The organism is Streptomyces sp. NPDC091287, assembly GCF_044768525.1.
Classification (GTDB): Bacteria; Actinomycetota; Actinomycetes; order Streptomycetales; family Streptomycetaceae; genus Streptomyces.
Window position 1 is genome coordinate 1 of the sequence record NZ_JBIVUV010000010.1, and the last position, 54,042, is coordinate 54,042.

General features: G+C 70.1%; 59 protein-coding genes and 1 pseudogene (1 of these 60 only partly in view). 30 read left to right on the top strand and 30 right to left on the bottom strand.

Features of this window, described 5'->3' with window-relative positions:
* Positions 1-88 precede the first annotated feature (88 nt).
* From ACIQRW_RS18215 to ACIQRW_RS18225, 3 genes are all read right to left on the bottom strand, one after another.
* Complete coding sequence (locus ACIQRW_RS18215; protein ID WP_403761081.1) at positions 89-583, bottom strand: gamma-glutamylcyclotransferase family protein; 495 nt, start codon at positions 581-583, stop codon at positions 89-91.
* Positions 584-591: 8 nt separating this feature from the next.
* The gene (gene cutA, locus ACIQRW_RS18220; RefSeq protein WP_360729018.1) at positions 592-933 is read right to left on the bottom strand and encodes a divalent-cation tolerance protein CutA; all 342 of its coding nucleotides are present in this window, start codon (positions 931-933) and stop codon (positions 592-594) included.
* A 71-nt stretch (positions 934-1,004) separates the two neighbouring features.
* The gene (locus ACIQRW_RS18225; RefSeq protein ID WP_403761084.1) at positions 1,005-1,631 is read right to left on the bottom strand and encodes an NADPH-dependent FMN reductase; all 627 of its coding nucleotides are present in this window, start codon (positions 1,629-1,631) and stop codon (positions 1,005-1,007) included.
* A 96-nt stretch (positions 1,632-1,727) separates the two neighbouring features.
* On the opposite strand from ACIQRW_RS18225, the gene ACIQRW_RS18230 reads away from it, so the two are divergent.
* The 4 genes from ACIQRW_RS18230 to ACIQRW_RS18245 all read left to right on the top strand — a co-directional run bounded on the left by ACIQRW_RS18230 (position 1,728) and on the right by ACIQRW_RS18245 (position 4,694).
* A complete protein-coding gene (locus ACIQRW_RS18230) occupies positions 1,728-2,540 on the top strand; it encodes an aminotransferase class IV family protein (RefSeq protein WP_403761087.1) in 813 nt (270 codons plus the stop codon).
* Positions 2,541-2,596: 56 nt separating this feature from the next.
* Positions 2,597-3,076 carry a DUF5990 family protein gene (locus ACIQRW_RS18235; RefSeq protein ID WP_403761090.1) on the top strand — a complete coding sequence of 160 codons (480 nt, stop codon included), beginning with the start codon at positions 2,597-2,599 and terminating at the stop codon, positions 3,074-3,076.
* Between the two features lie 358 nt (positions 3,077-3,434).
* Positions 3,435-3,980: a hypothetical protein gene (locus ACIQRW_RS18240; protein WP_403761093.1), complete on the top strand. Its 546-nt coding sequence runs from the start codon at positions 3,435-3,437 to the stop codon at positions 3,978-3,980.
* Positions 3,981-4,061: 81 nt separating this feature from the next.
* On the top strand, positions 4,062-4,694 hold the full coding sequence (locus tag ACIQRW_RS18245) for a class F sortase (protein WP_403761096.1): 633 nt from the start codon (positions 4,062-4,064) through the stop codon (positions 4,692-4,694).
* Between the two features lie 18 nt (positions 4,695-4,712).
* Here the strand turns inward: ACIQRW_RS18245 and ACIQRW_RS18250 are convergent, their stop codons facing one another.
* On the bottom strand, positions 4,713-5,504 hold the full coding sequence (locus tag ACIQRW_RS18250) for a TSUP family transporter (RefSeq protein ID WP_403761099.1): 792 nt from the start codon (positions 5,502-5,504) through the stop codon (positions 4,713-4,715).
* A 221-nt stretch (positions 5,505-5,725) separates the two neighbouring features.
* Here ACIQRW_RS18250 and nirB point away from each other — a divergent pair, with 221 nt between their 5' ends.
* The 3 genes from nirB to ACIQRW_RS18265 all read left to right on the top strand — a co-directional run bounded on the left by nirB (position 5,726) and on the right by ACIQRW_RS18265 (position 10,008).
* Positions 5,726-8,314, top strand: a complete 2,589-nt coding sequence (nirB, locus tag ACIQRW_RS18255) for a nitrite reductase large subunit NirB (protein WP_403761101.1) — start codon at positions 5,726-5,728, stop codon at positions 8,312-8,314.
* A complete protein-coding gene (nirD, locus tag ACIQRW_RS18260; protein ID WP_403761104.1) occupies positions 8,314-8,673 on the top strand; it encodes a nitrite reductase small subunit NirD in 360 nt (119 codons plus the stop codon). The genes nirB and nirD overlap by 1 nt, the downstream gene beginning before the upstream one ends.
* A gap of 168 nt (positions 8,674-8,841) precedes the next feature.
* On the top strand, positions 8,842-10,008 hold the full coding sequence (locus tag ACIQRW_RS18265; protein WP_403761105.1) for an alkaline phosphatase PhoX: 1,167 nt from the start codon (positions 8,842-8,844) through the stop codon (positions 10,006-10,008).
* A 57-nt stretch (positions 10,009-10,065) separates the two neighbouring features.
* On the opposite strand, the gene ACIQRW_RS18270 is transcribed toward ACIQRW_RS18265, so the two are convergent.
* From ACIQRW_RS18270 to ACIQRW_RS18300, 7 genes are all read right to left on the bottom strand, one after another.
* Positions 10,066-10,479: a VOC family protein gene (locus ACIQRW_RS18270; protein WP_361868644.1), complete on the bottom strand. Its 414-nt coding sequence runs from the start codon at positions 10,477-10,479 to the stop codon at positions 10,066-10,068.
* Positions 10,480-10,622: 143 nt separating this feature from the next.
* Positions 10,623-11,666, bottom strand: a complete 1,044-nt coding sequence (locus ACIQRW_RS18275) for an ArsR/SmtB family transcription factor (RefSeq protein WP_403761108.1) — start codon at positions 11,664-11,666, stop codon at positions 10,623-10,625.
* Positions 11,667-12,308: 642 nt separating this feature from the next.
* Entirely contained in the window at positions 12,309-15,020 is a 2,712-nt protein-coding gene (ppdK, locus tag ACIQRW_RS18280; RefSeq protein ID WP_403761111.1) for a pyruvate, phosphate dikinase, read from the bottom strand.
* A gap of 161 nt (positions 15,021-15,181) precedes the next feature.
* Positions 15,182-15,328, bottom strand: a complete 147-nt coding sequence (locus tag ACIQRW_RS18285) for a hypothetical protein (RefSeq protein ID WP_403761114.1) — start codon at positions 15,326-15,328, stop codon at positions 15,182-15,184.
* A 307-nt stretch (positions 15,329-15,635) separates the two neighbouring features.
* Positions 15,636-16,784: a tRNA dihydrouridine synthase DusB gene (gene dusB / locus ACIQRW_RS18290; protein ID WP_403761117.1), complete on the bottom strand. Its 1,149-nt coding sequence runs from the start codon at positions 16,782-16,784 to the stop codon at positions 15,636-15,638.
* A gap of 112 nt (positions 16,785-16,896) precedes the next feature.
* Positions 16,897-18,153 carry an arginine deiminase gene (locus tag ACIQRW_RS18295; RefSeq protein ID WP_403761119.1) on the bottom strand — a complete coding sequence of 419 codons (1,257 nt, stop codon included), beginning with the start codon at positions 18,151-18,153 and terminating at the stop codon, positions 16,897-16,899.
* A gap of 130 nt (positions 18,154-18,283) precedes the next feature.
* A complete protein-coding gene (locus tag ACIQRW_RS18300) occupies positions 18,284-19,729 on the bottom strand; it encodes a basic amino acid/polyamine antiporter (RefSeq protein ID WP_403761121.1) in 1,446 nt (481 codons plus the stop codon).
* A 265-nt stretch (positions 19,730-19,994) separates the two neighbouring features.
* On the opposite strand from ACIQRW_RS18300, the gene ACIQRW_RS18305 reads away from it, so the two are divergent.
* Positions 19,995-21,188 carry a PP2C family protein-serine/threonine phosphatase gene (locus ACIQRW_RS18305; RefSeq protein WP_403761124.1) on the top strand — a complete coding sequence of 398 codons (1,194 nt, stop codon included), beginning with the start codon at positions 19,995-19,997 and terminating at the stop codon, positions 21,186-21,188.
* Between the two features lie 13 nt (positions 21,189-21,201).
* On the opposite strand, the gene ACIQRW_RS18310 is transcribed toward ACIQRW_RS18305, so the two are convergent.
* Positions 21,202-21,780 carry a TetR/AcrR family transcriptional regulator gene (locus ACIQRW_RS18310; protein ID WP_403761126.1) on the bottom strand — a complete coding sequence of 193 codons (579 nt, stop codon included), beginning with the start codon at positions 21,778-21,780 and terminating at the stop codon, positions 21,202-21,204.
* Positions 21,781-21,849: 69 nt separating this feature from the next.
* Here ACIQRW_RS18310 and ACIQRW_RS18315 point away from each other — a divergent pair, with 69 nt between their 5' ends.
* The 3 genes from ACIQRW_RS18315 to ACIQRW_RS18325 all read left to right on the top strand — a co-directional run bounded on the left by ACIQRW_RS18315 (position 21,850) and on the right by ACIQRW_RS18325 (position 24,153).
* Positions 21,850-22,743 (top strand): NADP-dependent oxidoreductase, encoded by an 894-nt coding sequence (locus ACIQRW_RS18315; protein WP_403761128.1) that lies wholly within the window; start codon positions 21,850-21,852, stop codon positions 22,741-22,743.
* A gap of 74 nt (positions 22,744-22,817) precedes the next feature.
* Positions 22,818-23,555: a class I SAM-dependent methyltransferase gene (locus tag ACIQRW_RS18320; protein ID WP_403761131.1), complete on the top strand. Its 738-nt coding sequence runs from the start codon at positions 22,818-22,820 to the stop codon at positions 23,553-23,555.
* A gap of 79 nt (positions 23,556-23,634) precedes the next feature.
* A complete protein-coding gene (locus ACIQRW_RS18325) occupies positions 23,635-24,153 on the top strand; it encodes a pyridoxamine 5'-phosphate oxidase family protein (protein ID WP_403761134.1) in 519 nt (172 codons plus the stop codon).
* A gap of 13 nt (positions 24,154-24,166) precedes the next feature.
* Here the strand turns inward: ACIQRW_RS18325 and ACIQRW_RS18330 are convergent, their stop codons facing one another.
* The gene (locus tag ACIQRW_RS18330) at positions 24,167-25,135 is read right to left on the bottom strand and encodes a glutaminase (protein WP_403761137.1); all 969 of its coding nucleotides are present in this window, start codon (positions 25,133-25,135) and stop codon (positions 24,167-24,169) included.
* A 231-nt stretch (positions 25,136-25,366) separates the two neighbouring features.
* Between ACIQRW_RS18330 and ACIQRW_RS18335 the strand changes: the two genes are divergently transcribed.
* Positions 25,367-25,606: a cupin domain-containing protein gene (locus tag ACIQRW_RS18335; protein ID WP_403761140.1), complete on the top strand. Its 240-nt coding sequence runs from the start codon at positions 25,367-25,369 to the stop codon at positions 25,604-25,606.
* On the opposite strand, the gene ACIQRW_RS18340 is transcribed toward ACIQRW_RS18335, so the two are convergent.
* Positions 25,600-26,253: an HAD family hydrolase gene (locus tag ACIQRW_RS18340; RefSeq protein WP_403761143.1), complete on the bottom strand. Its 654-nt coding sequence runs from the start codon at positions 26,251-26,253 to the stop codon at positions 25,600-25,602. The two genes, ACIQRW_RS18335 and ACIQRW_RS18340, sit on opposite strands and share 7 nt — an antisense overlap.
* Before the next feature lie 199 nt (positions 26,254-26,452).
* A complete protein-coding gene (locus ACIQRW_RS18345) occupies positions 26,453-26,896 on the bottom strand; it encodes a nuclear transport factor 2 family protein (RefSeq protein ID WP_403761146.1) in 444 nt (147 codons plus the stop codon).
* A gap of 342 nt (positions 26,897-27,238) precedes the next feature.
* On the opposite strand from ACIQRW_RS18345, the gene ACIQRW_RS18350 reads away from it, so the two are divergent.
* Together ACIQRW_RS18350 and ACIQRW_RS18355 are read left to right on the top strand one after the other, a co-directional pair.
* Complete coding sequence (locus ACIQRW_RS18350) at positions 27,239-27,994, top strand: alpha/beta hydrolase (RefSeq protein WP_403761149.1); 756 nt, start codon at positions 27,239-27,241, stop codon at positions 27,992-27,994.
* Positions 27,995-28,071: 77 nt separating this feature from the next.
* Positions 28,072-28,959, top strand: a complete 888-nt coding sequence (locus ACIQRW_RS18355) for a S1 family peptidase (RefSeq protein ID WP_403761152.1) — start codon at positions 28,072-28,074, stop codon at positions 28,957-28,959.
* Positions 28,960-29,118: 159 nt separating this feature from the next.
* Here the strand turns inward: ACIQRW_RS18355 and ACIQRW_RS18360 are convergent, their stop codons facing one another.
* The 3 genes from ACIQRW_RS18360 to ACIQRW_RS18370 all read right to left on the bottom strand — a co-directional run bounded on the left by ACIQRW_RS18360 (position 29,119) and on the right by ACIQRW_RS18370 (position 30,289).
* Positions 29,119-29,379 (bottom strand): hypothetical protein, encoded by a 261-nt coding sequence (locus ACIQRW_RS18360; RefSeq protein ID WP_403761155.1) that lies wholly within the window; start codon positions 29,377-29,379, stop codon positions 29,119-29,121.
* A 145-nt stretch (positions 29,380-29,524) separates the two neighbouring features.
* Positions 29,525-29,788, bottom strand: a complete 264-nt coding sequence (locus ACIQRW_RS18365) for a hypothetical protein (RefSeq protein ID WP_403761158.1) — start codon at positions 29,786-29,788, stop codon at positions 29,525-29,527.
* A gap of 144 nt (positions 29,789-29,932) precedes the next feature.
* Entirely contained in the window at positions 29,933-30,289 is a 357-nt protein-coding gene (locus tag ACIQRW_RS18370; RefSeq protein ID WP_403761161.1) for a DoxX family protein, read from the bottom strand.
* A gap of 132 nt (positions 30,290-30,421) precedes the next feature.
* Here ACIQRW_RS18370 and ACIQRW_RS18375 point away from each other — a divergent pair, with 132 nt between their 5' ends.
* Positions 30,422-31,288 (top strand): sigma-70 family RNA polymerase sigma factor, encoded by an 867-nt coding sequence (locus ACIQRW_RS18375; protein ID WP_403761164.1) that lies wholly within the window; start codon positions 30,422-30,424, stop codon positions 31,286-31,288.
* A 143-nt stretch (positions 31,289-31,431) separates the two neighbouring features.
* On the opposite strand, the gene ACIQRW_RS18380 is transcribed toward ACIQRW_RS18375, so the two are convergent.
* The gene (locus ACIQRW_RS18380; RefSeq protein ID WP_361322219.1) at positions 31,432-32,013 is read right to left on the bottom strand and encodes an HD domain-containing protein; all 582 of its coding nucleotides are present in this window, start codon (positions 32,011-32,013) and stop codon (positions 31,432-31,434) included.
* A gap of 20 nt (positions 32,014-32,033) precedes the next feature.
* A complete protein-coding gene (locus ACIQRW_RS18385) occupies positions 32,034-33,137 on the bottom strand; it encodes an XRE family transcriptional regulator (RefSeq protein WP_403761168.1) in 1,104 nt (367 codons plus the stop codon).
* 115 nt (positions 33,138-33,252) lie between these two features.
* On the opposite strand from ACIQRW_RS18385, the gene tgmA reads away from it, so the two are divergent.
* The 5 genes and pseudogenes from tgmA to ACIQRW_RS18410 all read left to right on the top strand — a co-directional run.
* The gene (tgmA, locus tag ACIQRW_RS18390) at positions 33,253-33,507 is read left to right on the top strand and encodes a putative ATP-grasp-modified RiPP (protein ID WP_403761170.1); all 255 of its coding nucleotides are present in this window, start codon (positions 33,253-33,255) and stop codon (positions 33,505-33,507) included.
* 3 nt (positions 33,508-33,510) lie between these two features.
* Positions 33,511-34,470, top strand: coding sequence for an ATP-grasp ribosomal peptide maturase (tgmB, locus tag ACIQRW_RS18395; RefSeq protein ID WP_403761173.1), 960 nt, complete (start codon positions 33,511-33,513; stop codon positions 34,468-34,470).
* Positions 34,467-34,877: a hypothetical protein gene (locus tag ACIQRW_RS18400; RefSeq protein WP_403761177.1), complete on the top strand. Its 411-nt coding sequence runs from the start codon at positions 34,467-34,469 to the stop codon at positions 34,875-34,877. The genes tgmB and ACIQRW_RS18400 overlap by 4 nt, the downstream gene beginning before the upstream one ends.
* A 598-nt stretch (positions 34,878-35,475) precedes the next feature.
* Positions 35,476-37,302, top strand: a complete 1,827-nt coding sequence (gene ltrA / locus ACIQRW_RS18405; RefSeq protein WP_403761180.1) for a group II intron reverse transcriptase/maturase — start codon at positions 35,476-35,478, stop codon at positions 37,300-37,302.
* 70 nt (positions 37,303-37,372) lie between these two features.
* Positions 37,373-38,164, top strand: a pseudogene (locus tag ACIQRW_RS18410) (methyltransferase); the annotation flags it as partial.
* Between the two features lie 65 nt (positions 38,165-38,229).
* Here the strand turns inward: ACIQRW_RS18410 and ACIQRW_RS18415 are convergent.
* The gene (locus ACIQRW_RS18415) at positions 38,230-38,439 is read right to left on the bottom strand and encodes a DUF397 domain-containing protein (RefSeq protein ID WP_403761183.1); all 210 of its coding nucleotides are present in this window, start codon (positions 38,437-38,439) and stop codon (positions 38,230-38,232) included.
* Positions 38,436-39,275 carry a Scr1 family TA system antitoxin-like transcriptional regulator gene (locus ACIQRW_RS18420; RefSeq protein ID WP_403761691.1) on the bottom strand — a complete coding sequence of 280 codons (840 nt, stop codon included), beginning with the start codon at positions 39,273-39,275 and terminating at the stop codon, positions 38,436-38,438. Before ACIQRW_RS18420 ends, ACIQRW_RS18415 begins: the two co-directional genes overlap by 4 nt.
* A gap of 93 nt (positions 39,276-39,368) precedes the next feature.
* On the opposite strand from ACIQRW_RS18420, the gene ACIQRW_RS18425 reads away from it, so the two are divergent.
* Genes ACIQRW_RS18425 through ACIQRW_RS18440 form a run of 4 tightly spaced genes read left to right on the top strand, consistent with a single transcriptional unit; the run spans position 39,369 to position 40,857 of the window.
* On the top strand, positions 39,369-39,629 hold the full coding sequence (locus tag ACIQRW_RS18425; RefSeq protein WP_403761186.1) for a hypothetical protein: 261 nt from the start codon (positions 39,369-39,371) through the stop codon (positions 39,627-39,629).
* Between the two features lie 38 nt (positions 39,630-39,667).
* Positions 39,668-40,048 carry a hypothetical protein gene (locus tag ACIQRW_RS18430; RefSeq protein ID WP_403761189.1) on the top strand — a complete coding sequence of 127 codons (381 nt, stop codon included), beginning with the start codon at positions 39,668-39,670 and terminating at the stop codon, positions 40,046-40,048.
* 29 nt (positions 40,049-40,077) lie between these two features.
* The gene (locus ACIQRW_RS18435; protein ID WP_403761192.1) at positions 40,078-40,476 is read left to right on the top strand and encodes a hypothetical protein; all 399 of its coding nucleotides are present in this window, start codon (positions 40,078-40,080) and stop codon (positions 40,474-40,476) included.
* A 9-nt stretch (positions 40,477-40,485) separates the two neighbouring features.
* Positions 40,486-40,857 carry a hypothetical protein gene (locus ACIQRW_RS18440; protein WP_403761195.1) on the top strand — a complete coding sequence of 124 codons (372 nt, stop codon included), beginning with the start codon at positions 40,486-40,488 and terminating at the stop codon, positions 40,855-40,857.
* A gap of 108 nt (positions 40,858-40,965) precedes the next feature.
* Here ACIQRW_RS18440 and ACIQRW_RS18445 read toward each other — a convergent pair whose 3' ends face one another.
* From ACIQRW_RS18445 to ACIQRW_RS18455, 3 genes are all read right to left on the bottom strand, one after another.
* Positions 40,966-41,187: a DUF6243 family protein gene (locus tag ACIQRW_RS18445; protein WP_012381026.1), complete on the bottom strand. Its 222-nt coding sequence runs from the start codon at positions 41,185-41,187 to the stop codon at positions 40,966-40,968.
* A 222-nt stretch (positions 41,188-41,409) separates the two neighbouring features.
* Positions 41,410-41,613 carry a hypothetical protein gene (locus ACIQRW_RS18450; protein ID WP_403761198.1) on the bottom strand — a complete coding sequence of 68 codons (204 nt, stop codon included), beginning with the start codon at positions 41,611-41,613 and terminating at the stop codon, positions 41,410-41,412.
* A 91-nt stretch (positions 41,614-41,704) separates the two neighbouring features.
* A complete protein-coding gene (locus ACIQRW_RS18455; protein ID WP_364872944.1) occupies positions 41,705-43,087 on the bottom strand; it encodes a glycine--tRNA ligase in 1,383 nt (460 codons plus the stop codon).
* 188 nt (positions 43,088-43,275) lie between these two features.
* On the opposite strand from ACIQRW_RS18455, the gene ACIQRW_RS18460 reads away from it, so the two are divergent.
* From ACIQRW_RS18460 to ACIQRW_RS18475, 4 genes are all read left to right on the top strand, one after another.
* On the top strand, positions 43,276-44,304 hold the full coding sequence (locus tag ACIQRW_RS18460) for a metal ABC transporter substrate-binding protein (RefSeq protein WP_403761201.1): 1,029 nt from the start codon (positions 43,276-43,278) through the stop codon (positions 44,302-44,304).
* 47 nt (positions 44,305-44,351) lie between these two features.
* Positions 44,352-45,179, top strand: coding sequence for a metal ABC transporter ATP-binding protein (locus ACIQRW_RS18465; protein ID WP_403761694.1), 828 nt, complete (start codon positions 44,352-44,354; stop codon positions 45,177-45,179).
* Entirely contained in the window at positions 45,179-46,078 is a 900-nt protein-coding gene (locus ACIQRW_RS18470; protein WP_403761204.1) for a metal ABC transporter permease, read from the top strand. The genes ACIQRW_RS18465 and ACIQRW_RS18470 overlap by 1 nt, the downstream gene beginning before the upstream one ends.
* Before the next feature lie 104 nt (positions 46,079-46,182).
* Positions 46,183-46,617 carry a Fur family transcriptional regulator gene (locus tag ACIQRW_RS18475; protein ID WP_003969280.1) on the top strand — a complete coding sequence of 145 codons (435 nt, stop codon included), beginning with the start codon at positions 46,183-46,185 and terminating at the stop codon, positions 46,615-46,617.
* 113 nt (positions 46,618-46,730) lie between these two features.
* On the opposite strand, the gene ACIQRW_RS18480 is transcribed toward ACIQRW_RS18475, so the two are convergent.
* The 4 genes from ACIQRW_RS18480 to leuA form a co-directional block, all read right to left on the bottom strand.
* Positions 46,731-47,585: an isoprenyl transferase gene (locus ACIQRW_RS18480; protein WP_403761207.1), complete on the bottom strand. Its 855-nt coding sequence runs from the start codon at positions 47,583-47,585 to the stop codon at positions 46,731-46,733.
* Positions 47,586-47,667: 82 nt separating this feature from the next.
* The gene (recO, locus tag ACIQRW_RS18485) at positions 47,668-48,414 is read right to left on the bottom strand and encodes a DNA repair protein RecO (RefSeq protein WP_026237355.1); all 747 of its coding nucleotides are present in this window, start codon (positions 48,412-48,414) and stop codon (positions 47,668-47,670) included.
* Positions 48,415-48,686: 272 nt separating this feature from the next.
* The gene (locus ACIQRW_RS18490; RefSeq protein WP_403761211.1) at positions 48,687-49,391 is read right to left on the bottom strand and encodes a TerB family tellurite resistance protein; all 705 of its coding nucleotides are present in this window, start codon (positions 49,389-49,391) and stop codon (positions 48,687-48,689) included.
* A gap of 224 nt (positions 49,392-49,615) precedes the next feature.
* A complete protein-coding gene (gene leuA / locus ACIQRW_RS18495; RefSeq protein WP_403761213.1) occupies positions 49,616-51,421 on the bottom strand; it encodes a 2-isopropylmalate synthase in 1,806 nt (601 codons plus the stop codon).
* A gap of 289 nt (positions 51,422-51,710) precedes the next feature.
* Here leuA and ACIQRW_RS18500 point away from each other — a divergent pair, with 289 nt between their 5' ends.
* Together ACIQRW_RS18500 and ACIQRW_RS18505 are read left to right on the top strand one after the other, a co-directional pair.
* Positions 51,711-52,787, top strand: a complete 1,077-nt coding sequence (locus tag ACIQRW_RS18500) for a M4 family metallopeptidase (RefSeq protein ID WP_403761216.1) — start codon at positions 51,711-51,713, stop codon at positions 52,785-52,787.
* A 58-nt stretch (positions 52,788-52,845) separates the two neighbouring features.
* Positions 52,846-53,112, top strand: coding sequence for a protealysin inhibitor emfourin (locus ACIQRW_RS18505; RefSeq protein ID WP_097965292.1), 267 nt, complete (start codon positions 52,846-52,848; stop codon positions 53,110-53,112).
* Between the two features lie 54 nt (positions 53,113-53,166).
* Here ACIQRW_RS18505 and era read toward each other — a convergent pair whose 3' ends face one another.
* Positions 53,167-54,042, bottom strand: the 3' portion of a protein-coding gene (gene era / locus ACIQRW_RS18510) for a GTPase Era (RefSeq protein ID WP_397652449.1). 99 nt of this gene lie beyond the right edge of the window; only the last 876 of its 975 coding nucleotides appear in the window; its start codon lies beyond the right edge, outside the window — the gene reads right to left on this strand; the stop codon is at positions 53,167-53,169.

A 54,042-nucleotide genomic window follows, 5' to 3' on the forward strand; every position in this document is an offset into this window, starting at 1 on the left:
CTAGTAGCGGAGCTACTCGGGCATTTCGGCAACGCCGCGAGAGTGCGTGCCAGGCGTCGTGGGCCAGACGAGACTTTGCGGACACGACCTAGGAGCCGCCCGCCGCGTGTCCGGTGGTCCAGCGCCCCTCGGGGATGAGGACGCCGCCGGTCCGCAGCGAGCGGGTGACGGCGGTCGCGGCGAGGTAGACCCAGGCCCGCACGGACTCCCCGGACTCCGCGGATTCCCCGGCCTCCGCCGTCGCCCGCGTCGGCAGCTCGACCTCGCGGACGACGCGTTCGTACAGGTTGCGCGGGTGGCCGGGGCCGAGGAACTCCTCCAGGTGGTCCAGCAGCCCGAGCAGTTCCCCGTACACCCCGGGCGCGGCGACGAGCAGGGTGCCGTGGACGCGCCCGTGGCCCTCGATCGCGTACGGGTAGCCGGGGCCTTCGTAGAGGAGGGCCCGGGGCAGCACGGCCGGCCGCTCCCCCGCCGTACGGCCCCGGAGGAACAGGTCGTGGTTGGGTTCGCCCGGCAGCAGCGTCCCGTACACGAAGAAGGGCAGCTCGGCGGCGACGGGGCCGCCGGGAACGGTCGTGGTCATGGCCGCCGTCACAGGGCTGCCGGGGGCGCCGTCTCCGCCGTCACCCAGCCGAGGTAGCGGGCACTGCCCCGGATCACCGGCAGGGCGATGATCTCCGGCGTCTCGTAGTCGTGCTCCCGCTGGAGGTGTTCCTCCAGTTCGTCGTAGCGCTCCGCCGTCGTCTTGAAGAGCACCTGCCACTCCTCGGTCGTCTCGATGGCGTTCTGCCACCGGTAGACGGAGGTGACGGGGGCGGAGATCTGCGCGCAGGCCGCCAGCCTGGCCTCCACCGCCGACCGGGCCAGGGCGTCGGCCTTGTCCTCGCTGTCGGTCGTGGTCAGTACGGTCAGCCATGCCGGCGGCGCTGTCATCGTCGGTCTCCTCGGAGTACGGCGGGCTCCTTGCCCGTGGGCCTTCGATGCGATTGTCGGCCCACGGCGGGTCAGGCGCCGTACGGACGGAGATTCCGGGCGTCGCGCAGGGCGGTGCCCCACCACACCAACTGGTCCAGCAGGGTCTTGGCCGCCGCGTCGGCGGGCTCCGGGTCCAGATGGCGCCCCTTGTCGTCGAAGAGGGCGCCGGCGTTGTGGAAGGACACGGTGTCGCGGACGGTGACGGTGTGCAGTTCGGCGAAGACCTGCCGGAGCTGTTCGACGGCCCGCAGCCCGCCGGAGATGCCGCCGTAACTGACGAAGGCGACGGGCTTGGCCTGCCATTCCGCGCTGTGCCAGTCGATGAGCGTTTTCAGTGGTGCGGGGAACGAGTGGTTGTACTCGGGGGTGAGGACGACGAAGGCGTCGGCCGCCGCGAGCCGGGCGGAGACCGCGCCGAGCCGGGCCGCCTCCTCGGGCCCGGGGCTGAAGGTGATCGCGGTGGGGAGGTCGGCCTCGGCGACGTCGACCAGGTCGGTCTCGATGCCGGGGTGGCTCGCCGCGCGGGCCAGGAACCAGTCGGCGACGACGGGTCCGAAGCGGCCGTCGCGGTTGCTGCCGAGGATGACGGCCACCTTGAGGGGGGCGGGCTCGGTGGCGGGCACGGTGGATGACGTGGATACGGCTGTGATGTCCATGGCGTCGACCTTTCCGCCTCAACCATGGTTGAGGTCAAGCGTGCCCGTCCGGAGCCTGCCCGACCCGGTTCCGGACGGCCCGCCTACGGTGGCCGCATGACGACGCACCGGCCGGACACGCCCCTGCCCCACATCGAGTTCGACGGCCGCCCGGCCACCGAGGAGGACCTGCGGATCCCCGCCCTGTACGGCTACGGCCACTTCACCGCCATGCAGGTGCGGGACGGCGGGGTGCGGGGCCTCGGACTGCATCTCGCCCGGCTGGACGCCGCGAACCGGGAGCTGTTCGGCCTGCCGGTGGACGGCGACCGGGTGCGGGAGCTGATCCGGCACGCCCTGGACGGGGCCGGGCTGCGGGACGCCTCGGTGCGGGTGAACGGCTATCTGCCGCCCGGCGCGACGCACACGACCCTGATGGTGACGGTCCGGGAGCCCGCCGCCCGGTCAACCGGGGCGCGGAGCCTGATGTCGGTGCCGTACGCGCGCACGGCCCCGCACATCAAGCGGCCGGGCGAGTTCGGGCAGACGTACTACGGGATCCTGGCGGGGCGGGCGGGATTCGACGAGGCGCTGCTGACCGCGCCGGGCGGAGTGGTGACCGAGGGGTCGATCACCAACATCGGCTTCTGGGACGGGCGTTCGGTGGTGTGGCCCGACGCCCCGGCGCTCGCCGGCATCACGATGACGCTGCTGGAGCAGGGACTGGAGCGGGCCGGACGGCCGTCGGCGCGCCGCCCGGTGACGCTGGAGGGCCCGGGCGGGGTGGGCCGCTTTCCGGCCGCCTTCGTCTGCAACTCGCAGGGCATCGCACCGGTGCGGCGGATCGACGACACGGCGTTCGCGGTCGACGAGGAGCTGATGAGGGAGTTGGGGGCGGTGTACGACGGCGCCCCTGAGGACGCCGTGTGAGACACCCCGCACGGGAGGGCGCGGCGCCCGCTCCGGCCGTGCCGGACCATGGGGGCATGCAGATCCATATCGAGGCCTCAGCCCTTCCCGGTCGCAGCTGCGGCCCGGACAGCGACTTCCCCGGGTACGCCAACATCCACGTCGGGGTCCAGCGCAAGGACCGGCCGGGCGAGCTGCTCGGCCCGCACCCCGGGGACGCCCCCTCCGCCTCGTGGGTGCTCGACTGCACGGCCACCGCGACGGCGGACGGGGTCGAGGTGTCGGGGCCGTACGTCCAGAACCGGCTGGGCGGGCGGTTCGTCTATCTGTCGTGGGGCACGGTGGACGACGCCGGGGTCTTCACCATGTTCCGGCGCGCCAAGCTGATGTTCGACGACATCGATCCGGACGTCCTCGAAGCCGCCGCGCGCTCCGGACACCTCACCGGGCGGCTCGGGCTGACCGACGCCAAGGGACAGCCGCTGTGCGCCCGGGTGCGCCCGCCGCAGATCGTCTGGAGCGCCACGCACGGGGCGGGCGGGGCGGGCGGGGCCTGAGGATGCGGCACCGCCCCCTCCGATCCAAGGGGGGGGTGGACCGGAGGGGGCGGCGCCGCGGGGGGCGGGGGGTCCGTCCCGTGGGGGGTGTCTTGCGTGTGCCCGGGGCCCGCGAGCTCATACATGTGACCTGTGTCACACTTCGCGGCCGCGCCTCACCCGATCGGCACCCACACCGGCAGCACGGGCCGAACGGCCCAGCCGCACCGCCGCGACCTGCGGTGATCCATTCCGGCAAGGGTGCCGCGCCGGTCCGTACGGGTGAAAGCTGACCCCACGTCAGGAGGCGTGGCGGGGCCGGCCCCCGTTGGCTCGGGGCAGGACACACCCGCTCGCGCCGTCTGCCCGGAGGATCCCCATGCGCAGTCCTGCCCGCCTCGTGACCGGCACCGTCGGTGCCGCGTTCACCGTCATCGCGTTCGGTCTCACCGCCGCCGCTCCGTCCGCGTACGCGGGCGACTTCGGCCGTCTGGAGATCACCCCGTCGACCGCGGCACCCGGTGCCACCGTCACCGTGAACACCACCGCCTGCGGCAAGAAGGGCTCGGGCATCGGCGACGCGAACTCCCTGGACGCCGGGGACTTCGAGGTGCGCCCCGGCACCCACAAGGAGGTCGTGGTCGGCCAGTTCACCGTGCCGCACGACACCCGGCCCGGCACCTACGAGATCATCGTCTCCTGCGACAACGGCAAGGACGCGGTCGGTGATCTGGAAGTGATCGGCGGCGGCAAGCACGAGAAGCCCATCCACGACCGCCCGTCCGGCCATGTGCGGACCGGGGTCGGCGGCAGCGTCGAACCGAACTCCACGCAGGTCGCTCTCGGCGTCGGCGTGATCGGCCTGGCCGCCGTCGGCGGACTGTGGCTGCTGCGCCGCCGCACCGAGGGCGCCGAAGGAAGCTGAACCGCCGCTTCCCCCTGACCGGGCGGGGCGCGTCCCCGAGCGCGCCCCGCCCGCCCCGGACCACCGACCGAGGACGACGCCGTGTCACCGAGCGCGCAGAAGGCCAAGGGCTGGCTGGTGGGCATCGCCGTGCTGTGCGGCATCTGGCTCATCCAGAACGGCCCCGGCGGCCAGCTGATCCCGCCGCAGCCCTCCAGCGCCCAGGCCTTCGCCGCCGGGCCCCAGCTCCAGCCCGGCTCCCCGGTCGCCGAACCGATGAACCCCTCCGAGCCGGTCCGCATCCGCATCCCGAGCATCGAGGTGGACGCGCCGATGACGCGGCTGGGGCTGGCCGCCGACGGCAGCCTCGACGTACCGCCGGACGAGGACCGCAACCTCGCGGGCTGGTACGAGGACGGCGTCCCGCCCGGCGCGCGGGGCACCGCGATCGTCGCGGGGCACGTGGACAACGCGGACGGCCCGTCCGTCTTCTACGCCCTGGGGGCCCTGACCAAGGGGACCGCGGTCGAGGTGGTCCGCAAGGACGGGCGCACGGCCGTGTTCTCGGTCGACGCCATCGAGGTCTACGACAACGACGACTTCCCCGACCAGCGCGTCTACGGCGACTCGCCGCACGCGTCGCTCCGGCTGATCACCTGCGGCGGCGGCTTCTCGAAGGAGACCGGCTACCAGGGCAACGTGGTGGCGTACGCGCACCTCACCGAGGTGCGCTGAGACGACGGCCGGTGGCCGTCACGCGTTCCACTGGTCGAAGCCCAACTTGGCGACCAGCGAGAACACCACGGTCAGCAGCACCGCCCGGACGAATCCGCTGCCCCGGCTCAGCGCCATCCGGGCCCCGATCATCCCGCCCGCCAGGTTGAAGACCGCCATCACGGCCGCGAGCTGCCACAGCACGGTGCCCTGGTACGCGAACATCGCCAGCGCCCCCGCGTTGGTGCACACGTTGACGATCTTCGCGGTGGCCGACGCGGTCACCAGGTCCAGGTGGAGCACGGCGCTGAGGGCCAGCACCAGGAAGGTGCCGGTGCCCGGCCCGAACAGCCCGTCGTAGAAGCCGATACCGCCGCCGACCAGCACGATCGCCGTGACGATCCGGGCCCGGGTGACCGGCCGGTCCGTGCCGTCGCCCCCCGTGGGCGACCCGAAGGACGGGCGCAGCAGCACGAAGGCCGCGACCCCCAGCAGCACGACCATGATCACCGGGCGGAGCACCTCGCTGCTGATCCCGGCGGCGAAGAACGCCCCGGTCATCGACCCGGCGAGCGCCATCAGCCCGACCCGCACCGCCAGCCCCACCCGTACCGGGGCCCGGCGCAGGAAGGTCACCGCGGCGCCCGAGGTGCCCACGATCGCGACGGCCTTGTTGGTGCCGAGCACATGGGCCGCCGGGACGTTCGGCAGGCCGAGCAGCAGTGCGGGCAGGAGCAGCAGTCCGCCGCCGCCCACCACCGCGTCGATCCACCCCGCGGCGGCCGCGGCGAGGCAGAGGAGCACCAGTGTGGTCAGGGTTATGTCAGGCACGACCCGACATTAGACGCCTGTCGCCGGGGCTCTTCCCCAAGGGTCTTCCGTTCGGATCCGGGCTGATCCGGTCTGATCCGAACGGAAGGCCCTCGGCCCCTCACAGGGCCCCGGCGCCCCCGCTGAGCGCAAGGTTCCGCCCGGGAAACAGACGGGATGCGGCCGGGTAACACCTCCAGCCCACGCTCGGGGCATGAGGACAACCGACGGAGGCCACTGAGATGCCGGAGCCCACCACCCCGAACGCCCTGGCGCACAGCGCCGTTCCGACGATCGTGGTCGTCGGGCACGGCATGGTCGGCCAGCGTTTCCTGGAGGCCCTCGCCGACCGCGGGCTGACCCCGGCGGCCGGCGCCGCCCGGGTCGTCGTGCTCTGCGAGGAGCCCCGGCCCGCCTACGACCGGGTGCGGCTCACCTCGTACTTCGACGGGCGGAGCCCCGAGGACCTCTCCCTGGTGGAGGCGGACTTCATGGACCGGCACGGCATCGAGCTGTACGTCGGCGACCCGGCGACGGGCGTCGACCGGGCGGAGCGGACGGTGACCGCGCGGTCCGGGGCGGTGTTCCCGTACGACACGCTGGTGCTGGCGACGGGCTCGTACCCCTTCGTGCCGCCGGTGCCGGGGAAGGAGGCCCGGGGCTGCTTCGTGTACCGGACCATCGAGGACCTGCTCGCGATCGAGGAGTACGCCAAGGGCGCGGCCACCGGTGCGGTGGTGGGCGGCGGGCTGCTCGGTCTGGAGGCGGCCGGGGCGCTGAAGGGGCTCGGGCTCAGCACCCATGTGGTGGAGTTCGCGCCCCGGCTGATGCCGGTCCAGGTCGACGAGGGCGGGGGCGCGGCGCTGCTGCGCACGATCGAGGACATGGGGCTCGCCGTGCACACGGGGGTCGGTACGCAGGAGGTCGTGGCGGGCGCGGACGGTCGAGTGACCGGGATGGCCCTCTCCGACGGCTCCTCGCTCGACGTCGATCTGGTGGTCTTCTCGGCGGGGGTGCGGCCCCGGGACCAGCTGGCCCGGGAGTGCGGTCTGGCCGTCGGGGAACGCGGCGGGATCGTCGTGGACGAGGAGTGCCGGACGTCGGACCCGGCGGTGTTCGCGATCGGCGAGTGCGCGCTGGCCGTCGACGGCCGGGTGTACGGGCTGGTGGCGCCGGGCTACGAGATGGCGCAGACGGCGGCCGAGGTGATCGCGGGCGGCCGGTCCGCGTTCACGGGGGCGGACCTGTCGACGAAGCTGAAGCTGCTCGGCGTGGACGTGGCCTCGTTCGGCGACGCGCACGGGGCGGCCGAGGGGGCGCTCGACGTCGTGTACTCCGACGCCCGGGCGGGGGTCTACAAGAAGCTGGTGATCGGGCGGGACGGGACGCTGCTGGGCGGGGTGCTGGTCGGGGACGCCGACCAGTACGGCACGCTGCGGCCGATGACGGGCACGGTGCTGCCGGTCGCCCCCGAGCAGCTGGTGCTGCCGGCCGGGGCGGGCGGCCCGGTGGCGCTCGGCCCCTCCGCGCTGCCGGACGAGGCGGTGATCTGCTCCTGCCACAACGTGACCAAGGGCGCGATCTGCGAGCACACCACCCTGCCCGAGGTGAAGAAGTGCACCAAGGCCGGTACGGGCTGCGGCAGTTGCCTGAAGGTGATCGGGCAGCTGATGCCGCCGCCGGCGGACGCGGGGCTGTGCGGCTGCTTCCCGTACAGCCGCAGCGAGCTGTACGAGATCGTCCGCACCCTGGAGGTCACCTCCTTCGCCTCCCTGCTCGACTCGCACGGCCGCGAGGAGGCGCGGGGCGGGGACGGCTGCGAGGTCTGCAAGCCGACGGTCGGCTCGGTCATCGCCTCGCTCGCTCCGACCGTGGGCGCGAGCGGCTATGTGCTGGACGGCGAGCAGGCGGCGCTCCAGGACACCAACGACCACTTTCTGGCCAACCTCCAGCGCAACGGGTCGTATTCGATCGTGCCGCGCATCCCCGGCGGTGAGATCACCCCGGAGAAGCTCATCGTCATCGGCGAGGTGGCCCGCGACTTCGGCCTCTACACGAAGATCACCGGCGGCCAGCGCATCGACCTCTTCGGCGCCCGGGTCGACCAGCTCCCGCTGATCTGGACCCGGCTGGTGGACGCGGGCTTCGAGTCCGGGCACGCGTACGGGAAGTCGCTGCGCACGGTGAAGTCCTGTGTGGGGCAGACCTGGTGCCGCTACGGCGTGCAGGACTCCGTGAGAATGGCGATCGACCTGGAGCTGCGCTACCGGGGCCTGCGCTCCCCGCACAAGCTGAAGTCGGCGGTCTCCGGGTGTGCCCGCGAGTGCGCGGAGGCCCGGGGCAAGGACTTCGGGATCATCGCCACCGCCCAGGGCTGGAATCTCTACGTCGGCGGCAACGGCGGGGCCACCCCACGCCACGCGGACCTGCTGGCCCAGGACCTCTCCGACGCCGAACTGGTGCGGCTGATCGACCGGTTCCTCATGTTCTACATCCGCACCGCCGACCGCCTGGAGCGCACCTCGGCCTGGCTGGAGCGGATCGACGGCGGCCTGGAGCACGTCCGGGACGTGGTCGTCCACGACTCGCTGGGGCTCTGCGAGGAGTTGGAGCGGATGATGGCCGACCATGTCGCCGGCTACCGCGACGAGTGGGCCGAGACCATCAACGACCCGGACCGGCTGCGGCGCTTCGTCACCTTCGTCAACGCCCCCGACGCCCCCGACCCCTCGGTGAGGTTCGTCCCGGAGCGGGACCAGATCAAGCCGGATCTGGAGCTGCTCGCGGGACCCGTGCTCGCCGTTCGCACCCTCGAAGGGACCGCCTCCTGATGACCACCGCGACGATCACGACAGCGCAGGACACCGGCTGCGTCCGGCTCGCCCACGGGAAGGACTGGCTGACGGTCTGCGACCGGGCCCTGCTGATCCCCGGGCGGGGAGTGGCGGTGCTGCTGCCGGACGGGGACCAGGCGGCCGTCTTCATGGACCGGGCCGGCCGGGTGTACGCGATCGGCAACCGGGACCCGTTCACCGGGGCGTACGTCCTCTCGCGCGGCCTGCTCGGCTCCGTGGGCGGGCGGCCGTTCGTGGCCTCGCCGCTGCTGAAGCAGCGCTTCGACCTGGCGACGGGCGTGTGCCTGGACGACGAGGGGGCGGCGGTGCCGGTCTTCCCCGTACGGGCGGACTGACCGACCGGCCTCCGGGGGGAGCCAGGTCGCGGCACGCGGCCTGTGCAACTCCTCCGCCGCCCGTTCACCCGCGCTTGATGCCCCGTCAACTCACGTCTCCTACAGTCCTGACGCGCGACCCGCCGGTCCGTCCGGAGCGGCGGGCCCACACTCATGCGTGGAGTGATCGTGGAACGTCGGACCTTCTTGCGCACCGCGGTGATCGGCAGCTCGGCGGCCACCTTCGGCGGCACGCTGTGGCGGGGCGCCGCCTTCGCCGACCCGGCCCAGCCGGCCCCCGGCCCGTACGGCGCTCTCCAGGCGGCCAACGGCAACGGCATCCAGCTGCCCAGCGGCTTCACCAGCCGCATCGTCGCCCGCTCCGGGCAGACCGTGCCCGGCACCTCCTACCGCTGGCACAGCGCGCCCGACGGCGGGGCGACGTACGCCGACGGCTCGGGCTGGATCTATGTCTCCAATGCCGAGGTGTCCCCGAGCAGCGGGGGCGGGGCGAGCGCGGTGAAGTTCGACTCCTCGGGGACGGTGACGTCCGCATACCGGATTCTGGCCGATACGAACAACAACTGCGCGGGCGGCGCGACCCCCTGGAAGACCTGGCTGTCCTGCGAGGAGGTCACCCGCGGGTATGTGTACGAGACCGATCCCTGGGGCGTGAACGCGGCGGTGCGGCGTCCGGCGATGGGCCGTTTCAAGCACGAGGCCGCCGCCGCCGACCCGGACCACGGGTACGTCTACCTCACCGAGGACGAGAGCGACGGCCGCTTCTACCGCTTCCGGCCCACCACCTGGGGGAACCTGTCGAGCGGCACGCTTCAGGTGCTGGTGGCGGGCACGGCGACCTCCGGTCCGGTGACCTGGGCGAACGTGCCCGACCCGGCCGGCTCCTCCACCCAGACGCGGCACCAGGTGTCCGGGGCGAAGGTGTTCAACGGCGGTGAGGGCTGCTTCTACGCGGCGGGCACCTGCTGGTTCACCACCAAGGGCGACAACCGGGTGTGGGCGTACGACGCGAACACCTCGTCGATCTCGCTCGCCTACGACGACTCGCTGGTGACGGGCGGCTCGGCCCCGCTGACCGGCGTGGACAACGTCACGCGGTCCGGGTCCGGGGACCTCTACATCGCGGAGGACGGCGGAAACATGGAGATCTGCCTGATCACGCCGGACGACACGGTGGCCCCGTTCCTGCGGATCACCGGCCAGTCCGGTTCGGAGATCACCGGGCCCGCGTTCTCGCCGGACGGCCGCCGGCTCTACTTCTCCTCGCAGCGCGGGACGAGCGGAAGCTCCTCCGGGGGCATCACGTACGAGGTGAAGGGACCCTTCCGCGGCTGACGCGGACGCCCCACGTGCGCCGGCGCCCGTCCCCTGGCCCGGCGCACGTCCCGCGGCTCAGCCCTGGTCCCCGGCGGCGGCGGCCGGGTCCATCCAGATGACCTCCCAGATGTGGTGGTCGGGGTCCTGGAAGGAGCGGCCGTACATGAAGCCGAGGTCCTGCGTCTCGCCCGCCGGAGAGCCGCCGGAGGCCAGGGCGGCGTCCGCCAGCCGGTCGACCTCCTCACGGCTGTCGCAGCTCAGGGCCAGGATGACCTCGGTGGTCTTCGAGGCGTCGGCGACATCCTTCTTGGTGAAGTCCTTGAAGCGCGGTTCCGTCATCAGCATGGCGAAGATGGTGTCGCTGATGACCAGACAGGCCGTCTTGTCGTCGCTGAAGGCGGGGTTGAAGCCGTAGCCGAGCTTCTCGAAGAAACCCTTGGTGGTCTCCAGGTCCTTCACCGGCAGGTTCACGAAAATCATCTGAGCCATGATCGTTTCCTCTTCCTCTGTCCCGTGGCGCCCGCGGTGGTCCGTCCGGCGCTTTCGATGGTTGGACGGCGGAGCCGCGCAGAACTCATCGGCGTACGACAGAAGATTTGCACGGCCCACTGACAACGGCCCCCGGACAGCCCTCAGGGCAGGGCGAGCGGGGCGCCGCCGCGCAGCAGGGAGCCGCCGAGCGGGGTCAGCGTGTGCAGGACCGAGCTGCCGTGGCGCAGCGTCAGGACCAGGCCGGCCTCGCGCAGCACGGAGGCGTGCTGGCTCGCGGAGGCCAGCGACACCCCGGCCCGGCGGGCGAGTTCGCTGGTGGTGCAGCCGTTGCCGATGGAGGAGAGGACGGCCGAACGGGTGTGTCCGACGAGTCGGCCGAGCCAGGGTCCCGGCTCGGCGAAGACCGGGGCTCCGGGGTTGGCCACCGGGTAGACGAGCACCGGCGGCAGCGACGGATCGCGGTAGACCACGGGGGTGCCCCGGCAGAAGAAGGACGGCTGGAGCAGCAGCCCGCGCCCGTCCAGGTGCAGATCGCGGTCGAACGGGTAGTCCGCCTCCAGCACGGGCGAACGCCACCGGATCATCGGCGGCAGCGCGGCCAGGAGCCCGTCCGCCCCGCCGTCCAGCAGGGCCCGGCCGCGGACGGCCCGGTCCGCCTCGACGCTGGCCCGGATGTGGGGCCAGTAGGGCTCCACGGCCGCGTGGTGGTAGCTGCGGAGTGCCCCGATGAGCCGGGCGAGCGGCTCGGTGCGGCCCTCCATGAGCGCGGCGGGCAGCGCCGCGCTCGCTCTCCCCGCTCCGGGGTCCCGTTGACGCGGGCCGGCGGACAGGCCGGCCCGCTGCCGTATCCGCCCGGCGGCCAGCAGCTCCAGCTCCGCGTGGACACGGTCGGCGGGAGTGTCGCGCAGCGCCTCCATTCCGACGTCGAGCCCGAAAGGCTCGGCGCCCTCCTGGGAGGGCGTCAGGAAATCCGGGAAATAGCCGCGGGGCGGGACGACCGCCGCCAGCAGCTGTGCTTCACCATTCAACCGCGCCCGGGATTCCGAACGCCATTTTCCGAACACCGTCGAAGCACGCCGGTCCCTGATCCGGTGAAAACTGAGAATGGTTTCCCACAGCGCGTCCGGCCTCGTGGCCATCCGCACCCGCGAAAGGTCCAGCCTGGACACATGGATACGCAGCACTACTCCCCCACCTGTTGCATCCGCAATTGCCCCCACCGAAGGGTATGCGGACCGTCACAGGAGGTCACCACGGGGTTTCGGCCAGAAGTGAAAGGTCTCGCCCCGTTCCGCTCCAGCCGAAAAGCTGTACGGCGTCGGGTACGCATCCGGTGCCCACCGGATGAGCACGTGAAGGCCGTGGGGGGCTTTGTGTGTTCGGCGGCGGTGGGCGACGGTGCGGCTCCGTACCCGACGGGGGTAAGCCGGGTGCGGTCCATGGGTGGGGATCCATGGACCGCACCCCGGTCCCCCGGCCCGTCACCCGAATTTCTTTGCGCATTAAACGAAGCAATGTGCTCTGCGCCACATTCTTCGCGCGGCATTCGGTGCGCGCTTCTGACGACTTCCCCGTAGCGCCGGTCATTTCCGCACACGCCACTTCCGTACCGCCGGTCACTTCCGGTCAGCGGTCGCTTCCGGTCAGCGCAAGGCGAAGCGGCGGCACCCCCGCACAGGGTGCCGCCGCTTCTCGGGGGGCCTTCGAGGCCCTGGTCGGTGGGCAGGGCTGTTCGTGCAGCCCTGCCCATGAGGTCGGAGGCTGTTCGTGCAGCCCCGACCGGTGGGTCCGGACCGTCCCTGCGGCCCCGACCCGGTGAGTCCGGATCAGCGGCTGTCACTGCCCCGGGACTCGGCTGCGGCCCGGCCGGCCTCAAGACGGGCGACCGGGATCCGGAACGGTGAGCAGGACACGTAGTCCAGGCCCACCTCGTGGAAGAAGTGCACGGACTCGGGGTCGCCGCCGTGCTCGCCGCAGACGCCGAGCTTGAGGTCCGGGCGGGTGGCCCGGCCGGCCTCGACGGCGCTGCGGACCAGCGCGCCGACGCCGTCCTTGTCGATCGTCTCGAACGGGGAGACCCCGAAGATGCCCTTCTCCAGGTACGCGGTGAAGAACGAGGCCTCCACGTCGTCGCGGGAGAAGCCCCACACCGTCTGGGTCAGGTCGTTCGTGCCGAAGGAGAAGAACTGCGCGGCCTCGGCGATCTGGCCCGCCGTCAGCGCGGCGCGCGGCAGCTCGATCATGGTGCCGATGGTCAGCTTGAGGTCGGTGCCGGTGGCCGCCTGGACCTCGGCGATGACCCGGTCGGCCTCCTCGCGGACGATCTCCAGCTCCTGGACCGTGCCGACGAGCGGAATCATGATCTCGGGGCGCGGGTCGCCCTTGGCGTTCTTGCGCTGGGCGGCGGCCTCGGCGATGGCCCGCACCTGCATCGCGAACAGACCGGGGATGACCAGACCCAGGCGCACCCCGCGCAGCCCCAGCATCGGGTTCTGCTCGTGCAGTTTGTGCACCGCCTGGAGCAGGCGCAGGTCGTTCTCGTTGGCGTCCTTGCGGGACTCGGCGAGCGCGACGCGGACCGACAGTTCGGTGATGTCGGGAAGGAACTCGTGCAGCGGCGGGTCCAGGAGGCGGACGGTGACGGGCAGTCCGTCCATCGACTCGAACAGCTCGATGAAGTCGGCCTTCTGGAGCGGGAGAAGCGCCGCCAGCGCGCTCTCGCGCTCGTCGTCGGTGTCCGCGAGGATCAGCTTCTCGACCATCTCGCGGCGCTCGCCGAGGAACATGTGCTCGGTGCGGCACAGGCCGATTCCCTGGGCGCCGAAGCGGCGGGCCCGCAGCGCGTCCTCGGCGTTGTCGGCGTTGGCCCGCACGCGCAGCCGGCGCACCCGGTCCGCGTACGCCATGATCCGGTGCACGGCGGCGACCAGTTCGTCGGCGTCGTCGGCCCCGGCGTGCATCCGGCCCTCGAAGTACTCGACGACCGGGGACGGTACGACGGGTACCTCGCCCAGGTAGACCTTGCCGGTGGAGCCGTCGATCGAGACGAGGTCGCCCTCCTCGATCACCCGGCCGCCGACGGTCATCCGCCGTCGCTTGGTGTCGACCTCCAGGTCCTCGGCGCCGCAGACACAGGTCTTGCCCATGCCGCGCGCCACGACCGCCGCGTGCGAGGTCTTGCCGCCGCGCGAGGTCAGGATGCCCTCGGCGGCGATCATGCCTTCGAGGTCGTCGGGGTTGGTCTCGCGGCGGATCAGGATGACCTTCTCGCCGGAGCGGGACCACTTGATCGCGGTGTACGAGTCGAAGACGGCCTTGCCGACCGCGGCGCCCGGGGACGCGGCGATGCCCCGGCCGAGCAGCTCGGTCTTCGCCTCGTCGTCGAAGCGCGGGAACATCAGCTGGGCGAGCTGGGCGCCGTTGACGCGCTGGAGGGCCTCGGCCTCGTCGATCAGGCCCTGGTCCACGAGCTGGGTGGCGATCCGGAAGGCGGCGCCGGCGGTGCGCTTGCCGACCCGGGTCTGGAGCATCCAGAGCTGGCCGCGCTCGATGGTGAACTCGATGTCGCAGAGATCCTTGTAGTGGTTCTCCAGGGTCTCCATGATCTGCATGAGCTGGTCGTACGACTTCTTGTCGATCGACTCCAGGTCGGCGAGCGGCACCGTGTTGCGGATACCGGCGACGACGTCCTCGCCCTGCGCGTTCTGGAGGTAGTCGCCGTAGACACCCTGGTGGCCGCTGGCCGGGTCGCGGGTGAAGGCGACGCCGGTACCGGAGTCGGGGCCCAGGTTGCCGAAGACCATCGAGCAGACGTTGACGGCCGTGCCGAGGTCGCCGGGGATGCGCTCCTGACGGCGGTAGAGCTTGGCCCGGTCGGTGTTCCACGAGTCGAAGACCGCGTTTATGGCCAGGTCCATCTGCTCCCGCGCGTCCTGCGGGAACACGCGTCCGGCCTCGGACTCGACGATCTTCTTGAACTGCTTGACGAGCTTCTTGAGGTCGGCCGCGGCGAGGTCGGTGTCGACCGTGACCTTCTTCGCGTCCTTCGCCGCCTGCAGCGCCTCCTCGAAGAGCTCGCCGTCGACCCCGAGGACGGTCTTGCCGAACATCTGGATGAGTCGGCGGTAGGAGTCCCAGGCGAAGCGCTCGTCGCCGGACTGGGTGGCGAGACCGGCCACCGAGTCGTCGGAGAGGCCGATGTTCAGGACCGTGTCCATCATGCCCGGCATGGAGAACTTGGCCCCGGAGCGGACGGAGACCAGCAGCGGGTCGTCGGCCTGGCCGAGCTGCTTGCCCATGCGCTCTTCCAGCGCCTTGAGGTGCGCACTCACCTCGTCGCGCAGCGCGGTCGGAGCGTCGCCGCTGTCCAGGTAGACCTTGCAGGCCTCGGTGGTGATCGTGAAGCCCGGAGGGACGGGCAACCCGAGGTTGGTCATCTCGGCGAGGTTCGCACCCTTGCCGCCCAGAAGATCCTTCAGATCCTTGTTGCCCTCGGTGAAGTCGTAGACGAACTTCTGGGGATCTTTGTTTTCCGACACGGGTCTCGACTCCTCGAGGACGCGGTGGCTGCCCTGACGGCGAGGAACATACCCAGATCGAAGGTGGATGGGTACGTCCACTTGGTCGTCATACGGCCGCAACCACCCGTCCGCCAGCAGATCGAAAGGCTCGCCCGGCCGTAACACCTGACACTCCGCCTTCACCTCCTGAATGCGGCATGGCCGAAACTTGACCACAGCCGCTCTTCTGAGCGGGTGGCTCGCCAGATGAGTTTACTTCTCGAATCCAGCAGGGTGGCACTGAGTGCCACGCCTTCCAGAAGTGCACCCATGTTGAAATCGCTCATCTGAGCGTCACCCCGATCAAGGGTGGCGCGAATCACGCCCGTTTCGGACCCCGGATTTCAGGATCCGGACGCCTCGGGCAGTCGCTGGGCACCCCGGGGCCGACCTCTTCCAGGCTACGGGCGAAGGTCCGCCCCCGCGCGGGAACCATCGGCGGCGGGGGCCCCACCGGCACGGCGCAGCTCCAGGCCAACGGCGTGCGGTACGAGGAATGGCGGCAAGGCGGCAAGCGCGAGAGGCCCCACCGCTTACGGAACGCGAAAGGCCTCCCCCATACGGAACGAGGGAGGCCGTCTTCTCCGTACGCGATCAGCCGCCGGAGGTGTCCAGCTCCGCGTCGGCGCTGATGCCCGCGCAGTCGTACGGGTCCTTCAGCCAGCCGTCCGGCAGGACGACCCGGTTGTTGCCCGAGGTGCGGCCGCGCGGCCCGTCGGCGCCGTCCGGCCAGGGCTGGTCGAGGTCCAGCTCGTGCAGCTGGCTGCTCAGCTCCTCCAGCGAGGAGGTGATCGCCAGCTTCTTGCGCATCTCGGAGCCGACCGCGAAGCCCTTGAGATACCAGGCCACGTGCTTACGGAAGTCGATCACGCCACGGGCCTCGTCGCCGATCCACTCCCCCAGCAGCGTCGCGTGGCGCACCATGACGTCCGCCACCTCGCGCAGGGCGGGTGCGTGCCGGGCCTCGCGACCCTCCATGGCGCTCACCAGGTCGGCGAAGAGCCAGGGCCGCCCCAGGCAGCCGCGCCCGACGACGACTCCGTCGCAGCCGGTCTCCCGCATCATCCGCAGGGCGTCGTCCGCGCACCAGATGTCGCCGTTGCCGAGCACGGGGATCTCCGGCACGTGCTCCTTGAGCCGGGCGATGGCGTCCCAGTCGGCGGTGCCGCCGTAGTGCTGGGCGGTGGTGCGCCCGTGCAGGGCGACGGCGGTGACGCCCTCCTCGACGGCGATGCGGCCGGCGTCGAGGAAGGTGAGGTGGTCGTCGTCGATGCCCTTGCGCATCTTGATGGTGACGGGGAGGTCCCCGGCGTTGGACACGGCTTCCTTGAGGATGGCCCGCAGCAGGGGCCGCTTGTACGGGAGCGCGGAGCCGCCGCCCTTGCGGGTGACCTTGGGGACCGGGCAGCCGAAGTTCAGGTCGATGTGGTCGGCGAGATCCTCGTCGACGATCATCCGGACCGCCCTGCCGACAGTGACCGGGTCCACTCCGTACAGCTGGATCGAGCGCGGGGTCTCGGTCGCGTCGAAGTGGATGAGCTGCATGGTCTTCTCGTTGCGCTCGACCAGCGCCCGCGTGGTGATCATCTCGCTGACGAACAGCCCCTTGCCGCCGGAGAACTCCCGGCACAGCGTCCGGAACGGGGCGTTGGTGATGCCGGCCATCGGGGCCAGCACGACCGGCGGCCGCACGGTGTGCGGGCCGATGCGGAGCTGCGGGAGGGCGGGGGCGAGCGTGGTCATGGCTCCATTGTCGCGTACGCCGAAGAGGTGACCTCCTCGGCGGGGTGATCGTGACAAGGAGCGCCCCCACGCTCGACCGGGCGTGGGGGCCGGCGTGCGGCAGTCCCCGCGGTCAGAACGTCACCGCGTCGCGGATCAGCGGGCAGGTCATGCAGTGCCCGCCGCCCCGGCCCCGGCCCAGCTCCGCCCCGACGATGGTGATGACCTCCACCCCGGCCCGGCGCAGCAGCGCGTTGGTCTGGGTGTTGCGGTCGTAGGTGAAGACGACGCCGGGCTCCAGCGCCACCGCGTTGTTGCCGCTGTCCCACTGCTGGCGCTCCGAGGCGTAGACGTCGCCGCCCGTCTCGATCACCCTCAGCTGGGGAAGGCCCAGGGCGCGGGCCACGACCTCGGTGAACGGGGTGCTGCCCTCGTCGGTGATCTCGATACCGGGCGCCAGGTCGGACGGCCGCAGCGAGAAGGCGCGGACGCCGTCCATGATGCGCGGGTACAGCGTGACGATGTCCCGGTCCGCGAAGGTGAACACCGTGTCGAGGTGCATCGCCGAACGCAGCTTCGGCATCCCGGCGACGATCACGCGCTCGGCCGCCCCCTGCTCGAACAGGGCGGCCGCGACCTGCGTGATGGCCTGGCGGGAGGTCCGTTCGCTCATGCCCATGAGGACGACGCCGTTGCCGACGGGCATGATGTCCCCGCCCTCGAACGTGGCCTGGCCCCAGTCCTTCTCGGGGTCGCCCCACCAGACGGTGCTGCCCCGGAAGTCGGGGTGGAAGGTGTAGATCGCCTTCATCAGCAGGGTCTCGTCGCGCCGGGCGGACCAGTACAGCGGGTTCAGCGTCACTCCGCCGTAGAGCCAGCAGGTGGTGTCACGGGTGTACAGGGTGTTGGGCAGCGGAGGCATCAGGTACTCCCGCGCCCCGGCCCCCTCGCGGGCGAGCGCCACGTACCCCGAGCGGAACGCGTCGGGGAGGTCGGCGGTGGCGAGCCCGCCGATCAGGTACCCCGCGAGCTGCCGCGGGGTCAGGGTCTCCAGGAAGGCGCGGGTGTCGTCGATCAGGCCGAGGCCCACCTCGTTGGCGGTGATCTTCCGGTCCAGGAGCCACGACCGGGCCTCGGGCAGAGCCACCGTGGCGGCGAGCAGCTCGTGCAGTTCGACGACCTCCACGCCGCGCCCGGTGAGCTGGGCGACGAAGTCGGCGTGGTCGCGCTGGGCGTTCTCCACCCACATCACGTCGTCGAAGAGCAGGTCCCCGGAGTTGGTCGGGGTCAGCCGCCGGTGGGCCAGTCCGGGGGCGCAGACCAGGACCTTGCGCAGACGTCCCACCTCGGAGTGGACGCCGAGGGCGGAAACGGGGGTGGTGCTGTTCACGGTGGGCCTTTCACTCGGTGACGGCGGAGGGTGTGCGGGGTCGCGCGGTGACGGCGGAGGGTGTGCGGGGTCGCGCGGCGACGGCAGAGAGGACGTGCGGGGGGCTCCGAGCGAGGACGGGCGGGGCCGCTCAGAGCTCGATCCAGCCCGCGGCCAGTGCCACGACCCCGGCGATGGCGCCGGCGACCGAGACGGCGCAGATGACGGCCTCGCCCGGGGAGAAGAGCCTGCGCCCCTGTTCCCTGCGGGACTTGACGAAGAGGAAGGTGGCCGGGGCGTAGAGGACGAAGGAGACGAGGACGAACTTCAGCCCCGCCGCGTACAGCAGGAACGCGGTGTAGAGCGTGGCCACCACGGCGATCACCAGCTCACGCCGGGTACTGCGCCCCTCCACGTCGGACCGGCCTGGCCGCCGTGCGATCCGTACCGCGAAGGCGGCGGCCAGGAGGAAGGGGATCAGGCTGAGCGCGCTGGTCAGGTCGAGGGCGAAGTTGAAGGCGTCGTCGGAGAACAGCGTCACGACCAGTACGACCTGGCTCAGGCACGTGGTCATGAGCAGCGCGGCCTCGGGCACGTCCGCCCCGGTCGACCGCCCCAGGAAGCGGGGCATGTCCTTGTCCTTCGCGGCGACGAACAGGACTTCGGCGGCCATCAGCGTCCAGGCGAGGTAGGCGCCGAGCACGGAGACGATGAGGCCCACGCTGACGAAGACCTTGCCCCAGGTGCCGACCGCCGACTCCAGCACCTCGGCCATCGAGGGCTGCCGCAGCTCCGCGATCTCGGCCATCGGCAGCAGTCCGTAACTGACGATCGTGACGGAGGCGAAGACGGCGAACACGCTGAGGAATCCGAGGACGGTGGCCCGCCCCACGTCCTCGCGGCGCTTGGCGTGGCGCGAGTAGACGCTGGCCCCTTCGACGCCGAGGAAGACGAAGACCGTCGCGAGCATCGTGCCGCGGACCTGGTCGAAGAGGGAGCCCGCGTAGTCGGCGCCGCCGAAGTTGTCCGCGAAGACCGAGGCGTCGAAGTAGAACAGCGCCAGGATCACGAAGAAGAGGATGGGCACGATCTTGGCCACGGTGACGATCCGGTTGATCGCCGCGGCCTCCTTGACGCCCCGGCGGATCAGCAGGAAGAACCCCCACAGGCCGACCGAGGAGATCACCACCGCCGTCACGGTGTCGCCGTCGCCCAGTGCCGGCGCCACCGCGCCGACCGTCGACATGATGAGCACCCAGTAGGTGACGTTGCCGACGCAGGCGCTGGCCCAGTAGCCGAAGGCGGAGAAGAAGCCGAGGTACTCGCCGAAGCCCGCTTTCGCGTACGCGTAGACCCCGGCGTCCAGGTCGGGCCGGCGGACGGCGAGCGTCTGGAAGACGAAGGCGAGCATCAGCATGCCGGTCCCGGCGACGGCCCAGGCGATCAGCGCTCCCGCGACGCCGGTCTCCTGGGCGAAGCGTCGGGGCAGCGAGAACACCCCGGCGCCCACCATCGAGCCGACGACCATCGCGGTGAGCGTGAGGAGCGTCAGCTTCACCGCCGGGCGTGCTTCGGCCTGAGGTTCGGCGTGCGTCATGACGTTCCCCTGTCGATGCGGTCATCGGCCAACCAGGGAAAGCTAACAACTTTATGGGGCAATACATCCCATATCCTCACCGGCGGAGTGGTGCACCGAGCCTGCTCGCGAAGCTGAACACCGCAGGTGGCCCCGGCTCGTTCCGGGCGCGCTTCCGACCGGACACCCCCGCCGGAATCGCTCGCCGCCGCCGCAGGATTCCTCGACCGGGCCCATGAGAAAGACGTCAGCGGGCAGAAGCACTCTCACACTTTGGGAGGCTGTGATGAGACGTGACCGGATGGGACTGGCCGAGGTGCTGGCGGCGGCGGAGAGCGCGGCCCCGGTGGACTCGATCGATGTCGTGGCGCGCAATCTGCGCACCCGGTTCGGTGCGCGGTACGTGTCGTTCCTCTTCGTCGACGTGGTCGGCAGCCGCCTCCTGCGGGTCAACGACACGGCCGGCTCCTCCCAGGAGCACCGGACCGAGCGAGTCCCGCTGGCCGGCAGCGGCATCTACGACAAGGTCCTGCGTGCACAGAAGCCGGTGCTGGCGGAGGAGGGCGGGCTGGGGCAGCGCGTGCTCGCGCCCGTCACCAACCGCGGTGACACCATCGGCGTGCTGGAGCTGTACCTCGACGTCGCGACCGAGAGCGTGCTGGAGCAGGTCGAGGAGGCCGCGCACGCGCTGGCGTACATCATCGTCACCGACCGTCGCTTCACCGACCTCTACCACTGGGGAAACCGCACCACGACGGTCAGCCTGGCGGCGGAGATCCAGCGGCAGCTCCTGCCCTCGGCCCCCTCCTGCGAGGCGGCCGAGTTCGCCCTCGCCGGAGCCCTGGTCCCGGCCTCCGACATAGCCGGGGACACCTACGACTACAGCCTCGACCACGACACCCTGCATCTGTCCGTCACCGACGCCATGGGCCACGACGTCGACGCTTCCCTCACTGCCACCCTGGTCGTGAGCGCCTCCCGCGGAGCCCGCCGCGCCGGAGCGGACCTCGCCGAACAGGCCCGCCACATGCATGAGACCCTCCTCGACCACGGGCGCCACGCCTACGCCACCGGCCAGTTGCTCCGCATCGCCCTCGACGGAAGCGGCGCCCAGTTGGTCAACGCGGGGCACCCGGGGCCGCTCCGGTTGCGCGACGGCGCGGTCGAGGAAGTGGGTATGGCCGTCAACATGCCGTTCGGCTTCACCGCGCAGGGCTCCTACGAGGTACAGGACATCGACCTGCGCCCCGGCGACCGTCTCGTGCTGTTCACCGACGGAATGCAAGAACGCGAAGCGGAGACGGTCGACCTGCCCGGCCTCCTGCTGCGGACCGCGGCCGAGCATCCGCGGGAGGTTGTCCGCACCCTGGTCGCCGCGGTGGCCGATGCCTATGGCGGCCGGCCGCCGAAGGACGACGCCACCGCCCTGTGTCTGGACTGGCACGGCCCTCGCAGCGGGATCCGCCGGTCGGACGCCTGAGTTCGCACGCTCCTCAGGCGAGGCGGGAGGCTCCCCAGGCCGCCTCGATCATCCGGAAGATCTCGTCCACCGCGGCCTGCGGATCGGCCGCCTCACGGGCCAGCGCGTAGGCGTCGATCGCGAACCTCGCGATGGTCCGGCAGGCCGTCGACGTCTCCGGTACGCCGAGATCGGCGGCGATGGCGGCGGCCAGCGACTCCGCGTGGCGCAGCCGCATCGACTCCTCGTACTCCCGCAGGGAGGGCGACGACTCGATCATGTTCCGGACCGGGGCGGCCCCGGGGGCCCCGCAGTGGCGTACCAGGGCGTGGATCTCGCGGCGCAGCGCGGGAATCAGCGGCTCGTCCGGCGTCCGGTCGGCGACCGCCCGGACGAGGCCCTGCTCGAATCCCTGGTCCTGCTCGAACACCAGTGCCTCTTTCGAGGCGAAGTGGGAGAAGAGCGTGGTGACGGCCACGTCGGCCTCGGCCGCCACGTCACGGATGCCCACGGCGTCGTACCCGCGTTCCAGGAAGAGCCGCAGAGCGGTGTCGGCGATCTTCTGGCGGGTCGCGGCCTTCTTGCGCTCGCGACGCCCGGGGAGCTCGGTCATGCGCCGACACTAGCAAGCACAAAAACGTAACCGATGTGAAAAGCTAACGGTTAGTGCTACGTTCGACGCATGAAGAAAGTGAGCTTCGCCGCGTTCGGCGGCCCGGATGTCCTCCACCTCGTCGACGCCGAGGAGCCCCACGCGGGCCCCGGCCGGATACGCGTCCGCGTCCGCGCCGCCGGAGTGAACCCCGTCGACTGGCGCATCCGCGAAGGCCAGGTCCTCGGAGCCCATCCGGTCGAACTGCCGTCAGGAGTCGGCCTCGACGCCGCCGGAGTGGTGGACGAGGTGGGTGAGGGCGTCGAGGGAGTGGCGATCGGCGACCACGTGTTCGGCGAGGGCTCCGACACGTACGCCGAGTTCGCCGTGCTGTCGGCCTGGGCCCTGATGCCGGAGGACCTGACGTTCGAGGAGGCGGCCGGCTACCCGTCCGTGGTGGAGACCGCGCTGCGCGTCATCCGGGAGGTCGGAGTCCGCCCCGGACAGACACTGCTCGTCAACGGCGCGTCCGGCGGTGTCGGTTCGGCGGTGCTGCAGATCGCCCGGGACCGGGGCGTCACGGTCATCGGCACGGCGGGCGCCGCCAACCAGCAGTACCTGCGCGACTTGGGCGCGCTCGCCACGACGTACGGCGAGGGCTGGGTCGAGCGGGTGCGGCTGCTTGGCCGCGTCGACGCCGCGCTCGACCTGGCGGGCTCGGGCGTGCTCGCCGAACTGGTCGAACTGACCGGCGACCCAAGAAAGGTGGTCACCATCGCGGACCTGGACGCAGCAAAGTTCGACGTCCGATTCTCCGGCGTGGCGGGGAGCGTGCCGGACGCGCTGGCCGAGGCGGTGACGCTGATCTCACGCGGCCGACTGCACATCCCGGTGGAGAAGTCCTACCCGCTCACCGAGGCGGCCGCCGCGCACGTGGACAGCCGGGCGGGGCATACGCGGGGCCGCCGTGTCGTGATCGTCTGACCGGGAGGCGGGTCACGGCCCGTAGGGTACGCCGGGCACAGGGGCAGCCACCGGCGCGGGGACAGGGGACGGACGTGCTCGATTACGACGACGAGGCCCGGCACTACGACGCGTCCCGGGGTGGTGAACCGAGGGCCCGGGCCGCGGCGGACGCGGTGGAACGGCTCCTGCCGCAAGGGCCTTGCACCGTCCTGGACATCGCGTGCGGCACGGGCATCGTGACGGAACGGCTGCCGCGTGCGGGGCGGACGGTGGTGGGCGTCGACCGTTCACCCGGAATGCTGGGCCTCGCCGCGCGGCGGGTGCCGGGAGGAATCGTGCGGGGCGACGCCACGAGGCTGCCCGTCGTGTCGGACGCGGTGGACGCCGTCGTGATCATCTGGCTGCTGCATCTGCTGCCGGACCCCGTGCCCGTGCTGACCGAGGCGGCCCGGGTGCTGCGGCCCGGCGGGGTGCTGATCACCACCGTCGACAAGAACGACGCGTACTTCGCCGAGGACAGCGACGTCGCCGAGGTCACGGCGGACCTGCGCCGCCAGTACGCGCCCCAGGTGCCCGACCAATCCGCCCGGTTGCTCCGTTGGGCGGCGGAACAGGGCCTGGGAGCGGTCGGGCGGTCCCGGTTCCCCGGCACGGGACAGGGCCGCAGCCCTCGCGGCTGGCGCGAGGTGATCGAGGCGGGCCGCATCTCCTGGTGCACCCACGCGCCCCGGGACCAGGTGGCCCACGTGTGCCGGCGGCTGGCCGCGCTGCCGGACCAGGACTCGCCCCGCCCGGACCCGCTGTACCGTCTCATCGCCCTGAAGTCGTGACGCCACGGCAGCAGTTGGGAGCCACAGTGGTGACCGATGCCCCCGCACCGCCGGGTGACGGGGCGTGGGAAACTCGACCATGCCTGTGACCAACCCGTGGCTGGCCGGCCCCTCACCCGAGAAGCGGCTCGATCGCGATCGGCTGGAAGAACGCATCCTCAACCTGCTGTCGACGCAGAACATGTGCGTGCTCGCGACCGCGGGCCCGGCAGGGCCCCTGGCGACGCCGGTGCGGTACTTCCCCCTCGACTTCGCGGTGATGTTCAGCACGGCGCCCGGTTCCCCGAAGATGAGGAACCTCGCCGCCGACCCCCGGGTGTCGGTGGGAATCTTCGCCCCGCTGGCCGGACAGGCCAGCAGCCGGGGGGCCCAGCTCTTCGGGCGGGCTCGCGTCCTGTCCGAGGACGACCCCGACTTCGCGCACTACTGGCCGGCCTTCCGCTGGCAGTCCGACCATGTCGAGCGGTCACGTTCTCTCGACGAACCCCCGTCGGGCCCTCTCGTCGTGATCGACGCGGAGCGGATCGTCTATACGGAGCACTGGCTGCGGCGCGAGGGCTTCGCACCGCGCCAGTTCTGGTCCAAGACGGTCCGGTAGCCCGGCGCTTGCGTCAGAAGACGGACAGCCCGGTCAGCGTGGTGAAGCGGGCGAGGGCCGACACGCCCGCCACCGAGTTGCCGCGCCGGTCGAGCCCCGGGCTCCATACGCACAGAGTGCACTCACCGGGCACGATGGCGATGATGCCCCCGCCGACGCCGCTCTTGCCCGGCAGCCCCACCCGGTAGGCGAACTCTCCGGCCGCGTCGTACGTCCCGCAGGTGAGCATGACCGCGTTGACCTGCTTGGCCTGGCTGCGGGTCAGCAGCGTGGACCCGTCCGCCCGGATCCCGCGCCGGGCCAGGAACCCCGCGGAGAGGGCCAGGTCCGCGCAGGACGCCTCGATCGAGCACTGGCGGAAGTAGGCGGCGAGCAGTTCGGGGACCGGGAGCGTGATGTTGCCGTAGGAGGCCATGAAGTGGGCCAGCGCGGCGTTGCGGTCGCCGAAGGCCGCTTCGGAGGCGGCGACCTCCGGTACGAAGTCGATGGCGGCATTGCCGCTCTCCGAGCGCAGCAGCTCCCTCACCTGGCCGGCGGCGTCCCCGGTCAGCGCCTGGAGCCGGTCGGTCACCACGAGGGCTCCGGCGTTGATGAACGGGTTGCGGGGGATGCCGTTCTCGTACTCCAGTTGCACCAGGGAGTTGAACGGGTTGCCCGAGGGCTCCCGGCCGACTCCCCGCCATATCTGCTCGCCGTCCAGGGAGAGCGCCAGGGCCAGGGCGAACACCTTGGATATGGACTGGGTCGAGAACGGCTGCTGCCAGTCGCCGACGCCGTAGACGGTTCCGTCCGGCTCCGCGACGGCCATGCCGAAGCGCCGGGGGTCGGCGCCGGCGAGCATCGGGATGTAGTCGGCGGGGGTGCCGTGGTCAGCGAGCGCGCCCATCTCCTCGGCGATACGGCTGATGACGTCGCTGAAGCGGTGCGCTTCGGCGCGTGGAGCTGCACTGCTCGCCCGGGGGGCGGCGGAGGGGTGGGACACGGCGATTCCTGACGGAGAGAGGAGCGAGAGGGCCTGGCGGGCGGAGCCTAAGCGGGACAGCCCTTAGTCTGGCCCGCCCACCCGGGCGTCCAGGAATCGCCCCGCACCGTGGGGCCCCGGGACGACTGCCCGGTCCGGCTCTCCTCCCGCCCCCTCTGCGCCGCGCGGAAGCGTTCCACCCCGCGGCGACTCCCGCGCCCACACCCTCCTCTCAGGGCAGGCGGGCTGCGCATGGACGGGCTGCCTGTCGCGGAAGAGAGCCATGGGGACGCCGAGGCTCTGCTCGTCCTCGACGGCCGGCTGGAGCTGGAGGTGGACGGCATGCCGGTGTCGGTGGGGGCGGGCGAGCTGTTCATGGTGCCGGCGGGGGCCGCACACACGGTCCGCCCCAGGAGCCGGGGCACGTTGGTGATCGTGGAATGGTCAGTCCCTGTGAATGATGGCTTTGAGCGATCAGGTGGTGGTCACTGATCCGCGAGGAGGCCGGGCAGTCTGCGCATGTCGTCGAAGACGACGGTGCCGGGTCCTTCGAGTCGGTCCACGGGAGTCATTCCCCCGTCGTAGGCGAATGCGCGCATGCCTGCGGCTCTGGCAGCCTGGAGACCGTACTGGCTGTCCTCGACCACGGCGCATGCCTCGGGCGCGACCCCCATCTGTCGCGCGGCGTGGAGGAACAGATCCGGAGCCGGTTTGCCGTGCTCGATCTCGGTGGCGCTGAAGATGCGTCCTTCGAAGCGCGGGTAGAGGCCGGTGATCCCCAGGGTGAAGCGCATCTTGTCGTGGCTCCCGCTGGATGCCACGCAGGTGGGGAGGTGCGCGAGCGCATCGAGGGCGTCGACGATGCCCTCGACGGGGGTGAGTTCAGCGGCGAGCGCATCGTGGTAGAGGGGCTTGAACTCTTCCTCCCAGTCGGCCGGCAGGCTGCGCCCGAGGTGCTCCTCCATCTGCCGCGTCATCGACTGGCTGGAGCGGCCCATGAACCGGTCGATGATCTCGGCTTCGGTGAGTTCCCATCCCAACTCGGCCAGGACGAATGCGTCCACGCGCACCGCGATGCGTTCGCTGTCGACCAGCACGCCGTCGCAGTCGAATATGACGAGTTCGATCGGTTGGATCATGCCCGCAGGATAGACGGGCCGTCCCCGTCACGCGGCAGCACAGCAGACCGCCCCACCACGCTCCGGCGCTCAGCCGCAGAGCAACTCCGGCTCGGGGCGGGCGCCGTCGTTGCCCTTCAGGAGGCGTGCTGCTTGTCGGGTCGCCAGAACGCGATCGGGTCTGTGTGAGCGGCGGCATCCTCACGATGGCCCGGGTTCTTCACCGATGCTCCGCTTCGAATGCCTGGGCGACGGCCAAGCTGTCCTCGTACACATGGTGCCGGGTGACGAGGCCGTCCGCGACGGTGAGGTGCAGAGCGAACCGCGCCCGGTAGGCGTGTCCGGTGGGCCGGGCGGTCTGACGGATCACGCCAAACACGACCGCGTCGCTTCCGTCGACAAGGATGCGCTCGACCTCGGTCGCCACCTCCTCCGGCACGTGGTACTCGGCAAGCTCGCGGTAGTGGGCAGCCGCGTCGGCCCGGGTGGACCGGTGGCGGATCCACGGTGTGGCACTACGGCCGTGCTCGGCCTCCGGCCAGGAGAGCTTCCAATCACCCTGCTCGGCATACATCTCGGCGATGCGCTCGGGGTTGCCCTCGCCGATTCTGCGCAGCAACTCCTCAATCACCGTGCGCGTGCTCGTAGACGTGGCTGTGGACATGACCGACCTCTCCGTCCGGTCCGCGTCCTGCGACGCGGAGAGATCGCCAACCCTGCCAGCGCGGTCACACCAAGGCGATTACCTCGGAAGTAGGGTGAGCGGATTACCCAGTTCCACTTGCTTGCGCACTGAGGGCGGAGACGACTTCGAGGGAATCCCGGCCCGCGAGGAATCCGCTTGGCCGACCACCGCGACCGCTGCTACGTTCCAGGAAGCCGTGCTGGAGAACGAGGAGGTGGTACCCGTGAACGCTGTATCGACATGGGTGCTCCCCTCCGGGGTCACGGTCGGGCGGTAGGTCGTCCGGGAGCGCCGTTCATGAGCCTCCCGAAAGGCACGACCATGCATTTCACCTCTGAACAGCGTCTCGACGGCGGAGTCCTCGAACGCGCATTCAGCTTCGGCGACATCCCCGGCATCCTGTGGACGCCCGCATCCGCGTCCGCGCCGACGCCGCTGATCCTGATCGGCCACCCCCCGCTCGGACTGCGCAGGATGTATACCCGACTGGCGGGGCGGGCCCGTCACTACGCGGCGGAGTACGGATTCGCCGCGGCCACCATCGAGCTTCCCGGGAGCGGCGAACGACCCCGTTGGGCCGCCGCCGAACAGGCCCGCGCCGACCTGCGCCGGGCGATGGAGGCGGGCGAGCCGGTCGGCGGCGAGATCGTCGACGCCCTCATCCTGCCGCTGGTCGACAAGGCGGTCCCGGAATGGCAGGCCGTCCTGGACGCCCTCCTGGCACTGCCCGGGATCGGCGGGCCGGTCGGGTACGAGGGAGGGGTGATCTCCATCGGCGTCCGCCTCGCGAGGGTGGAGCCGCGCATCGTGGCCGCCGGGCTCTTCGCCGGGAGTCTCGTGCCCGCCGCCATGTTCGAGGAGGCCAGCCGGGTCACCATTCCGCTGCACGTCCTGCTCCAGTGGGACGACGAGGGGAACGACCGGCAGGCGGCCCTGGACCTCTTCGACGCCTTCGGCTCCACGGAGAAGACCCTGCACGCCAACCTCGGCGGGCACACGGGTGTCCCGCAGTTCGAGCTGGACACCGGGGCCCGGTTCTTCGCCCGGCACCTGAACAGGACGGCACACCGGACGTAGGCTCCCCACCTCGTCCGGGGGGTCTCCCCACCCCGCACGGGCCCGCTGGCCCGACCTCGGACAGGCCCGCTGACCGGATGGATCAGGTTCTCTTGATCGCGGAGGCTGAGCATGTCGAACATGCTCAGCCGATCGGAGAACCAGTGTTCCGCTTGAAGTCCTCACGCCGTACGGTGGCGCGCGCCGCCGCAGTCGTCCTGGCCGGGGCAGCATGTGCCGCCACGATGACAGGCAGCGCTGAAGCGATCGTCAACGGTACGGATTCCACGCAGCGTTACCCGTCCATGGTGTCGATCCCCGTGTCGGGTGCGGACGATCCCACGTTCAAGGGTGTCTGCGGGGGATCGCTGATCGACTCGCGATGGGTGCTCACGGCTGCCCACTGTGTGGACCCGAGGCTGGTCACCCTGGACGGCACCGTCCGGATCGGCAGCGAGTGGAAGGACTCCGGGGGCACGGTCCGGTCCGTCGCGAAGACGGTCTCCCACCCCGGCTACCGGAACGGCGAGAACACCGGCCCCAACCGCAACGACATCGCCCTGATCCGTCTCGACCGCCCGGTCGCGGAGAAGCCCGTCCCCATCGCCGACCGTCCGGGGCGGCCCGGCACCCCGACCCGGATCCTCGGCTTCGGCAGGACCGACGACGCACCCGGCGCCCCGTGGGTCTTCCCCGACCGGCTCCAGGAACTCGACACCCGCCGGGGCGCGGTGACGGACTGCGCACCGGGCTACGCGGACCGCACCCGCCTGTGCACCATCAGCCGGACCCCCAAGGCCATGGCGTGCAACGGCGACTCGGGCGGCCCCCAGCTCCAGCGGGACCGGAGGGGGCGCTGGGAGCTCATCGGCGTCACCTCCGGCCCCGGCGCCCCGGGCGTGCCCTGCAGCGAAGGGCCGGGGCTCTACACCAGCGCTCCCGCCTACACGGGCTGGATCCGTGAGGCGACAGGCCGCCACGGCTGATTCAGGACTCCACTCGTCGACCCCACCGCGGCGGCCATGCCCTGCTGCGCGCCACCGATACGGCGTCACACGGGCAGCGGCGTCGGCCCGTACGCTCGTGTGCTTCTCCGGCCGAAGCGGTCATTCCCCACCCCTCCGCCGTGATGGGACGTCATGGCTTCAGACCTGCTGGGGGTGGCCGCCGTCGCCCTCGATGACGAGCCGGTCCGTGCCGGGCTCGTCCGCTCCCTCGACCACCGTCACGTCGATCGCGCCGTCGCCGGTGGTGTCGAACTGGTAGAGGTCCGCTCTCCCGTCGCCGGTGGTGTCCGTCATCCATACATCGGGCTTGCCGTCGCCGTTGGTGTCGGCGCTGAGGAGGACGTGGTGCTCGTCCCCCTGGGTCGGGGCCACTTCTTCGGTGTGCGCGTTGGTGTCCATGGCGGCCGGTTGCCCCCAGGGCGCGGCTCGAAACCGTGACGCCTCGGTGCCGGAGCGGTCCGGGCCCGGCCAGGGGCGCCGGGGCGAAGGGCCCGCGCGACTTTTGCACGGGCCCCTCCTCACCTGGTGTTCCCCTGTCGCCGGTTCAATGGCCGGGCTGCGCCCCGGTACCGGAGTGGTCGATGACATTGCCGTTGCTGCAGTTGTTCTGGTGGTTGCCGCTCCAGTCGGCCAGGGCGGGGACCACGGCGAGTTCCTGGACGCACACGTCCGCGGCCGTGAAGTTCCAGTTGTTCGCCGCGTTGACTCCACTCCCGAAGTTGCTGTCGTTGTCGGCGAAGGCGGGCGTTGCGGCGGAGGCGGACAGGGCTGCGGCGGCCAGCAGGCCACACGTGATGATCTTTCGCATGGCTGATGAACGCGGACCCTGTCGTCAGGTCACGCGGTGATCACCCGAACGTGACAGAGCCACGGGAGCCGTCCCCCGGGTCCCGTCCACCCGGGTGCGGCGAAGGCCGGCTGTCGCCAGTACCGGCTTCTTCGCGGGCGGCGGTCACCGCCCGCCGCCCGCGAAGAAGCCGGTACTGGCGACGGCGAGCAGCAGATAGACCCCGGGGAAGGCGATGTTGTGGAAGACGCGCGTCCGGACGTGGACCAGCACCGCTCCGACGAAGAACACGGTCAGACCGGCTCCTGCGGCCAGCCCCGGCCAGGGGATCCCGAACAGGCCGATGAGGAGGCCGGCGGCGCCCGCGAGTTTGAGCGTCGCCAGATACGGCACCGCCCAGGGCGGAACGCCCACCTCCGCCGAGTTGGCCAGCACGAAGGGCGCCCGTGTGTAGTCCGCGATCGCGACGGACACGTTCGCGACGGCACAGGCCACAGTGGCGATGAACAGTACGGAGGTCATGTCGTCACCGTCTGTCGGCGCATGGCATTCTCATCTCCTCGGGACCCGCGCGGGCAGGCGCGGGCGGGAAGGCGTACGAAAAAGGGTTCAACCGACCGTCCTGACGTCCGCCCGCCCCGGAAGGTGACACCCATGCCGATCACGGCCGAGGAATTCGCGACCGCACGACCGCATCTCCTGTCGGTCGCCCACCGCATGCTGGGCTCGGCCCACGACGCCCAGGACGCCGTCCAGACCGCATGGGTGCGGGCCGCCACCGCCCGGTCCTCCGCATCGGTCGAGAACCCGTCGGCCTGGCTCACGACCGTCACCGCACGGGTCTGCCTGGACGAGCTGCGCGCCCGACGCCGTCGCAACGAAGGTCCGCTGCTCGCGGACGCCGTCCCGGCGGCGGACCTGGCCGCGGACGAGGCGGTCCTCCGTTCCGAGGACGTCTCCCGGGCGCTGATGGTCCTGCTCGACCGGCTGACCCCGCCCCAACGGGTCGCGTACGTCCTGCACGACCTGTTCTCCACGCCGTTCGACCGGATCGCGGAGGTGCTGGGCGCGACCGTGCCCAGCGCCAAGCAGCACGCCAGCCGCGCACGCCGACGCCTCGCCCCGGCACGGCAAAGCGCGGAGGAGAGCGGCCGGGCGGATCAGCGGATCGTGGACGCCTTCATGGCGGCGGCCCGGACCGGGGATACGCGCGCGATGATCCAGCTACTCGCGCCCGACAGTGTCCGTGACGCCGAGGCTGCACTCCTGCCGCACGGCGGCCGCACGACGGTGACCGGCGCCTCCGACATCGCCGCCGAGACCGCCCGGTTCCGCGACCGTATCCGAGCGGCCTGCCCGCTCAGCGTCAACGGCAGGTCGATGTACGTGATCGCCCCGGGCGGGCGCCCCTTCGCCACGATCGAGATCAGCACGGCGGGCGGACAGGTCACCCGCATCACGCTGCGCCAGGTGCGGACCGAGGACCGTTTCGACGCCCCGGAGCCGCTGACGGCCCTCTGAACAGGTGTCCTGCCGATCGGTCGCGGTCCGCCCTCGTCAGACGGGAGCCACCGTGCCCGAGCGCGGCGACCGTACGGCAGGGGAAACGCGAACCTGCGCCGATGCCTCGGCCTCAGCCCCCGGACGAGGCCGAGGAACCGCTCTTAACGGAGGTACGTCTGCTGCCACTCGATCGACGTCATGGTGAGCGCGGCCTCGGCGAGGGCCTGGGCAGAAGAGGTCTTGAGCTTGGCGATGCTGCTGTCGATCCAGGGCTGGACATTGGAGCAGCCCTGTTCACGGTATTCGACGGCTTGGAGGAGGCATTCGAGCTTGTCGGCGTCGTGCGCGCAGACGACTTCGAGGGAGTCGCCGTTCTCGTACTCCTCCACGATCCGCTGGGCACCAGCCCTGACCGCCGGATGCGCGGCCGACACTTGGTCAGCGGTGACCTTCTCGTTGCCGGCGGCTTCGAGGTAGCGGCGGCCGATGTGCGGGATGTCGCTGACGCGGGTCTCCTGGGTGTCGTGCCACAGGCCGAGGAGAGCAGCCTTCGCCGGATCGGCGCCCTCCATCATGGCGAGTACGGAGCCGATCAGCGCGACTCTGAAGCTGTGCTCCGCGATGGTCTCGGGGTCCTTCACCCCCGCGATCCACCACCCGGACCGCTTGGCGCGCTTGAGCATCCCCATTTCCAGCAGAAAGCCCGTCGTGCCCTTTGCCTGCTCCTGCTCCGTGTCCGCCATGAAATGCGACCTCCGATATGTCATGTGCGGTTCTCGCGTAGAACGTAATGCACCGCGCTGAGTTCCCGCCTCGCCCTCAGAGAGATCCCCCCGTGGTCAAGGAGCTGGGCGGTCTGTGCGGCCAGAGCATCCGCAAGAACCGGGTCTGCCAGGGGCAGCCACCGGTTGGCGGTCAGCAGGGCCCAGAGCGAGTGGATGTAGAGGTCCATGTACGCCGGAGCCTGCTGAAGGCCGATGGCGAGTCCGCGAAGGAGCCGTACGGGCTCCCAGTTGGCCGGAACGTGCCGCATAAAGCCGTCGTCCGGCTGCGCCTCCCGGATCGAACCGAACCAGTAGGCCCAGTAGTTGAGGTTCGCGATCTCAGCGGAGTCGTCACCCGCCAAACCTCGGTCAATGAAGTCCAGCAGCGGCCGATGGTCGCCAAGCCTCACCAATGCGGCGGCAGTTGATCGCGCGGTGGCCCAGTGCGGAGTCCAGCCTCGGACGGAGATCAGGTCACGGTTGTGGTGCAGAGCATGCAGCATCCAAGAGGTCGCCTCGGAGCCTTGGTCGTAGGAGCAGAGGTAAAGGCACTGGCGGTGGAGCAGCAGCCCGTCCTCTCCCGCGCGCAACGCGGATTCGGCGGCCTCACGAAGGTGCGCGAAGAACACGCTTCGGTCGGGCGCAGACAGAAGCGGGGCCTTGGCCACGGGGCCGCGACGTCTCGTAGCCGCTCTACGGGCCAGAGCGCGCGGAACGGTGCCGTTGAGAGCCCAGGCGATCATGTGGGCCGTGTCGCGGGTGTGCACCCAGGCCGCGAGTGGGTGCCGGGAGTTGACCTCTGGATAAATCGTGGACGTGATGACGCGGTCTGCATCCATCGCCGGGTCGAGAAGGTGAAGGACATCGGGGTCGGCGCCCAACGCAAGTAATCGGCGCCGAATGTCGAGCAGGACACCGGCCTTGACATGGGCAAGCGGTCGTCGTCCGGTCTCCCAGCCCTGCCAGGTGGCAAGATCAACCGCCATCGCGTCAGCCATACCGGCCTGCGTGCGGATGCTTGTACTCTCCCGGGCCACGCGGAGTACGAACCCGGCGACCACGCCCGCGGTCGCGCGTCCGCGAGCGACTTCCTTCGCGTTCATACCGCACCCCCGATGTCTTCGGTCGCCCAAACCCGTACCTCCGGTCAGTCCTACTCCATCGACGGTGACCGTAGCTTCTGATTCGACAACAACCACCCCCGTCAAGGAGGCCGGAATGGCTACCGCAATTGAGCACCGCGTGCGTCCCTGGGGAGCCGGTCGGCTTGCCCCGTACCCGACCGTCACACATCGCCCCCACACGTCCATCGCGCTCGACCCCGACACCCAGCTCGGCATCTTCGCCGACCGCGTCGGCACGGTGGTCGAGATGGGCAAGCACGGCACCGCCAAGGGCACCGAGACAAGCACGATCACGAACTCGGACTCCGCCCCCGACCAGGGGCACGACCAGGACTCCGAGCAGGACTGACCGATGACCGACAACAGGCCGGTGCTGGTGGCCACCGAGGCGGACGACCTGACCGCCGACATGGTGATCAGCGAGCTGAATCGGCGCAACGTGCCGGTCACCAGGTTCAACCCCGCCGACATCGGGGTGGCCCTGACGGTCTCCGCTTGGTTCGGGAGCTGTTCGGTCCCTGCGACCGGGCAGCTCCGCACCCCGTCACGGACCGTGGAGCTGGCCGAGGTCCGGTCGGTGTACTGGCGCCGCCCGGTGTGGCCGGCCTTCGACCATCTCAGTGCGGACGACGCACGGTTCGCGGCGGCCCACACCCGCTACGGGCTCGGCGGTACCCTGTATGCCCTCGACGGACCACTATGGGTCAACCATCCCCTGCGCAACGCCGCCGCCGACTACAAGCCGGCCCAGCTCGCGGTTGCCCAGCGCCTCGGGCTGACGGTGCCGCCGACACTGGTCACGAACGACCCGGACGAGGCACGGTCCTTCGTCGAAAGCCACGATCAGGCGATTTTCAAGACGCTCCGGTGGACGCCCTACCAGCGAGGCGGTATTCCCCTCACCGGGTGGGCCGACCCGGTCGTGGCGACAGAGATCGACGAGCGCGTGGCTGTGGTGCCGCACCTCTTCCAGGCCGTGGTGAACAAGACGGCCGATCTTCGCGTGCTGGTCGTCGGCCGCCAGGTGTTCGCCGTACGGATCGAGTCCGGGATGCTGGACTGGCGCAAGGACTACTCGGCCTTGTCCTACCGTGTGGTGGACCTGCCCGACCGCGTGGAGAAGGCGCTCCTGGCGTACCTGGACCACTTCGGGCTGGCCTCGGGAAGTTTCGACTTCGCCGTCGACGAGGCCGGATGTCTCTGGTGGCTGGAGCTGAACCCGAACGGGCAGTGGGGGTGGCTGGAGGAGTCCACCGGCCTCGCGATGTCCGCCGCATTCGCTGAACTGCTGACGCAAGGAGTCGCCCCATGACCGACACCGCCCAGGAGCGGCGTGCCCTCGCCGGACGCCTGACGCAGGCGGGCGTCCTCATCAGCTCCCCGTGGCGGGCGGCGGTGGAGGCTGTTCCCCGCGAGCTGTTCCTGAACCCCGGTGTGTTCCTGCCCGCAGAGGGTGGCCGGTGGCACCCGGTGACCGCTGCCGGGAGCGACCCGGCCACGTGGGTACGGATCGCCTATCGCGACGAATCCCTGACCACCCAGCTCGACGGACACCTCACCGCCGACCAGGTCAGCAGCCCTGTGACCGGCTCCCCGACTTCCTCGTCCACCACCCCGGTCACCGTTGTGGACATGCTGGAGAGGCTGGAGGTGGAGGACGGTCATAGGGTCCTGGAGATCGGCACAGGAGTGCGACACGAGGTCGCACATTGCAAGTAGACACGAGTAGGAGGGTTGGCTCTCTGAATTAGCCAATATCGCTGTCTCAGGTCAGTGCTCAAGACCTGTCCCCGCCTCGGCGTGCGTCGTGAGTAATCGCGGGGTGCGAAGCCCGAGGAATGTGGCCCAAGGGGTCCTGTTCCATCCAGGATCCACAGGCCGGGGAAGGCCGAGCGGGTGAACGAAAGTGAATCCTCATTGATGCCTCGTTACGAACCAGGCCCGTGGGTGGAGTGCGTGAAGGGCCGTATAGGGCTGGCTGCTGTGAAGCGGCAAGTGCCGACCGGCGATCCGGTGCCGGTCGGGCGAGCACCGCTGCTCCGGGGTATAGAGGGCACCCAAACCGGCCGCATCTTGCATGTGCGAAACGTGGAAACCCCGTTGGAGTCCAGACGTGCATACGCCTGGTAAGCCGACCGTAAGGGAAGCCCAATCCTCCAGCGGGAGTAGGAAGGCCCGAGAAGCGAATGCCGGCGGCCGAAAGGAAACGGGAAACCGGGCGAGGCAAATCGATACCTCCGTCGAATGCTCGGATAACCGGCCGGATACAGGCGCTATGCCTGACCCGAAAGGGGGCCCACGCGGGTCTGGTGAGTCTGTGAAGCAGACGACGACGAAGATTCTGGAGCCAATGGGCAAGTTAGACGTCTCGGGTGTTCCCGAGACGAACGGACCAGAGGGCGAAGTCTTCGACTGGCAGTCAATCGACTGGAACTCGGTCGAGGGCGACGTACGGCGTCTACGTCAGCGAATCTTCACGGCAGCACGGAAAGGGGACCTCAAGAAGGTCCGCAATTTGCAGAAGCTGATGCTCCGATCGCGCTCCAACGCACTAGTGGCGGTACGGCGGGTTTCGGAGATCAACGCAGGGCGTAAAACCCCTGGGGTGGACGGGTACACCGCAATGCGGGAGAGCTCCAAGGTCATGCTGGCCGAATGGACGCAATCCCGCTTGAGGACCTGGAAACCTATGGCGGTAAAGCGCGTGTACATCCCCAAGAGCAACGGGAAACAGCGCCCTTTGGGTATTCCAGTCGTCCGGGACCGAGCCATGCAGGCTCTTGTCCTCAACGCATTGGAACCCGAATGGGAGGCGCGGTTCGAGCCGAGGTCGTACGGCTTTCGCCCCGGCCGTGGCTGTCATGACGCGATCGAAGCTATCTTCTGCGTGACGAGAGGTCGTCTCTCAAAGCGCAGATGGGTACTCGACGCAGACCTGGCGGCAGCGTTCGACCGCATCGATCACCAGCGCCTTGTCGCCTCGCTTGGAACCTTCCCAGCCAGGGCATTGGTGCAAGCATGGCTCAAGTCCGGAGTGATCGAGAACGGTAGATTCGCCCCCACGGAAGAAGGAACCCCGCAAGGGGGAGTCATCAGCCCGTTACTGTTGAACATTGCTCTTCACGGAATGGAAGAAGCCGCAGGAGTCAGGTACCGCACCGATGGTGTTCACACCGGAAAGACGGCCCCTGACAGCCCGGTATTGATCAGATACGCCGACGACTTTGTTGCCCTGTGTCATTCCTATGATCAGGCGCAAAGGGTCAAGGTGCAGCTTGCTGACTGGCTGACGCCGAGAGGGCTGGCCTTCAACGAGGAAAAGACGCGTATCGTCCACCTCGAAGAAGGCTTCGACTTCCTCGGATACAACGTCCGTCTGTACAAGGGAAGCAAACTGCTGATCAAGCCAAGCCCTGCGGCGGTGGCCCGGTTCCGAAACAGACTACGCACGGAACTGCGTATGCTGCGCGGGACCAATTCACTCGAAGTGATCAGTAAGTTGAACCCGATCCTGAGAGGGTGGGCCGCCTACTACCGGAACGGAGTCTCGAAGCGGGTGTTCAGCGATATCGACGACTACCTATGGTGGGCCGTATTTCGCTGGGCGACTCGCAGACATCCGAACAAGTCGAAGAGGTGGGTCAGCGACCGCTACTTCGGTGCGTTCAACTCCGCCAATCAAGCAAGGTGGATCTTTGGTGACCGAGCCACGGGCCAATATCTCACCAAACTTGCCTGGACACCGATCGTCCGGCATGTAATGGTCAGTGGGAGTGCCTCCCCAGATGACCCAGAACTCGCCGAATACTGGGCACAGCGACGGAAGAAGTACAAGCCGCCGCTCAGTGATGCGCGCGTCCGGATGATGCGACGCCAGCACGGAAAGTGCCCGCTCTGCGGCGAATACCTGCTCTATGCCGACACTGAGCCACAGCACCCGGACGACTGGGCGAAGTGGCTCACAGGAATCCGTAAAGCGATCCGCCTCCAGGCGGTCACCTTGCTTTCGGAGACCAACGGAGCAAGCGATCGGAAGGTTCCGCGTGAACAATTCATCCATGCACACTGTGGTAAAAGGCTGGAGCAGAAGCCTCAATCACACCTGCGTGCATCGCCTTTCCTCAAGCCAGTAGGACTCGCTTGAGCCGTGTGCCGTGGAAGCGGCACGCACGGTTCTGAGGGGGGACCGCCGCAGCAATGCGGCGGTCCTACCCGGCACCGGCTACTCCTCCGCCCTCATGTGCTTCCGCCTCGGGGAGGACGCCGTCACCACGGTCGAAGTGGACCCCGGCGTCTCGGCCCGGGCGGACGACGCCCTGGAGAAGGCCGGATACTCGACCTGGACCGTCACGGGTGACGGGCTCCTCGGCCACCCTCGCCGCGCCCCGTACGACCGCGTCATCGCCACCTGCGCGGTGCGCCGCATCCCCTACGCCTGGATCAGGCAGACCAAGCCGGGCGGCATCGTCCTCACCACGGTCGGCGGCTCCTGGCACTACGGCACCGGCCTGGCGAAGGTCACCGTCGCGGCGGACGGCACCGCCGAGGGCGCGATCATCGGCCGTAGCTCGTTCATGCAGGCCCGGTCCCAGGCGGAGGCACCCATCGATGGTGACCTGTCAGCCCGCACGGCTTACGCCGACAGTCAACGCGAGACCAGGGTGTCCCCGCTCCTGCTGGAGGACTGGATGCCCGCGTTCCTCGCTCAACTCGCGACTCCGGGGGCACGCTTCACCCGCGCCACCTCTCTGGAGGGCGACCGACTGCTGTACCTCTTCGATCCGGAGCGCGAGTCCTTCGCCTCGTTCACTGAGAACGCCGGCACCTGGACGGTCCGCCAGGGCGGCCCGATGGCCCTGTGGGACACGATCGAGCAGGCCCTCACCGCCTGGCAGGCTGCGGACCGCCCGGACATCACCGAGGTACGGCTCCGCGTCACGAAGAAGGCCCACGTCTACTGGATCGACGGCCACCCCGCGCTCCGCTGGCAGCACGACCTCGTCTGATCGGGGCGCGCTGTCAGGATGCCCCACCGTGCCGCGCGCGGTGGGGCATCCGGTTGCTCGGTTCCTCAGACGGCGTCGAACGTCCCGCCCTGCACGCCCGCGACGAACGCCGCGAAGGCGGTGACGGGGACGGCGACCACGGGGCCGTCCACGACCTTGGAGTCACGGAGCGGGACAATGCCACGCGAGGCGGCGAGGTTGGCGGCGACCTCGATGCAGTCGCCGCCGTTCGAGCTGTACGAGGACTTGAACCATCGGGGGGATTCGGTCGTCACAGGGTGCCCTTTCGCAACTGGCTGATCTTGGCCACAGACGCCACCTTCGACAGCGCCTCGCCCTGAAGTTGATGGTAGGACGTGAGCATGGGCAACACGGACGACGCTTCGCGCTCGACGTGCCCCTGCGCCTGTGATTCGGCATACGCGACGATGGACCGGTCCGCAAGAGTAAGCAAGTTGACCGGCAGATTGAACGCCCTGCGTGCCCCCAGGCTGAACGGTGCGACCTGAATGATCCAGTTGGGTAGCGCCGACATTTCCTCAAGCCGCTGGAGCTGAGCGTCCATGATCTCCGGGCCGCCAACCTGCTGGTGCAGGCAGCTCTCGTCCATGACGACGAAACCCATGGGCGGCCGAGACCGCACCAAGGCCGCCTGCCGCTCCGCCAGAAACGAGACCCGCTCGTTGGCTTGTGCAGAGGTGATAGATCCACGCTGTACGTCGCCGTAGGCCACTGCCTGGGCGTACTCCGGCGTCTGCAACAGTCCAGGGACGAGGCCGACCTGAAACAGCCTGATCTCCACCGCCCGGCCCTCGTACCCCACGTACTCCGGGAAGCCCTCCAGCAAGTTCCCGTGCTTCATCTCCTGCCACTGGCGCTCGAACGATTCAGGCGAACCGATGAGATCAAATAACCGGTCCGTTTTCCTCGCGAACGGCAGAGTCGCCGGTTTGCGGCCAGTTTCGATCGCCGAGATGTGCCTGCCCGAGCAGCCGACCATGTCAGCTACCTGGTCCTGAATCCAGCCACGCTCCTCGCGCATCCTGCGCAGACGAGCACCGAAGGCCGCTTGCAGACTCGCTTCGGGGTTCAGTTCCTTGATGTTTACCAACGTGCCCTCCCAGATACCCACGTTGAAGACGTCCCGACCCTAGGCCACGCTGAATCGCCCCGGTAACCAATCGGCTACAGAGAGGAGCGATCGATGTACGGCGAGAACTTACGCGCGAATAGCCAGGAACCCCCCGACCTCCCCGCCCTCGGAACCCTCCTGGTAGACACCAGCCGCGCCGACCGCGTTGGCGAGTTCCGAGGGGTCGCCGGCCCCTACTGGTCGCTGCGGCCGGCAGGGGGCGGCGCGGAGTGGGAGGTCGAGCCCCGTCATGTGCGACCCGCAGTCCTGATAGAGCAGCTCCGCGCCCGTACCGCGCGCCTCAACGCCCGTAGCCGGGGCGAGGTCCTGTGAACGTCGCGCACCCCGCTCGGCCCACCCGGTCGGCCCGCATGACGCGCTCAGCGGTTTACGCGGCCGAGGTCACCCTCTCCGACGGGCAGCGGTCCGCCTCGCTCGGTGGGGTCGTCGTGCGGAACCGGCGGCTCGTCCTCCTCTGGCTTCGGCGGCAGGCCCTCCGCCTGGCCAACGGCCATGGGCTGGCCCTCGCGCCCGAGCCCGTACGGCTGCCGACCGGCGACGTGCGCCCGGTCCGCTTCCACGGCTCGGACGCGCCCGAGGAGTTGCGTCGCTGGGCCACCGGCGGCGCGCACCAGGACCACGCGATACGGGCCCTGGAGGCCGGGTTCCCCGCGCTGTTCACCGTGCTCGATCCCGCCGTCGGGCTGAGCCTGACGCTCGCCGGGTGGCGTGGCCATCCGGCCGACCGGTAATCCCGCCACACGAACCGGAGTTGAAAGCCGTGCTCCAGTGCACCGCCGTCACGCTTCTCCCTCCCGACGCCCTTCTGCGGCTCCTCGCCCCCGGGGTGGACGACCCCGGCGATCCGGAGCCGTACGTCCTGTGCGAGCTCGGCGAACACGACGGCCCGGGCACCGAACACGCCGCCTTCCTCCGGCCGGGCAGGACGCCCGACTCGGGGGCCCAGTGGTTCTTCTGGACCGGCGGCGGGCCCGAGCGCGTCCACCGGACCGACCGCGCGCCCTGGTGCCCCGCGCTCCTCCGCCGACTCGACACCGACGTCGTGCGGCAGTGCTCCTTCTTCGACCACCACCCCGCGCCCCACTCCTGGGACGTGGACGATCCGCTCGGCGACCTCATCGCGGAGCGGCTCGTACCAGGCGACTCCCCCGAAGGGTGACCCGTACCCATGAACCAGTGCACCGCCGTCGCGTTACTGCCGCCCCCGGAGCACGTACTCGCCCTGTCGGTCCCGGATCGCCGCCCGGAGGCCGGACACCTGCTCTGCGAACTCGGGGAGGGCCACGACGGGGCGCACGCGACGATGCTGTGGGACGAGGGCGGGCGGCCGGGAAGCTCCGTCTGGGCGCGGTGGCGCGCGGGTCAGGTACGGCTGCTGCCGCTCCCCTGGTGCGCGGCCCGCGACCCCGGGAACGCGGACGCGGCCTGCGGCCTGTTCGCCGGGCACCCGTCGGGGCACGACTGGGAGGTCACCGACCCCACCGACGAGGCGATCACGCGGGAGCTGGCGCGGCGCCACCCGCATCTGTTCCGCCGGTGACGGGCGGGCGTACCGGTGTACGGCGGGCGATCGGTCCGGATCACGACCGTGGGCCCGGATCACGGATGATCCGGGCCCACGGCCCTATTACGGCGTGATACTCAGGCGTCAGCTCTGCGCGGGCGACGCGTCCTGCTCGCCCGGCTCGGCGGCGGTGGTGGCCGCCTGGGCCTCGGCGCGCTCGCGCATCTTGCGCACCAGCTCCTGCTTCTTGTCCTCGGCGGCCTTGCGGTCGGCGCCTCGCGCGGAACCCGCGCCCTGCTGTTCGGCGCGGGACAGCTTCTTGCGCTGTCCGCCGACGCCGAGGAGGTTGTTGCGGCTCTTGGCCACGGCGTTCTCCCATTCGTGGTGAGAAGTGAGGAAGGAAGTGATCGGGTGATCGAGATCGATCCGGTGGGCGGCGGGTGATCGCAACCCGCCGCGCTCTCACTCGTAGATCTGGAAGAACGAAGACATGCGGGAACCGTACCCCGCCCCCGAAGCGCCCCGCACCAGGTTTTCGGGCCGTCGAGGGCCGTCGAGGGCCGTCGGGGCCGCCAAGCACGCGGGGTCTCAGGCCGTCGGGTCGACCGTCGCCTGATGGGCCTCGGCGAGGTGCTCCTCGGCCTTCAGCCAGGGCAGGAACTGCGCCGAGCGGCGCCATGCGCAGGTGGAGCACGTCAGCTGGCGCGTCATGCCCGACTTCCTTACCCGCACGACGTGTTCACGGCCGTGCTGGTCCCATCTGCTGACCTTGCTGGCGGTGCTGGACGGCATCGCGTACCTCCCGGATCGGCGGGGCTCCGGTGGACGTCGAAGCCCCCGGTTCCGTACCCGGAACCGGGGGCCTCACGCACGCGTGCGGGTGTCAGCAGCCGAGCAGACGCGAGCCGAGGTACGCCTGGATCTGGTCCAGGGAGACGCGCTCCTGCTTCATGGTGTCGCGCTCGCGCACGGTCACCGCGTTGTCGTCGAGGGTGTCGAAGTCGACGGTGACGCAGAACGGGGTGCCGATCTCGTCCTGACGGCGGTAGCGGCGGCCGATGGCGCCGGCGTCGTCGAACTCGATGTTCCAGTTCTTCCGCAGGTCGGCCGCCAGGCCCTTGGCCTTCGGCGAGAGCTGCGCGTTGCGGGACAGCGGCAGGACCGCGGCCTTGACCGGAGCCAGGCGGTGGTCGAGACGCATCACGGTGCGCTTCTCCATGACGCCCTTGGCGTTGGGCGCCTCGTCCTCGACGTAGGCGTCCAGGAGGAACGCCAGCATCGCGCGGCCGACACCGGCCGCGGGCTCGATGACGTACGGCGTCCAGCGCTCGTTGGCCTCCTGGTCGTAGAACTGGAGGTCGGTGCCCGACGCCTCGGAGTGCGCCTTGAGGTCGTAGTCGGTGCGGTTGGCCACGCCCTCCAGCTCGCCCCACTCGCTGCCGCCGAAGCGGAAGCGGTACTCGATGTCGGCGGTGCGCTTGGAGTAGTGGGAGAGCTTCTCCTTCGGGTGCTCGAACCAGCGCATGTTCTCCTCGCGCATGCCGAGGTCCGTGTACCAGTTCCAGCGCTGGTCCATCCAGTACTGCTGCCACTCCTCGTCCTCGCCCGGCTTGACGAAGAACTCCATCTCCATCTGCTCGAACTCGCGGGTCCGGAAGATGAAGTTGCCCGGAGTGATCTCGTTCCGGAAGGACTTGCCCATCTGCGCGATGCCGAACGGCGGCTTCTTGCGCGAAGTCTGCTGGACCTGACCGAAGTTGGTGAAGATGCCCTGCGCGGTCTCGGGGCGCAGGTAGGCGACCGAGCCGGAGTCCTGGGTCGGGCCGAGGTGGGTGGAGAGCAGACCCGAGAACTGCTTGGGCTCGGTGAAGGTGCCCTTGTTGCCGCAGTTGGGGCAGTTGAGGTCGGCGAGGCCGTTGACCGGCGGCTTGCCGTGCTTCTCCTCGTACGCCTCCTCCAGGTGGTCCGCGCGGTAGCGCTTGTGGCAGGAGGTGCACTCGGTGAGCGGGTCCGAGAAGGTCGCGACGTGGCCGGAGGCGACCCAGACGTCCGGGGCCAGGATGACCGACGAGTCGAGACCGACCACGTCCTCACGCCCGGTGACCATGTAGCGCCACCACTGACGCTTCAGGTTCTCCTTCATCTCGACGCCCAGCGGCCCGTAGTCCCAGGCGGCTCGCTGGCCACCGTAGATCTCACTGCAGGGGTAGACGAAGCCACGGCGCTTGCTCAGGCTGACGATGGTGTCGATCTTGTCGGCGGCCACGGTGCTCTCTTCATTACGACGGTGACGAACGGCGAATGCTTCAGATTACCGGCGGGCGCACCCCTGGGATCAAATCGGTGGGACGTGAAGAATCTTCTTGCTGATCTTCTCGGCGTCCCTATGTGACCTTCCGGGCATCTCATCTGCCTTGTTGACAATCGTTTCCACTTTAGTTGAAAATGACTGTCATGAACGTACGCCGCCTCATACCCACCACCGCCGTCGCCGGAGCAGTCGTCCTCGGCCTGACCGCTCTCTCGGCCTGCTCCACCTCCGACGCAGCGGACGGGGGCAACGGCGACAAGCTGAAGGTGACGGCGTCGTTCTACCCGATGCAGTTCCTCACCGAGAGGATCGGCGGCGAGCACGTCGCGGTCACCAGCCTCACCAAGCCGGGCGTCGAGCCGCACGACCTGGAGCTCACCCCCCGCCAGATCGGCTCCATCAGCGAGTCCGACTACGTGCTGTACCTCAAGGGCATCCAGCCCGCCGTGGACGACGCGATCAAGCAGTCCGGTGTGAAGAACACCGTCGACGCCGCGACCCTCACCACGCTGGAGAACCACGGCTCCGAGGTCAGCGGCCACGACCACGGGCACGAAGGCGGACACGAGGGCGAAGAAGAGCACGGCCACGAGGAAGAGGCCCCCGAGGAGCACTCCGAGGGCGACGGCCACAACCACGGCGAGGAGGGCGGCGCCGACCCGCACATCTGGGTGGACCCGGTGAAGTACGCCGAGGTCGCCAAGGGCGTCGGCAAGTCGCTGGAGAAGGCCGACCCCGACCACGCCGCCGACTACAAGAAGAACACCGACGCCCTCGTCGCCGAGCTGGGCGAGCTGAACACGGCGTACGAGACCGGGCTGAAGAACACCTCCACCAAGACGTTCATCACCACCCACTCCGCCTTCGGCTACCTCGCCGAGCGCTACGGGCTCACCCAGCAGGGCATCGCGGGCATCGACCCCGAGGCCGAGCCGAGCCCCGCCCGGATCCAGGAGATCCACACCATCGCGGAGAAGGAGAAGGCCACCACGGTCTTCTTCGAGACGCTCGCCAGCGACAGGACCGCCAAGACCCTCGCGAAGGACACCGGCCTCAAGACCGGCGTCCTGGACCCGCTGGAGGGAATCACGGACAAGTCCCAGGGCGCTGACTACATCGAGGTCATGGAGTCCAACCTCGCCGCGCTGCGGAAGGCACTCGGCGCGAAGTGACCCGTACGACCCCGTGGACCCGCATCACCCCTGGATCGGAGGCGCTCATGCCGGAGCGTGAGAGCACCACCCACAAGCCCGTGGCCATCACCCGCGAGCCCGTGGCCACCGACCACGAGCAGCCCGTCATCGCCCTGCGCGGTGCCACGGCCACCCTCGGCGCACGCCCCGTGCTGCGCGGGGTGGACCTGACCGTGCACCGCGGCGAGGTCGTCGCGCTGCTGGGCGCCAACGGTTCCGGCAAGTCCACCGCCGTACGGTCCGTCATCGGGCAGGTCCCGCTGACCGGCGGCACCGTCGAGCTGTTCGGCACCGAGCTGCGCCGCTTCCGCCGGTGGGGCCGGATCGGCTACGTCCCGCAGCGCACCACGGCGGCGGGCGGTGTGCCCGCCACGATCCGCGAGGTCGTCGCCTCCGGCCGGCTGTCCCGTACGGGGCTGCGGTGGCCCGGGAAGGCGGACCGGGCGGCCGTGGACCGGGCCATCGCGCTGGTGGGCCTCGCCGACCGCGCCAAGGACTCCGTGAGCGCGCTGTCCGGGGGCCAGCACCAGCGGGTCCTGATCGCCCGCGCCCTGGCCGCCGAGCCGGAGCTGCTGATCATGGACGAGCCGATGGCCGGGGTCGACCTGGCCAGCCAGGAGATTCTCGCCTCGACCCTGCGCGAGCAGGTGACGCTGGGCACCTCCGTGCTGCTCGTGCTGCACGAGCTGGGCCCGCTGGAGCCCCTGATCGACCGGGCCGTCGTCCTGCGCGACGGCTGCGTGACGCACGACGGGCCGCCGCCCGAGGCGCTCGGCCAGCACGCCCTGCCCGGCCACGACCACGTACACCCCCACGCGGCCGCCGAGCCCGTACGGACGGGACTGCTGACCTGATGATGCTGGAATTCCTGAACCCTCCCTTCATGCAGCGGGCGCTCATCGCGGCCGTCCTGGTCGGCATCACCGCGCCCGCCATCGGCATCTACCTGGTGCAGCGGCGGCAGGCCCTGATGGGCGACGGCATCGGGCACATCGCGATGACCGGCGTCGGCCTCGGCTTCCTGCTCTCCACCAGCCCCGTCTGGATGGCCACCGCCGTCGCCGTGGCCGGCGCCGTCGTGATGGAGCTGATCCGCTGGTACGGACACACGCGCGGCGACCTCGCCCTGGCGATGCTGTTCTACGGCGGCATGGCGGGCGGCGTCATGCTGATCAACCTGTCCGACACGGGCTCCAACGCCAATCTGACCTCGTACCTCTTCGGCTCGCTGGCCACCGTCTCCGAGTCGGACGTCATCGCGATCTGCGTGCTGGCCGCCTTCGTGGTGCTGGTCACGGTGGGGCTGCGGCGACAGTTGTTCGCGGTCAGCCAGGACGAGGAGTTCGCCCGGGTGTCCGGCCTTCCGGTGCGGGTGCTGAACCTGCTGATCGCGGTGACCGCCGCCGTGACCGTGACCGTCGCGATGCGGGTCGTCGGCCTGCTGCTGGTCAGCGCGCTGATGGTGGTGCCCGTGGCGGCGGCGCAGCAGATCACCAAGTCCTTCAAGGTCACGTTCGTGCTGGCCGTGGTGATCGGCACGGCCGTGACCCTCACCGGCACCGTGACCTCGTACTACCAGGACGTTCCGCCCGGCGCGACGATCGTGCTGCTGGCCATCGCGGTGTTCGTGGCGCTGACCGCGCTCGCCGCTCCGCTCGCGAGACGCCGGGCACGGGCGAGCGAGGCGAAGGGAGCCGAGTGCACCCTTGAGGTACCGGGGGCCCGCCGGGACAGGGACGACGTACGGGTGTGACAGCGGTGCGTGTGACCGAGTCGCACCGTACGTGTTCGCCGGCGGCGCCCGGCCGGGCTGGCACAATGGCCCGACACATGTACGGGCGACACGAGGAGGCAGCTGTGGCCACGGCGCCGATCAGTGGCACGAACGCAGCGCCGGTACGCGGCCGGTCCACCCGGCAGCGGGCGGCGGTGGCGGCGGCGCTCGACGAGGTCGACGAGTTCCGCAGCGCCCAGGAGCTGCACGACGTCCTCAAGCACCGCGGCGACTCCGTGGGCCTGACGACGGTCTACCGGACCTTGCAGTCCCTCGCCGACGCGGGTGAGGTCGACGTCCTGCGCACCGCCGAGGGCGAGTCCGTCTACCGGCGGTGCTCGACGGGTGACCATCACCACCACCTGGTCTGCCGGCTCTGCGGCAAGGCGGTGGAGGTCGAGGGCCCGGCCGTCGAGCAGTGGGCCGAGATGATCGCCGCCCAGCACGGCTATGTGAACGTCGCGCACACCGTCGAGGTGTTCGGCACGTGCGCGGAGTGCGCCGCGAGCAAGGCGTAACGAGCGAAACGAACGGGAAGAGGCGGGCCCGGGACGTGTCCAACGTCCCGGGCCCGCCTCTTTCACGTCACTTTCCGCGTCGCTTTCAGGTCACTTTCCGCGTCGCTTTCGTGTCACTTCTTCGTCGCCTCAGCGGCTTCAGCGGCCTTCGCGGCCTTCGCCGCCTCCACCGCCTCCGCCCCGCCGAAGCGGCGGTCGCGCTGGGCGTACTCCAGGCAGGCCCGCCACAGGTCCCGACGGTCGAAATCCGGCCAGAGAACGTCCTGGAAGACCATCTCGGCGTACGCGCTCTGCCAGATCAGATAGTTCGAGGTGCGCTGCTCGCCGCTCGGGCGCACAAAGAGGTCCACGTCCGGCATGTCCGGGTAGTACGTGTACTTCGCGAACGTCTTCTCGTTGACCTTGGACGGGTCGAGCTTCCCGGCCGCCACGTCTTGGGCGATGCGCTGCGCGGCGTCCGCGATCTCGGCGCGGCCGCCGTAGTTGACGCAGAAGTACAGCGTCATCTTGTCGTTGTCCTTGGTCTGCTCCTGGGCGACCTGGAGCTCCTGGACGACGGACTTCCACAGCTTGGGCATGCGGCCCACCCAGCGGATGCGGATGCCGAGCTCGTCCATCTCGTCGCGGCGGCGGCGGATCACGTCGCGGTTGAAGTTCATCAGGAACTTCACCTCGTCCGGCGAGCGCTTCCAGTTCTCCGTGGAGAAGGCGTAGAGCGAGAGGTTCTTCACGCCCATCTCGATACAGCCCTTGAGAACGTCCATGACGACGCCCTCGCCGACCTTGTGGCCCTCGGTGCGCGGCAGACCCCGCTCCTTGGCCCAGCGGCCGTTGCCGTCCATCACGACGGCGACGTGCTGGGGCACCAGCTCGCCGGGGATCTTCGGAGGCGTCGCGCCCGTGGGGTGCGGCTCGGGGGTCTTGTACGTGCGCCGGTTACGGCCGCCGAGGATCCCGCGTACTGCCATGAGCTTCTCAGTCTCCCTGTGTCACTTCTCCACGCACCACGTCGTCTGCCCGACGCACCGCGTCACTTCTCCACGTACCGCGTCACTTCTCGACGTACCGCAGCGAGCGCAGGCCGCGCTCCAGATGCCAGTGCAGATAGGCGGACACCAGTCCGCTCCCCTCCCTGACATGACGTGCCTCGCACGCGTCCGCCGTCGCCCAGTCGCCGCTGAGCAGCGCGCTCAGCAGGGCCAGTGCCTGTGCCGAGGGTACGACGCTGCCGGGGACCCGGCAGTCACCGCATATGACGCCCCCCGCGGCGACGGAGAAGAACCGGTTCGGACCGGGCATTCCGCACTTGGCGCAGTCCTCGAAGCTGGGCGCGTACCCGTTGACCGCGAGCGAGCGCAGCAGGAACGCGTCCAGGATCAGGTGGGGGGCGTGCTCGCCCCGGGCGAGGGTGCGCAGGCCGCCGACGAGCAGCAGATACTGCTGGACGGCCGGTTCGCCCTCGTGGTCGGTGAACCGCTCGGCGGTCTCCAGCATCGCGGTGCCCGCCGTGTAGCGGGCGTAGTCGGCGACGATCCCGCCGCCGTAGGGGGCGATCGTCTCGCTCTGGGTGCAGAGCGGCAGCCCGCGGCCGACCAGCTCGCTGCCGCGGGCGAAGAACTGCACGTCGACGTGGGAGAAGGGCTCCAAGCGGGCGCCGAACTTGGATTTGGTGCGGCGCACCCCGCGGGCGACGGCCCGCACCCGGCCGTGGCCGCGGGTCAGGATCGTGATGATCCGGTCGGCCTCGCCCAGTTTCTGCGTACGCAGCACGATGCCGTCGTCCCGGAACAAGCTCATGGGCCCATTGTCGCCCACCCGGGGCCGCCCGTGGCGGGTCGGCTGCGGAGAAGGCTCTAGGGCGCGTTTCGAAAGTAGCGCCGTCCGCCCGGAGGGCGGGCTCGGCGGCGTCTGGTGCGTGCGATCGCAAGGCGGAGGGTCGCCCCGATACTGGATGTATCGGGGTGATCCCGACAACGCGGCGAGGGATGGGGTCTCCCCTGCTCGAGCGAAGCCGAGAGCTTGGGGAAGTGCCAGGCGTCGCCGAGCAGGCGGGACTTTCGAAACACGCCCTAGGAGGGCGTGCGGGCGGCGGCTGCCAGCAGGCGGGCGGTGTCGTCGGCGGGGAGCTGGAGGGCGCTGCCGACCGTGGTCAGGACCTGGCGCTCGGCGGTGCGGTAGGGCCCGTCGGCCAGCGCGATCCTGGCGCCCTGGAGGAGGACGGACTCGCGGCCGGCGACGGCCAGGTGCGGGGCGAGCGGGGCCAGCACCTCGTGCAGCTCGATGGCGAGGGTCGGGCCGCAGGCCTCGGCGGCCGGGTCGGAACCGGAGCCCCGCCCGGTGTCGGCGGCCAGCACCTCGACGACGGTGAACAGCTGCTCCTGGGTGCAGTCGTCGAGCCCGGCGTCGCGCACGGTGGCGACGGCGGCCTCCAGGACCGTGCGGGAGGTGGTGCCCCCGGCGGCGAGGACGGCCAGGGTGACGGTGTGGACGGCCTCGCGGAGCATCGCCGAGAACCGGGTCGTGGTGGGGTGGTCCAGCGCCTCGGGGGCGTAGTGGGTGAGGCAGGCGGCGCACTCGACGACGGGCTCGGTCTCGCCCCTGCCGACCAGCGGGACGCCGAGGACGGTGAGGCGGCGGCGGCCGGTGAGCCGGCGGTAGTTGCGGTCTCCCCCGCAGCCGGGGCAGAAGAAGGCGCCGTCGCCGACGGCGTCCCAGATGGTGCGAACGCCGCAGAGGACCGGCCTCAGAGCGCGTTGTCCTTTGGCTGACCGCACCTCGTACACCTCCGTAACGCTCCGGCAACATTGCCGTGTGTTGGACGTGATGTTAGCCACACGCGCGATGCTGCGTCAGCCTCTGGGACGTCACAACCCCGGGATATGGCCGAACCCCGACCACCCGGAGCGGGCGGTCGGGGTCCGTCATTGCCGTCGTACGGGGTCGAACCGGACGTCCGTACGAGGAGGGGGACGCGAGGGCCCGGGAGGGGCCGGACGGGTCAGCGGGCCGCGCGGTTGACGGCGGAGACGACCGCCTTGAGCGAGGCGCGGGTGGTGTTGGCGTCGATGCCGATGCCCCACAGGACCTTGCCGTCGATCGCGCACTCGATGTACGAGGCGGCCTGGGCGCTGGCGCCCTCGCTCATCGTGTGCTCGGTGTAGTCCAGCAGCCGGGCGTCGATGCCGATGGCCTGCAGCGCTTCGAAGAACGCGGAGATCGGGCCGTTGCCCGTACCGCTCAGCACGGTGTCCGCGCCGTCGACGGTGGCCTCGACGGTCAGGGTGTCCCGGCCGTCGGTGTCGGTGGTGGTCTGGCCGGAGCGGAGCTGGACGCGACCCCATCGAGCCACAGCGTTCTCCGCGTTCGGCAGGTACTCGTCCTGGAAGGTGGTCCAGATCTGCGCCGGGGTGACCTCGCCGCCCTCGGCGTCGGTCTTGGCCTGAATGATCCGGGAGAACTCGATCTGCATCCGGCGCGGCAGGTCCAGCTTGTGGTCGTTCTTCAGGACGTAGGCGATACCGCCCTTGCCGGACTGCGAGTTGACCCGGATGACGGCCTCGTAGGAGCGGCCGACGTCCTTCGGGTCGATCGGCAGGTACGGCACGGCCCACTCGAGGTCGTCGACGGTCTTCCCCTGGGCGGCGGCGTCCCGCTCCATGGCGTCGAAGCCCTTCTTGATGGCGTCCTGGTGGGAGCCGGAGAAGGCCGTGTAGACCAGGTCGCCCGCGTAGGGGTGGCGCGGGTGGATCTCCATCTGGTTGCAGTACTCGCTGGTGCGGCGGATCTCGTCGATCTGCGAGAAGTCGATCTGCGGGTCGACGCCCTGGGAGAAGAGGTTCATGCCCAGGGTGACCAGGTCGACGTTGCCGGTGCGCTCGCCCTGGCCGAACAGGCAGCCCTCGATGCGGTCGGCGCCGGCCATGATGGCCAGCTCGGCGGCGGCGACGGCGGTGCCCCGGTCGTTGTGCGGGTGGACCGACAGGCAGACGAACTCGCGGCGGGTCAGGTTGCGGGACATCCACTCGAACCGGTCCGCGTGGGTGGAGGGCGTCGAACGCTCCACGGTGGCGGGCAGGTTGAGGATGATCTCGCGGCCTTCCTCCGGCTGCCAGACGTCGCAGACGGCCTCGCAGACCTCCAGGGCGAAGTCCAGCTCGGTGTCGGTGAAGATCTCCGGGCTGTACTGGTAGCCGAAGACGGTCTCCGGGCCCAGGATCTTCTCGGCGTACTCCATGACCAGCCGGGTGCCGTCCACCGCGATCTGCTTGACCTCGTCGCGCGAGCCGCGGAAGACGACGCGGCGGAAGGTGGGGGCGGTGGCGTTGTACAGGTGGACGGTGGCCCGGTGGGCGCCGACCAGCGACTCCACGGTGCGCTCGATCAGCTCCTCGCGGGCCTGCGTCAGGACGGAGATCGTCACGTCCTCGGGGATCGCGCCCTCTTCGATGATGGAGCGGACGAAGTTGAAGTCGGTCTCGCCGGAGGACGGGAAGCCGACCTCGATCTCCTTGTAGCCCATCGCGACCAGCAGGTCGAACATCTCGCGCTTGCGCGCCGGGGACATCGGGTCGATCAGCGCCTGGTTGCCGTCGCGCAGATCGGTGGACAGCCAGCGGGGCGCGACGGTGATCCGGTTGTCGGGCCAGGTGCGGTCGGCGATGTCCACGGCCTCGTAGCCGCGGTACTTGTGGATCGGCATCCCCGACGTCTTCTGGAGCTGCGTCGCGTTGGTGATCGGGGTGGGGCGGCCGACGGAATCACGGGCGGGATTCACGGTGTTACCGGCGGGATTCACGGTGGTCATGGCGTAGGGCTCCTCGGTCCAGCGGGGGTCGGCCGACTGTGTCGCTGCAGCACCAGACTCCGCGGGGAGGGGGTCGGCCTACGACTACAGGCCCTCGCCGCGGCAGCTAAGGAGAAGCAGCCCGAAACGCATGATGCGACGAGCGTAACCGAGTGTGGCCCGTGGTGTCGGTCCGTATCAGTATGCGGGACCGGGTATCGATGACGGGAAAACAGTGACTCATCACTCCATTTCGTCAATCATCGTCGCAACCAGTGACAGCGCCGTGACGGAGTGCCACAGTCGTTGTATGCACCTTCGAACCGACGGCGATCTCCACCCCGTCTTCTGCACCATCGTTCCGCCCCACGTCCTCGATCACCTGTCCCGGTCCGCCGACGCCCGGCTCGCGGACCCGGCCCGCCGCACCCTGGCGGCCGACGGCCTCCGCCGCGACCGCCGCCGCGCCACGGCCCTCGCCGCCGTCCCGAGCACCCCCGGCGTGGGCGCGGTCCCCACCAAGCCCCACCGCACCCTGTACGACTGCCGGAACGGCACCACCCTGCCCGGCCGCCAGGTCCGCGACGAGGGGGACAAGCCCACCTCGGACGCCAGCGTCAACCGCGCGTACGCCGGCCTCGGCGCCACCTTCGAGCTGCTGCTCTCGGCGTACGGGCGCAGCTCGATCGACGGCAAGGGGCTGCCGCTGATCGGTTCCGTGCACTACGGCGAGGAGTACAACAACGCGTTCTTCGACGGCGAGCAGATGGTCTTCGGGGACGGCGACGGCGAGATCTTCCTCGACTTCACCGTCGCGGTCGACGTGATCGCCCACGAGCTGGCCCACGGCCTGACGCAGCACACCGCCAACCTGCGCTACGAGGGCCAGTCGGGCGCGCTCAACGAGTCGGTGTCCGATGTCTTCGGCTCGCTGGTGAAGCAGTACTCGCTGGGTCAGAGCGCGGAGCAGGCCGACTGGCTGATCGGGGCCGGACTGCTGGCGCCCCGGGTCAGCGGGGACGCGCTGCGCTCGATGAAGGCCCCGGGCACGGCGTACGACGACGACGTCCTCGGCAAGGACCCGCAGCCGGGGTCCATGGCGGACTACATCGAGACGGAGGAGGACAACGGCGGGGTCCACCTCAACTCCGGTATCCCCAACCGCGCGTTCCACCTCCTGGCCACCGCGCTGGGCGGCAACTCCTGGGAGCGTGCCGGGCAGATCTGGTTCGACGTGCTGACCGGCGGCGAGCTGACGGCGAACGCGGACTTCGCGGAGTTCGCCCGGCTGACGGTCGCGGCGGCGGGCGACCGCTTCGGCGCGGGCGACGAGCGGGAGGCGGTCCTCAAGGCCTGGTCGGAGGTGGGCGTGCCGACCAAGGCGTAGCCCCGGCCCCAGGAGGCGGGGTTGAGCGCCTCTGCCGGCCCCCGATAGACAGGACCCCATGCGTATTCAGGTCAGCAGGACCGGCGGCTTCGCCGGCATCGCCCGCCGCCATGAGGTCGACACCGGGGGGAGGGCGGACGCCGCGGAGTGGCAGGCGCTCGCCGAGGAGGCGCTCGACTCCGCGCGGGACACCCCGCCGACGGGCGTACCGGACGGCTTCCGTTACGCGATCACCGTCGGGGACCGCACCGTGTACTGCGCTGACCCCGATCTGACCGGGGCGCAGCGCACGCTGATCTCACGCGTCCTCAAGGAGGGCGCGTGAGATCGGCTCCTTCCGTCGGAGGCGCGTGAGGCAGGCGCCTTTCCGCGGACCTGCCTAGAACCCGAGCTTGCGCAGCTGCTTCGGGTCGCGCTGCCAGTCCTTGGCGACCTTCACGTGCAGGTCCAGGAAGACCGGCGTGCCGAGCAGGGCCTCGATGTGCTTGCGGGACTTGGTGCCGACGTCCTTCAGCCGCTGGCCCTTCGGACCGATGATGATGCCCTTCTGGCTGGGGCGCTCGATGTAGACGTTGGCGTGGATGTCGAGCAGCGGCTTGTCCGCCGGACGGTCCGTGCGCGGCAGCATCTCCTCGACGACGACCGCGATGGAGTGCGGCAGCTCGTCGCGTACGCCCTCCAGCGCCGCCTCGCGGATCAGCTCCGCGACCATGACCATCTCCGGCTCGTCGGTGAGGTCGCCCTCCGGATAGAGCGGCGGGCTCACGGGGAGCAGCGGGGCGATGAGGTCGGCGAGCAGGCTGACCTGCTGGTCCTTGACCGCCGACACCGGAATGATCTCGGCCCACTCGAAGCCGAGCTCGTCGGCCAGCGCGGAGACGGCGAGGAGCTGTTCGGCCAGCGCCTTCGACTCGACCAGGTCGGTCTTGGTGATGATGGCGATCTTGGGGGTCTTCTTGATCCCCGCGAGTTCCTTGACGATGTACTTGTCGCCGGGGCCGAGCTTCTGGTCGGCGGGCAGGCAGAAGCCGATGACGTCGACCTCGGCCCAGGTGGTCCGCACGACGTCGTTGAGCCGCTCGCCCAGGAGGGTGCGCGGCTTGTGGAGGCCGGGGGTGTCGACCAGGATCAGCTGCGCGTCGGCACGGTGCACGATGCCGCGCACCGTGTGCCGTGTGGTCTGGGGGCGGTTGGAGGTGATCGCCACCTTCTGACCGACGAGAGCGTTCGTGAGGGTGGACTTGCCCGCGTTGGG

What these genes read in the sequence shown, in the direction of transcription:
- ACIQRW_RS18215 (WP_403761081.1), bottom strand. Translation starts at nt 583, where the DNA reads ATGACCACGACCGTTCCCGGCGGCCCCGTCGCCGCCGAGCTGCCCTTC.
- cutA (WP_360729018.1), bottom strand. Translation starts at nt 933, where the DNA reads ATGACAGCGCCGCCGGCATGGCTGACCGTACTGACCACGACCGACAGC.
- ACIQRW_RS18225 (WP_403761084.1), bottom strand. Translation starts at nt 1,631, where the DNA reads ATGGACATCACAGCCGTATCCACGTCATCCACCGTGCCCGCCACCGAG.
- ACIQRW_RS18230 (WP_403761087.1), top strand. Translation starts at nt 1,728, where the DNA reads ATGACGACGCACCGGCCGGACACGCCCCTGCCCCACATCGAGTTCGAC.
- ACIQRW_RS18235 (WP_403761090.1), top strand. Translation starts at nt 2,597, where the DNA reads ATGCAGATCCATATCGAGGCCTCAGCCCTTCCCGGTCGCAGCTGCGGC.
- ACIQRW_RS18240 (WP_403761093.1), top strand. Translation starts at nt 3,435, where the DNA reads ATGCGCAGTCCTGCCCGCCTCGTGACCGGCACCGTCGGTGCCGCGTTC.
- nirB (WP_403761101.1), top strand. Translation starts at nt 5,726, where the DNA reads ATGCCGGAGCCCACCACCCCGAACGCCCTGGCGCACAGCGCCGTTCCG.
- nirD (WP_403761104.1), top strand. Translation starts at nt 8,314, where the DNA reads ATGACCACCGCGACGATCACGACAGCGCAGGACACCGGCTGCGTCCGG.
- ACIQRW_RS18270 (WP_361868644.1), bottom strand. Translation starts at nt 10,479, where the DNA reads ATGGCTCAGATGATTTTCGTGAACCTGCCGGTGAAGGACCTGGAGACC.
- ACIQRW_RS18285 (WP_403761114.1), bottom strand. Translation starts at nt 15,328, where the DNA reads ATGAGCGATTTCAACATGGGTGCACTTCTGGAAGGCGTGGCACTCAGT.
- dusB (WP_403761117.1), bottom strand. Translation starts at nt 16,784, where the DNA reads ATGACCACGCTCGCCCCCGCCCTCCCGCAGCTCCGCATCGGCCCGCAC.
- ACIQRW_RS18300 (WP_403761121.1), bottom strand. Translation starts at nt 19,729, where the DNA reads ATGACGCACGCCGAACCTCAGGCCGAAGCACGCCCGGCGGTGAAGCTG.
- ACIQRW_RS18305 (WP_403761124.1), top strand. Translation starts at nt 19,995, where the DNA reads ATGAGACGTGACCGGATGGGACTGGCCGAGGTGCTGGCGGCGGCGGAG.
- ACIQRW_RS18310 (WP_403761126.1), bottom strand. Translation starts at nt 21,780, where the DNA reads ATGACCGAGCTCCCCGGGCGTCGCGAGCGCAAGAAGGCCGCGACCCGC.
- ACIQRW_RS18315 (WP_403761128.1), top strand. Translation starts at nt 21,850, where the DNA reads ATGAAGAAAGTGAGCTTCGCCGCGTTCGGCGGCCCGGATGTCCTCCAC.
- ACIQRW_RS18325 (WP_403761134.1), top strand. Translation starts at nt 23,635, where the DNA reads ATGCCTGTGACCAACCCGTGGCTGGCCGGCCCCTCACCCGAGAAGCGG.
- ACIQRW_RS18335 (WP_403761140.1), top strand. Translation starts at nt 25,367, where the DNA reads ATGGACGGGCTGCCTGTCGCGGAAGAGAGCCATGGGGACGCCGAGGCT.
- ACIQRW_RS18340 (WP_403761143.1), bottom strand. Translation starts at nt 26,253, where the DNA reads ATGATCCAACCGATCGAACTCGTCATATTCGACTGCGACGGCGTGCTG.
- ACIQRW_RS18345 (WP_403761146.1), bottom strand. Translation starts at nt 26,896, where the DNA reads ATGTCCACAGCCACGTCTACGAGCACGCGCACGGTGATTGAGGAGTTG.
- ACIQRW_RS18350 (WP_403761149.1), top strand. Translation starts at nt 27,239, where the DNA reads ATGCATTTCACCTCTGAACAGCGTCTCGACGGCGGAGTCCTCGAACGC.
- ACIQRW_RS18355 (WP_403761152.1), top strand. Translation starts at nt 28,072, where the DNA reads ATGGATCAGGTTCTCTTGATCGCGGAGGCTGAGCATGTCGAACATGCT.
- ACIQRW_RS18360 (WP_403761155.1), bottom strand. Translation starts at nt 29,379, where the DNA reads ATGGACACCAACGCGCACACCGAAGAAGTGGCCCCGACCCAGGGGGAC.
- ACIQRW_RS18365 (WP_403761158.1), bottom strand. Translation starts at nt 29,788, where the DNA reads ATGCGAAAGATCATCACGTGTGGCCTGCTGGCCGCCGCAGCCCTGTCC.
- ACIQRW_RS18370 (WP_403761161.1), bottom strand. Translation starts at nt 30,289, where the DNA reads ATGACCTCCGTACTGTTCATCGCCACTGTGGCCTGTGCCGTCGCGAAC.
- ACIQRW_RS18375 (WP_403761164.1), top strand. Translation starts at nt 30,422, where the DNA reads ATGCCGATCACGGCCGAGGAATTCGCGACCGCACGACCGCATCTCCTG.
- ACIQRW_RS18380 (WP_361322219.1), bottom strand. Translation starts at nt 32,013, where the DNA reads ATGGCGGACACGGAGCAGGAGCAGGCAAAGGGCACGACGGGCTTTCTG.
- ACIQRW_RS18385 (WP_403761168.1), bottom strand. Translation starts at nt 33,137, where the DNA reads ATGAACGCGAAGGAAGTCGCTCGCGGACGCGCGACCGCGGGCGTGGTC.
- tgmA (WP_403761170.1), top strand. Translation starts at nt 33,253, where the DNA reads ATGGCTACCGCAATTGAGCACCGCGTGCGTCCCTGGGGAGCCGGTCGG.
- tgmB (WP_403761173.1), top strand. Translation starts at nt 33,511, where the DNA reads ATGACCGACAACAGGCCGGTGCTGGTGGCCACCGAGGCGGACGACCTG.
- ACIQRW_RS18400 (WP_403761177.1), top strand. Translation starts at nt 34,467, where the DNA reads ATGACCGACACCGCCCAGGAGCGGCGTGCCCTCGCCGGACGCCTGACG.
- ACIQRW_RS18425 (WP_403761186.1), top strand. Translation starts at nt 39,369, where the DNA reads ATGTACGGCGAGAACTTACGCGCGAATAGCCAGGAACCCCCCGACCTC.
- ACIQRW_RS18430 (WP_403761189.1), top strand. Translation starts at nt 39,668, where the DNA reads ATGACGCGCTCAGCGGTTTACGCGGCCGAGGTCACCCTCTCCGACGGG.
- ACIQRW_RS18440 (WP_403761195.1), top strand. Translation starts at nt 40,486, where the DNA reads ATGAACCAGTGCACCGCCGTCGCGTTACTGCCGCCCCCGGAGCACGTA.
- ACIQRW_RS18450 (WP_403761198.1), bottom strand. Translation starts at nt 41,613, where the DNA reads ATGCCGTCCAGCACCGCCAGCAAGGTCAGCAGATGGGACCAGCACGGC.
- ACIQRW_RS18460 (WP_403761201.1), top strand. Translation starts at nt 43,276, where the DNA reads ATGAACGTACGCCGCCTCATACCCACCACCGCCGTCGCCGGAGCAGTC.
- ACIQRW_RS18465 (WP_403761694.1), top strand. Translation starts at nt 44,352, where the DNA reads ATGCCGGAGCGTGAGAGCACCACCCACAAGCCCGTGGCCATCACCCGC.
- ACIQRW_RS18470 (WP_403761204.1), top strand. Translation starts at nt 45,179, where the DNA reads ATGATGCTGGAATTCCTGAACCCTCCCTTCATGCAGCGGGCGCTCATC.
- ACIQRW_RS18480 (WP_403761207.1), bottom strand. Translation starts at nt 47,585, where the DNA reads ATGGCAGTACGCGGGATCCTCGGCGGCCGTAACCGGCGCACGTACAAG.
- recO (WP_026237355.1), bottom strand. Translation starts at nt 48,414, where the DNA reads ATGAGCTTGTTCCGGGACGACGGCATCGTGCTGCGTACGCAGAAACTG.
- leuA (WP_403761213.1), bottom strand. Translation starts at nt 51,421, where the DNA reads ATGACCACCGTGAATCCCGCCGGTAACACCGTGAATCCCGCCCGTGAT.
- ACIQRW_RS18500 (WP_403761216.1), top strand. Translation starts at nt 51,711, where the DNA reads ATGCACCTTCGAACCGACGGCGATCTCCACCCCGTCTTCTGCACCATC.
- ACIQRW_RS18505 (WP_097965292.1), top strand. Translation starts at nt 52,846, where the DNA reads ATGCGTATTCAGGTCAGCAGGACCGGCGGCTTCGCCGGCATCGCCCGC.